Here is a 56,602-nt window from a genome sequence, read left to right on the forward strand (position 1 = left end):
TGTGCTTGCGCGCAATATCAAGCAAAGTTTGCATAAGCTCCAAAATTTGTGCGCGCAATTGCCCATTTGCCTTAAGGGTGTAGAGCTTGAAATCAAGTGCGACTTGATCATTGCGACTGCGCGCGGTATGAAGTTTTTTGCCACTTTCGCCGATGAGATTTGTAAGGGCAGATTCTATTGCCATATGAATATCTTCATCACTATTTTTAAGCGCAAAAGTACCTTCTTTAAAGCGTTGTGTGATTTGCTCTAAACCTTGCAGAATAGAATCTAGCTCATCTTGCTGCAAGATTCCAATCTTATGAAGCATCTTAGCGTGCGCACGCGAGCCTTGAATGTCTTCTTCCCACATTTGGCAATCAAAGCCAATAGAGGCGTTGAAATCCTCCAAAAGCTTGCTTGATTCTAACTCAAAGCGTCCGCCCCAAAGCTTTGCCATACCCATTCCTCTTTGTTTTACAAAATTTTAAAAAGGTTTAAACACCACAAGCACTACAATAATAATGAGCGCAAGGGTTGGAAGTTCATTAAAAATACGAAAAAATTTGCCACTCTTTTTACAACTACCATTAGCCAAAGAGCGTATAAACGCGCCACACGAAAGATGATAAACTAAAAGCAAAAGCACAACGCTAAGCTTTGCGTGAAACCACCCACCGCTTTGAAAAATATGTGGAAAATCTGCCAAAACAAGTCCAGTGCCACTTGCAAAAGTCACTATCACTGCGGGTAAGCCGATAAAAGTATAAAGCCTTTTTTCTTGAATCTGCACGATTTTGACAAACTCGCTGTTGTGAATATTCTCAATGTGATAGACAAACAGGCGCGGAATGTAGAAAAGCATCGCCATCCAAGAAATAAGCGCAACCAAATGCAGGGCTTTAATCCCCAAGTAATGTTCGCTAAAAAATTCCATCTTTTCTCCTTAGGCGCAGATTTTTGCAAGCGCGCATTATAGCTTATTTTTGAGCAAATCTAGTGAATTTTGCGCTCCTAGTAGCGAAATTTGCACGCTAGATTCTAAAAATGCGCTTTTTTGTAGGTTTAGCCCAAGCTTTTTTGCCTCGTATTCTAGCTTTGAGAGTTGGGAATAAGGAATAGTGAGAGAAAGCGTGCCTTGAGGAATGAGCGGGCTTAAAAGATTGCGAGTTTTTGCTTCTTGAACGCAATTTTGCAAGGCATTTGTATAAGCGCGCACAAGCCCACCAACGCCAAGCAAAGTCCCACCAAAATAGCGCACCACAATGCACGCACAATTTAGCAAATTTTCCCCGCGCAAAACATTAAGACAAGGCACGCCAGAGCTTCCCTTTGGTTCGCCATCATCGCTAAAAGATTCTGCAATTTGGTTGCAATGATTGAGAATCCTGCTTGCACGCACGAAATGCACTGCCTTTGGGTGCGCGGATTTTAAGGATTGCAAAAGCGAGTCTTCCTGCGCACTTGGAGTGAGAAAACTTAAGAATCTTGACCCTTTAACTTCATAAATGCCCTGTGCTGTCTCTTGTAGAGTGAAGCCCAAAAGCCCGCTAGAATCTTGCGTGCGCTTATCGCTTTGGGACATAAATATTTTTATGCGCCATTAAAATATACAAGCACAGAACCCCAAGTGAGCCCGCCACCAAAGGCATCAAGCAAAAGCAAATCACCATTTTTCAAGCGCCCTTGCTTATAGGTTTCATCAATCGCCATTGGAATGGACGCAGCCGAGGTGTTGCCGTATTTTTGCACGGTGATGATAATTTGCTCCTCTTCAAACTCTAGGCTCGCGCCAACAGCGTTGATAATGCGTAAATTTGCTTGATGTGGGATAAAAAATGAAATATCTTTGGAGCTAAGATTATTGGCTTTTAGAATCCTTTTGACATCATCGCTAAGCGTTTTAACCGCGAGCTTAAAGGTCTCATTACCTTTCATTTGGATACATTGCAAGGGATTTGCGTTAGAATCTTGCAAATGAGAATCTTGCGCGTTAGCTTTTGCGTCAGATTCAACGTAGGGGTTAAATGCTTGTGTGCGTGGCGTAAGTAGGAAATCGCTGTAATTGCCGTTTGCGCCTAAATGCACATCTACAATGGCTTTTTTTGGATTATCAGTCGCGCTTATAACAGCAGCGCCTGCCCCATCGCCAAAAAGCACACAGGTGCTTCTATCGTTAAAATCAATCACCGAGCTTAGTTTTTCTGCGCCGATGATAAGCACATTTTTATACGCGCCAGATTCTATGAAAGATTTTGCAATGCCAAGTAGGTAGATAAAGCCACTGCACGCGCTACTAATATCAAAGGCAGTTTTGCCCTCAATCCCTAATTTTGCAGAGACTAAGCACGCGGTGGATGGCATCGTGAGGTAATCCGGGCTTAAGGTCGCTACAATCACAGCATCAATCGCACTAGGCTCGATGTTTGCACGTTTTAGCGCTATTTTCCCCGCTTCATAGGCTAAGTCGCTTGTGTATTGCGCAGAATCTGCAAAATAGCGCGTCTGTATCCCCGTGCGCTTGCGTATCCACTCATCGCTTGTATCGAGGTGTTTTTCAAATTCCACGTTGCTTACGCAGTTTTTAGGCACATAGGAGGCTATGGATATTAATGACGCAAAGATTTTTTTACTCATACCTTACCTTTTAATTTACCAAGCTCTAAGGATTTTTAACCTTTTGCGCGACTCTTTTTGCAAAGACTTCTTCGAGTTTTGAACAAATTTCAGAATCTAGCGCGTTTAAGGCTTGATATATTGCACATTCAATCGCACGCGCATTTGAGCTACCATGACTTATGATAACGACTTTTTGCACACCCAAAAGTGGCGCGCCACCATATTCGCTGTGATCGATTTTTTTCTTTAACGCACCAAAGACGCCCTTAAGCAAAAGCGCGCCGATGGTTGCTAAAATACTCTTTTTTACTTCACTTTTGATAATTGTCGAAATTGCGCTTGCTACACCCTCACTCGCCTTTAGGACAAGATTCCCGCTAAAGCCATCGCACACAATCACATCAGTGCTTCCATTGAAAATATCGCGCCCTTCGACATTGCCCTTAAAGTATTCTAGCTCTTTAAGTAAGCCAAAAGCTGCTTTTGTGAGTTCATTGCCCTTCGTGTCCTCTTCGCCATTTGAAAGCAAGCCAACGCGCGGGGCTGGGAAGTTTAGCACGCTTTTTGCGTATTCATAGCCCATCACCGCAAAATCGAGCAAATATTCTGGCTTGCAGTCGGTGTTTGCACCCGCATCGAGAATTATACTTAGGTTTTGGTTGATTGTAGGCATTGTGGTGCAGATAGCAGGGCGTGAGACGCCTTTAATCCTACCTAGTCGTAAGGTGGCTAAGCTCATCGTAGCCCCGCTATGTCCGGGTGAAACAAGTGCATCGGCTAGACCATCGCGGACAAGTTCAGTAGCTATATAGATAGAAGAAGTCTCGCGTTTTGTAGCTTTGGAGGCGCTTTCTTCCATTCTAATGTAATCAAGGCAGTGGATAACCTCCACACGCGTATTTAAATCCTGCGGGATAAGCGGAAGGATTTGCTCCTCATCACCCACAATGATAGCTCGAAAATTTCGTGTCCTAAGTGCCGCGACAACTCCCAGCACAATGGGTTGCACGCCATTATCAGCACCCATTACATCAATTGCGATTTTTTGCATTGCCACCCCTTAAAGGTTAAAGTAGATTCTGTGCTTGCAATTGCAAGTAGCTCCGCGCGTTGCGGAAGTGGTGCTTTAGCCTTTATATGCACCGCTAAATTTATTGACTCTATGAGGCATTTTCCAGCTTCCATCTTTATCTTTCACAGGTTGTGCGAGAGTGATTTTGTAGTGTGTTCTGCGCTTTGCTGCGCGTGTTTTGCTTACTCGTCTTTTTGGAACAGCCATATTATTCTCCTTTTATGTGGTAGTCGGATTTTATAGATTCTATCTCACTATGCAAGACAAAATCTACATCAATAAAACCATCGAAAAACTCGATAACATCGAAGCCATCAAGCACACTTTGGTTTTGTGTATCCCAGAGTCCATCTGAAATATACAAAACCAAAGGCTCATCAAATGTTTTTATAAAGCTTTCGCCACTACGCGCGCAAATAAGTTCCAAATCCCCGCACAAAGCCCCTTCTAACTTCACAACTTGAGAATCCAGCCTTACAAGCGAGCCACTAAGTTTTAATGCATTTTCTAACTCACCATTTGCCCCACTTTGCAGACATTCAAATTCTTTTGGTGTGGATTTGGCGAGTTTTTTAAATGCGATTTTCATTGCAAAAAATTAACTCTTTATAACCTAAGATTCTATAAATTTAGCAAATTTCGCGAGCTGCAAAGAAAAACGCAATTTCATTCTTAGCGTTTTCTAAGCTATCGCTCCCATGCACTGCATTTGCGTCAATGCTATCTGCAAAGTCTGCGCGGATAGTGCCTTTGGCTGCTTCTTTTGGGTTTGTCGCGCCCATAAGCTCACGATTTTTACTCACCGCATTTGTGCCTTCAAGCACCATAACAACCACAGGACCGCTTATCATAAATTCTACCAAATCCCCAAAAAATGGGCGTTCTTTGTGGATTGCGTAAAATTCTTGTGCGTCTTTTGTTGTAAGTTGCAATTTTTTTGCTGCTGCGATTCTTAGTCCATTGCTTTCAAATCTATCAATGATTTTTCCAACAACGCCCTTTTTAACCGCGTCAGGCTTGATAATCGAGAGTGTTTGCTCCATAAATTTCTCCTTAAAAGGTGTTGCCTAAGTTTTCAAAAAAAATGGCAATTGTAGCTTAAGAATGCTTATGTAACTTTAAAATACTGCAAAATTTTGCACTTATTTTGCATAAAGCAAGTCAAGCGCGACCTCTTTGACAACTTGACTAGTGAAATTTTGCGCGTTTTGATAAAAGGCAGATTCTCTTTGGAAGCTTTGCGTATGGCTTGTGTGAAGTAATTCTGCTAAGCACAGCGCAAAAGGCATCGCACTTGCTGGACCTTGCGCGGTAAGTGTGTGAGAATCTAGCACAATGTGAGAATCCACAAAATGCGCGCCAAAATCTTGTGTGCTAGATTCTTGCTTGTTAGAATCTTGTATAGATTCTTGCGCGGGCTTTGTTTGTGCTATTTTCTCTTTACAGCTCGGATAACAAGTAAAAGCGCCCTGCAATAGCCCAAAACTTTTTAGCGCAATAGGCGCGGCGCAAATAGCTGCAATAAGCACACCTTGGGCTTTAAGCCTATGGGTTAGCGAGTGCAATTCTTTGCTTGCACGCATATTTTGCATACCTTTATATCCGCCAGCAAGAATAAGCGCGTCAAAATCCTTTGGCGCAAGCGTATCAATCGCGCATTGTGCTTTGAGCGTGATTTCGTGCGCGCCTCGCACTTCTAAATGTGAATCTAGCGCGCTTAGCGTAACTTTTATCCCACAACGGCGTAAAATATCCACAATGCTCACTAATTCAATTTCCTCAAATCCCTCTGCCACAGGCACAATGACACTTTTTTGCATAGTTTCTCCTTTAAGTTTTTAAATTTGTTAATTCTATCTTTTACAACTCTCTTTTTTCAAGCAAAATTTTTGCCTGCGCAATATCGATAGTGATTTGATTTTTTAGTTCGTGGCGATTTTGAAAATGCCTATTATCACGCAGTTTTTGGATAAAAGAGATTTCTAAAATCGGAGGCAGAATAGGGATAAAGGCTTCTAAAATATGCGTCTCAATGCTAAAAGCCCTATCCGTGCTTAGGCGATTGCCAATAAAACTCACACTTTTTAGATATCTATCAGCAAAAGGCGCAAGTAAAGTGCGCGTTTTAGAATCCTGCAAGTCATCACAAGTGATTTTGCTCAAAGTCGCATACACGCCATTTTCTGGCAAAAAGTAACCATTGCATTGTATATTAATTGTTGCGAAAAGCTCTTTTGAGCCGAGATTTTGCCCCTGCACGCTTGCGCCCAAAATGCTATACGCGCGCCCTAAAAGCGAATTTGCCATTTTAAAATTTCCTGTGGCGATAAATTCTTTTATAAGGCTTGAATGCACGCCAATCTCATTGACGCAAAACTCCTCCACAACGATAATTTCTAGCTGTGGCAATAAAAACTCTAGGTCGCTTGCCCCAAATGCGCGATCTTTCCCAAAGCGGAAGTCATAGCCCACGACAAGTTTTTTAAGGTTTGTAAAACGTTGTATGATAAAGCGCGCAAATTCCGCACCGCTAAAGTTTTTTATCGCACTTAAAGGAAGGTAAAAAATCGGATATTTCGTATAACGCTCTTTTGTGTGCTTTGGTGTGAGCGCGCAGGATTCTGAAGTCTCAATGCAAAGTAATGCGCCTTGTGAATCTAGCCTTCCTAAAAGCGTGCTATGGGCTAGGTGCATACCATCAAATTTCCCAATGGCAAGGCTTGTGATATTATGCGCGTTTGGCAAAGATAAAGATTTCATTATTTCCCTCCTTTCCGCTTATTTGGCTTTTGTGTATAGATAAAAGATGTGTTTTGGCTAAATGCACGCAAAAATTCTCCAACGCATTTTGTATAAGTTTTTCATCTATCACTACGCCTTTTTTATTGCGCTTTGCGAGCTTTCCGACTTCAAATTGTGGTTTAAAAAGCAGCAGCCAATAAGGGCAATCAAAGCTTAAAAGAGAATCTAGTATGCAAAATAGCGAGATAAAGCTCACATCGCAAGTTAGCAAATCATAATACGCGCTTTTTTGGCTAGGCATTTTAGCGAACTCCCTCACATCGCAATTTTCATACAGCGTGATTTTTTCGCTCTCTCTCAAGGACTTATGCAACTGATTGCTTCCAACATCTACACAGGTGATGGACTTTGCGCCCTCTTGCAACAAAACTTGTGCAAATCCTCCTGTGCTTGAGCCAATATCAAGTACACTCGCACCTTTTAAGCTAAGTCCAGCCTGCGTTAAAATCCCTTCGTCTAAAAATGCACGCAATTTGTATCCTGCCCGCCCCACAAGAGAATCTATAATTTGCAAGTCTTTGGGAAAAATTGCTTGAGGTTTTTCATCTATATTTTCAGAATCTGCTTCTATTGTAACCTCGAGTGCGGGCTTTGAAAGGATTTGTCCTTTATAGCGCACCTTTTGTTCAAGCACAGCTTCTTTTGCTTTTTGTCGGCTGGGGAATAGCCCTAAAGAAAACAGCGCGCTATCTAGTCGCATTAACGGAGTTTGCTTTTTAACATGGCATAGCCGAAGTCAAAAAGCATCACGCCCACATTTTCGTCCCCATTTTTGATGGAGAGTTGCAGATTCATCGTCTCTCTATGCTTTTTGCTAATGCTTTCAAATTCCACAATAAAAAGCGCATTGTAGGGGTTTTTGGGGCGCAAAATATCAGTATATTGCGAAGGCTTCAAGCGCGTGATAAAAAGAGAATCTTGGCTAATGTCACTTGAGCTAAGCTTGAAATTTAGGAACTTTTGGATATTTGGATTTGGCTTTTTTTCATACAGCTCCACTAAAAACACTTCGCGTGGCTCTTTGATGTAATCCACATCATTTAAATAAGTCGCAATCGCAACATAAGACGCGCTTTTGCCCTCGATAATTTCAGCTTTGCGCGAGTTTTGTACCTTGCGTTCTAGCTTTTTGCTTAACTCTAGATTCTGCACATTTGTGGTTGGGATCATTGAGGTATTGCGCACATCGCTACACGCCACAAATACCGCGCATTGCAGTAGCAACGCACATATCACACGCAAATTCATTTTAGCGATCAAACCACGATTTTATTTTTTTGAAACACTGCTCTAGCGCGCTTTTATGCGGAACACTTTCTTGTCCAAAGCTTTCATTAAGCTTCATCACAAGCTCTTTTTGCTCTTTTGTAAGTTTTTTGGGATACACGATAGAGATTTCAGCTACAAAGCTTCCATATTGCTTTGAATTGAGGATTTTCACACCTTCATTTTTAAATTCAAACTGCGCGCCATCTTTTGTATTTGTTGGGATTTTTAACTCTAGCTCGCCCCGCAGTGATGGAATAGAAATGCTTTGTCCTAGCAAAATAGCGGTAAAAAACACCGGCACTTGGATATAGATATTTTCCCCATCGCGAATAAAGTTTTCATCTTCTTCAACGCGTAATACTAAGAACAAATCACCTCTTTTGCCTTTTGTGTCGGCGTTTCCTCTACCTTGTATGCGTAGTTTGTTGCCATTATCCACGCCTTCAGGGATTGGCACTTCAAAGTTTTCTTCTTGTGTTTTGTGGCCTTTGCCTTTGCATATAGAGCAAGATTCTACTTTTATTTGCCCATTACCTTTGCACGCAGAGCAAGTTTGTGCGAATGTCATAAAGCCCTGTCTTATATAGGTTTTGCCAGCACCTCCACAAGTGGCGCAAGTTTGCAGTTTGCCATCTTTTGCCCCACTGCCCGAGCAAGATTCGCAAAGCACTTTGTAAGTGTGGCTAAACTGCTTATTGCAGCCAAACACAGCTTCTTTAAAGCTTAGTTTAAGCTCTTGGATAGAATCAAGATTTTGTGTGTTGCGTTTTTGTGCGCCACCACCAAAGCCACCGCCAAAAAAGTTTTCAAATATCGAGCCAAAACCGCCCAAAATATCGTCAAAGCCTTCAAATCCACCAGCCCCACCCTGCAAGCCTTGCTTGCCGTATTTATCATAAATTGAGCGTTTATTGTCATCGCTTAGCACTTCATAGGCTTCATTGATAAGCTTAAAGCGTTCTTCCGCTTCTTTGTTATCGGGATTTCTATCAGGGTGATATTTGAGTGCTAGCTTGCGGTAAGATTTTTTGATGCTCTCTTTGTCGCTTGTACGTGTAACTTCTAAGACCTCGTAATAATCAATTTCCATATGAAAAACTCCTTTTTTGCGATTCGATATTTTTTTGATAATTTTTTAAGAAGTCCGCGATTGTAGCAAAAGAAAATTAAAATATCGATTTATGTTTAGCTAAATTAAAGGTGAGGGAATCTTAAATAATCTCCTAGAAACAAAGTAAAAGCAGGGCTTTTTTTGGGCTTTAGTCTTAAGTGAAATGGGAAATTTAAGAAATAGATTCTACTTTTATGCTATGATTTGTCGATTTCATCGTCTTAAATCTTGCTAAAAGCCTCTAGCTTGAGAGCTTGATTTACTTTGAAAAATTTTTCACAAAGGAGAAAAAATGAAAAAAACGCTTTTAGCACTAGTTTTTGGTGTATTTAGCACATTTAGCGCAAGCTCGGCGATTGATTTGGGTATCCTTGAGATTAGTCCAGAAATAGGCGTGGTAGCAGGTAAAGCAAAGGTTAAAAGTCCTCTTGAATATAGTCCAACAAACTATGGTGGTTATGCGAGGGTTTGGCTAGGCACACTTGGCATTGTAGTCGCACCACAGGCGAAGTTTGATTATTATTCTAAGCAAGGCAATAGAGGAGCTTTTAGCAATACGCAGTATGGCGCATCTATTGGAACAAACTTTGGGCTTGTCGTGCTTCGCTTGACACCTTACATTGGCGCAAACTACTCGCAGTTTAATAAGTGGTTTGATGACACAGTCGCTTATAATGCCGGTATTAAGCTCAAACCTGCGGTTTTACCTTTGGCAGTGAGCTTGCAATACACTTACCAGAATCCTGACATAATCGGCAGCAAATCAAGCATCACAATGCATAATGTACAACTTATGTTGGGCTTGCATTTCTAGGATTTGGTTTTTAGGATTTTTAGAATCTGGGGCTTTGATTTTTTAAGAAAGCTCTAGATTCTGCTCACTTTTTAATTCTTACCTTTTACTTCAAACTTTCTTTTTAAGAAAAAATATTTTACAATCCGCAAATATAATTTTTGAAAGGCAAACATGCGCGCAGAAAAATCAATCGTTTTGCTGGGTGGGAGCAATGCCGTCTTAAAGGAAGGGTTGGCTAATGGACTAGCACAGCTTGGTAATAAGGTGCATAATCTCGCGTTGGGGGGGGACAAATAGTATTCAGGCACTCTATGAGCTATTGCGCCCTCGGAATGTAGAGATTTTGCAAAATGCGGATTTGATTGTGTTTGAAAAAAGTTTGAATGATATTGGCGCGTTTGCTAATGAGCTAGAATGCGCATCTTTGAAAGTGTTGAAACGTAATGCACGCTGGTGCTTTGAGACATTACATAAATTAAAAAGAAAAGTTTGTGTTCTTTTGTTGCCTCGCTATGACTGCAAACAGCTTTACACCGAGCCTATAAATGATTTTTATCGTGCCTTGTGTGTGGAATTTGGCTTTAATTTTGTCGATGTGGCGCGCTTTTATGAGGAGCATAATTTAGAGGATTATGCAAAAAGTGCTGATAGTGTTCATCCGCCACTTGTCATAATGAGAATCTTAGGGCGCAAAATAGCTAAGTATATTGAGGATTTCTCACTCTCTTGCACTATGCCAAAATACACTGGTGCGAAGTTTAAGATACTTACAGCTAAAGAAATGCAAGGCTGCGCTAAAGAATCTCACCTTAAATTTATGCAAAATTCCCGCTATAGCGAGGAAACCTATATGCTTTATGCGGGAGACTCTCTTGCTTTCCCGCCACAATGTAATGGTGCAAAAATTATTGGCATACATACATGGAGTAGAGGATTAAAGGATTTTAATTTCCGTTTTTTTGGTGCGCCAATGTTGATAGAAAATAAAAAAGCAAGTATGGTATATGAAACAAGTGCGATAAATTGTGTGTTTAGTGTGAAAGATTCTTTTTATGTCAGCACGCCGACAACTGTAAGATTGGGCGAGGAGATTCCTATAAATATGCTTAACAACGCTTTAATGCCCCCCCCCCCTAATAGTAAAATCTCTATTCAAAAGCACTGGTCACCATTTATCAATAACCCAGCTTATCGGCGCTTAGATTGTGTTGGAGTAGTGGGGTTTTTACTCGTTATTAATGAGGGTATTGTTGTTGATTTTGAGACAAGGAATCTATCAAATCAGAATCTAAATGGTGATTTGACTGCCTTGCTTTGCCCAATGATTGATGAGTATTTGGAGTTTTTAGAAGAATATGAAAAACTCGAAATGAATAAAAAAATATATGCTAAGGCTTGGCACTACACTTGCTTGCTTCCACGAAAAATTATGAAAAGATGCCAAATAAAATTACAAAAACTTTTTACAAAACAACCACAAATCCATGAGGAAACACTTATTTAATTTAGATTCTATGCTTTCGAAATTGTGTAGCATTTGGGTTTCTCATCAGCAAAAGGTGAATATGGCTATTGAACCTTGAAGTCAAAGCGGAACATTTCAGCAAAGACAATAATGTCAATACAAAGACTCTCAAAATAATAAAATAGCCTCATAGAATCCATGAATTCTATCCAACAAAAGGCACTGAATATGAACGCGGAGCTAAGAGTCACCTAATCCAGATGCATGATAGAACAATCTAAAAAGAACTTTGTCTGTGCAAACTTGCACCTCATTCTTTTATCAGCATTTTGAGCTTCCAGCGCCGTATTTTTGCGCTAATACTTCTTTAAAAAATTCTTTTTGCGTCTTTGGGATTGCTTCTGGGTGCTTGGTTTTGATATGTTCAAGGTATTTTGAATAGCTTGGAACTCCAACGAGCAAATGCGTAAAACGATCACTTTTGACATAAAGCGCTTTAAATTTTTTATATATATTTTTCACACGCGCGCGCAAAGTGCTAGCCTCACGCGCTTGTGGCGCGCGAGACTCAGAATCCTTAGTGGGCAACATTGAGAGCACCTTTATTCTCTACTTCGCTAAGTTTGATATAAGGAGTTTCAGCAAGTGGAAGCGTGTTTGCGCCACGCACGCATTTTGCGCAGATTCTGATAGTTTGGATAAGCACCAAAATTGTTATGCACATAAACAACGCGCATAAAACAGCGTTGATAAGGTTATTTGTCGCGATTGTTGAAAGCTTGGCTGCTTCTTGTGTGAGCGTGTTAATCACAGCAGAATCCGTGCTTGCCGCTGCTTCTGCGAGCTTTGCACTTGCCTTTGCGCTGTTGTTTTGCCAAAGCGCGATATGGCTTACTGCATCATGAATTTTTTCACCATTTGCCGGAAGTAGCTTTAAGATTCCCGCATAGAGTGTGCTTACAAGCACCCAAATTGTTGGGAGAATTGCCACCCACGCGAGCTTTGCTTTGCCCATTTTGAAAAGCACGACAATAACGGTGAGAAGTGCCATTCCTGCGAGCATTTGGTTAGATACACCAAAGAGCGTCCAGAGTGATTTTACACCACCTTGTGGGTCGGTTACACCTTGATAAAGCACATAACCCCAACCAGCCACACATATCAAAGTAGCCACAATCCCCCAAAATATAGAGTGAATATTGCCTATGGGTTTATAAATATTGCCAAGCACATCTTGCACCATAAAGCGCCCAGCACGCGTCCCTGCATCGACAGCTGTTAAAATAAAAAGTGCTTCAAACAAAATAGCAAAGTGATACCAAAATGCCACAGACCCAGCGTTGAAAAGTGGTACTTCAGCAATAATAGATGCCAAGCCAATGGCAAATGTAGGTGCGCCACCTGTTTTGCTTAAAATACTCGTTTCACCAATTTCTTGTGCCTTATGCAAAATCTCCTCTGGAGTGATAATAAATCCCCAACTGCTAATGGTCTGCGCAGCCACCGCTGCAGCCTCTGTAACATCTTTAATACCAGCAGTGCCAAGTCCAGCAGGGGCTACATTGATTGAAAAGTATAAGCCCGGAGTAAGAATCACAGCAGTGATAAGAGCCATAACAGCTACGGCAGATTCCATAAGCATTGAACCATAACCTACCATTCTTGCGTGAGTTTCTTTCTCAAGCATTTTAGGCGTTGTGCCGCTTGAGATGAGCGCGTGGAATCCACTGATAGCACCACAAGCAATGGTAATAAACAAGAATGGGAAAAGCTGCCCGCTAAATACGGGACCGCTTCCATCGATAAAATTCGTAACACTTTCAAATCTCACTTCTGGCGCAACAATGAGAATCCCGCCCGCCATAAGCACAATCACGCCGATTTTCAAAAATGTGCTTAAATAATCACGAGGAGCGAGCAAGAACCACACAGGCAAAATCGCCGCGATAAAGCCATAGCCAATCATAATGTAGGTGAGTGTAACTGCATCAAGTTTGAAAAATGCACTCCAAGTCTCACTTTGTGCCACATCGCGTCCAAAATAAAGTGCCAAAAGTAGCAATACAAAGCCAATAATGCTCGCTTCACCAATCTTGCCCGGACGCAAAAAGCGCATATGAAGCCCCATATATATAGCTATGGGAATAGTCATAGCAATGGTGAAAAGTCCCCAAGGAGATTCAGCTAGGGCATTGACAACCACGAGGGCTAAAATAGCGATGATGAGCATCATAATGCCTAGAATCCCTATCATTGTGATAGTTCCCACAGGTTTGCCAAGCTCTAGCTTGATGATTTCACCTAGAGATTTACCATTCCTACGCATAGAGATAAAAAGCACGGTGAAGTCATGCACAGCCCCAGCTAGCACCACACCAACGACAATCCAAATCATACCCGGCAAATATCCCATTTGCGCTGCAAGGATAGGACCTACAAGCGGACCCGCCCCAGCAATAGCCGCAAAATGATGTCCAAAAAGCACGATTTTGTTTGTCGGCACAAAATCGCGTCCATCGTTATTTACCACTGCTGGTGTGGCGCGATTATCATCAAGCCCTAAAACCTTAAACGCAATGTATTTTGAATAGTAGCGATACGCAATAGCATAGATACACACTGCTGCTACGACTATCCACACTGCTGAAATACTCTCTCCCGTATGTAATGCTAAAACGCCAAAGCACCACGCACCGACAAATGCGATAATGACCCAAATTCCAATGCTTAGAAGCTTATTCATTCTTTTCCTTTCATTATTGTATTCCGCACTATGTACGCTAATTTTTAGCTTAATATAGCTTGATAACAAAGAACAAAGAAAAGTATGGCAAAAGTTTAAAAAGTTTTAGAAAAGTAACATATTTTCCAGATTCACTAAATTTTAAAAAGCTAATTTTGCGCGCAAAAACTCTTTGCTTAGGATTTAAACTTTTTTATACTACAATGGCAGATTTTGAGACAAGAAATTTAAAGTTTTTTTTAGAGTTGAAAATTTAAATAAAAAGGCGCGCTCATAATGAAAGAGAAAGCTAAGAAAGTCGCCATTTATCCGGGCACTTTTGATCCTATTACAAACGGACATTTGGATATTATTAAGCGCTCGATTGGGATTTTTGAGCAAGTTATCATCGCAGTGGCAAAAAACCATTCTAAAAATCCTATGTTTCCTCTGCAAGCGCGCATAGAAATGCTTCAAATCGCAACGCGTGGGCTTGAAAATGTGGTGATTGAAGGTTTTGATTGCTTGCTTGCAGATTTTGCGAGGCTTAAAGATTCTCGAGTGCTTATACGCGGATTGCGCGCGGTGAGCGACTTTGAGTATGAACTGCAAATGGGTTATGCTAATATCTCTCTAAATAGCGCGTTAGAGACGATTTATTTTATGCCACATTTGCAAAATGCCTTTATTAGTTCATCAGTTGTACGCTCGATTATCGCGTATAATGGGCGCTTTTCTCATCTTGTGCCAGAAGGCATAAGCGAGTATATACAAAGTCTTAAGTAAAGGAGTGATTATGGATTTTCAGACTTCAAATAGTGGGTTTTATGTGACCTTGGAGGGGATTGATACTTCGGGTAAAAGCACGCAGCTTAAAAATCTTGCAAATTATTATCCACATGCAGTTTTTAGCAGAGAGCCCGGTGGCACGCCTTTAGGGGAAAAGGTGCGCAATATTGTATTAAAGGATAAGCTTGATGTGATGAGCGAGCTTTTCTTATTTCTATCCGATAGAGCGCAACATTATAGCGAGGTTTTGGAGCCAAATTTAGAAGCGCATAAGCTCATTATTACTGATAGGAGTCTTATTTCAAATATGGCGTATGCAAAAAATCTTAGCGATGCGCAACTCTTAGAATGCAATCATATCGCAACGCGTGGGCTTAAACCGCATTTGTGTATTTTATTTTACCTTGATGAAGAGAATCTCAAAGCGCGCCTTGGCGACAAAGCAAACGACAGCATTGAAAAGCGCGGTGTGTCATATATGCTAGAGATTCAAAAGCGTTTAGAGTTTTATGCAAATTTGCTTGAAGTGCGCACGATTAAGATTGACGCCACGTTACCGATTCCAATGATTACCAAAAACATTACAAGTCATATTGATATGCTTATCTCTTAGGCTATGAAATGTCTTGTATGTGGAAATCTAAGCTTTTTTGTGATTTGCAAATCTTGCTTAGATTCTATGCCTTTCACACCCACCTCACGCACTGCGCAGTCCGGACTTCAAGTTTATAGCTTTTACCCACACAGCCATATAGAGTATCTTTTAAAGACAAAATACGAGCTTATCGGCTCAAAGATTCTGAAAATATTAGCCCAAAAATGCGCGGAATATTTTTTTGCAAAAATTTTAGGGGATTTGCAAACTGACAATCAACGCAGCAGAATCCAGCAATTTAAGCGGAGTGTGGATTCTGATATTTTCCATAACTTCTCAAATAAGATTTTTGCTATTAGTGTAGATGATAATTTAGAACGTTTTTACTCGCATACAGCAATCATCACAAGGGCTTTTTGCAAGGCTTCAAAAGGTGTGTTTATCCCACAATATAGCAAGCTTATCGCTACAAATCGCGTCAATTACGCTGGCAAAAACCTAGAATATCGCTTAAACAATCCTAGAAATTTTATCTACGAAGGCGCGCGGGGCGATGCGGTGCTCATTGATGATATTATCACCACGGGACTAAGTCTCACTCAAGCGCACGAATGCCTTGCAAAAAATGGTGTAAATGTGCTTTTCGCCCTCACACTCGCCGATGCGAGGTATTAGTTTTTGGGAATTTAAAGGAATATAAGTTGCGCATCAGAGCAACACTTATTTTTTGCATACAAGATTCTAAAATCTACAAACAACACGAGAGAATCTAAGATTCCAATCAACCAAAAAAACACCAAATATACACACGAGTAGAGGTGAAGTGGGATTTGACTTCCGCGAGATGATACACAAAATAAATTCTATTAAAATTCTGTTTTTACAAATAAAAAAGTAGAGCGAGCCTTGCCCGCCCTTAATTATGGATTTAGAATTAATCTTGTTGCTTGCGAATATAAGAAGGTGTGTCAAGGTTGCTTCTATCATAAGTATTGCTTGAGAAAAGCGTGCTTTCCCCGCCACTTACACGCATTGATGAAACAGGCGCTACGGAAGTCATATTGAGATTCTTATTTTCCGGTCCATCGGTGATTTCATCTTGGAATCCTGTCGCGATGATTGTGATACGCGCCGCATCAATAGGGAGACTCTCATCATAATAGCTACCAAAAACGAAATCCGTCTCGTCTGTCTCATACGCGAGCATATCTGAACGCGCCGCATCGACTTCCTTATAAGGATAGTCAGGGTGGGCTTCTAAGCATACAATGAGCCCTGTCGCGCCATGTATGTTAATATTGCCGAGCATTGGGGAACTTAGAGCTTTATTTAGCGCATTTTTTGCCGCATCCTCGCCTATATGCTCGCCAACACTCATAATTGAAAGCCCCTTGTTTTCCATAGCTGTTCTCACATCAGCAAAATCCACATTTGTATCATCTGCCCCACCACCAAGGATAATGTTTGAAAGCCCTATCACAGCATTTGCAAGCACATCATTTACCATATTCATCGCTTCGCGTTGCCCATCTTTATTGCCGATAGTTTTTACCATTCTATCATTAAGCACCACGATGATACAATCGCTTTCCTCGCGCAATTTTTTCAAGCCTTCTTCTGCGATTCTCGCGCGCTTTCTACCTTCAGACTGAAAAGGCTTAGTGACAATAGAAACCGCAAGCGCATTATTTTCTTTCACCGCTTTTGCAATCAGTGGCGCAGCGCCCGTGCCTGTGCCACCACCTAATCCCGCCGCGATAAAGACGATATCAAAACCACTTAGCGCCTCTTTTATCTCTTCATAGCTTTCAATGGCTGCTTGCTCGCCGATTTCTGGCTTCGCACCCGCACCTAAGCCTTTTGTGAGCTTTTTACCAAGCTGGAGTTTGCGCTTTGCACTATTTTTAGAGAGGTGTTGCGCGTCGGTATTTGCTGCGAAAATTGTGATTCCATCTTTTGTGTTTTTACGCACGAGGTAGTTTATCGTATTGCTCCCGCCACCACCTACGCCAATAGCCGCAATCCTCGCGCCCCTGCATTCATTGTAACTAATATCATCGCCGAGTTCTTGAATGTTTAAATCTTTTATTTCTTCCATGAATGTTTCCTTGTCTTAAAATAGTTCGCTAAGCCATTTATAAAAGCGTCTGAAGTAGTTGCCAACGCCATTAGCTCGGGAATTGGAGGTCAAATCGTCAGAATCCTTTTTCTTTTTAGGAATAATTTGCTCTTTTATTTGCAGATTCTGCACGTCTGCTTTTTCTTTTGTGGTATCAACTTCTTGAATAGCACGTTGAGATTTTTTAAATTTCACCTCATTATTTACACCCACTTCATAATTTGTAAAGCCCCCCGCTGCGTGCAATATAAGCCCAATAATCGTGGCACTTTCCGCGCCTTGAAGTTTATCTGTAATACCATCAAGCGTTTTTGGCAAAGCCACGCGCACAGAAAGCTGATTATTCCCCGATGGATTGTAAAATTTCCCATTTTGATTGACATACTGCTCAAAGTTTTTAAGCTTCACCATACCTCCGGTTAACACAATCCCAGATGTGAGGATATTCCCAAGCGCGCTTTTTTCTAAAATATCACCCAAAAGTTCCAAAGTCTCATCCACGCGGGCTTTTATAATGCTATAAATATTTTGCAAAGGGATTGGTTGTTTTTCAGAATTCCCCTTAATTGGTGCATTCAAACCCTTATCCTTATCCTCTTGTGTGAAAACGAGATTCCCATATTTTGTTTTAATCTCTTCGCTTATACTTAAAGGCAGATTAAATACCTGCGCCAAATCAAGCGTGACATTGTTTGAGCCGACATTGAGATAATCGCTATAACACATTGATTGTCCATTGTGAATCATAATATCACACAGCCCCCCACCCATATCAATGCACGCCACACCACCTTTGCGCTCATCATCGCTTAAGGTCGAGATTGAAGATGCATACGAGCTTACGACAATATCGCTAATTTCAATTTCACAATTTTTGATAACTTTTTTAAGATTTTCCAAATGCGACTTTTTCGCCATCACCATAAAAACGCGACAATCTAGCCTACGCGCACTCATATTAATCGGATCTTCAATAGCCACCTGCATATCATCAACGATGAACTTATAAGGTAGCGCGTGGATAAGCTGGTGATCTTGTGGGACTGGATTATAATGTATGGCTGTTTGCATTGCGCGTTGAATGTCCGTCAAACGCACTTCACCGTGTGGCAGATTTACCGCGCCCTTAGAATCTGCGTTTATCGTGTAATTATTAGGGATTGAGATAATAGCCTTCTTTACTTCAATACCCGCCATTGTCGTGGCTTCAGCAATTGCCGCGCGTGTGGCAAGGCTGGCGTGATCTATATTATTAATCATACCTTTTTTTACGCCCTGAGATTCTCTAATACCTACGCCAAGCACGCAAAGTTCGCCATCTTGCTTAATCTCTGCGATTACCGCGCAAATCTTGCTTGAACCTATATCAATCGCTAAAATGGGTGTCTTTGCCATATCTGGGCTCTCCTAGTCTAGTTTTATAAAAATTTGGGGCTTATAATGCGTATTAAGATACTCTTCAAGCACGCTCATATAGGCATTTTGCTTTAGTGCCGTAGCCTCTTTGTTCATATCTGTCTCATTTTGAGAAAGTCTTTGATTTGTGATTTTATACAAAATTGCTTGCTCACTTGCTAACACAACTCCGCTTTTATCTTCACTTTTCAGCACTTCAGAAAGTATCCTTGCCATATCAAAAGAGCTTACTCCCGGGACTTTTTTTAGAGAATCTACCTGCTCAAATGGTGAAAAAGTAAGCGGTGCAAAATAACCGACATTCACACCCTTAAAATTCGCTAATTGCGCCTTAGATTGAGAATCTAGCTCCTGCGTTTGCTTTTGTTGTAACAATGCTTGCCTTGCAGATTCTTTAGCAAGTGCGTATTCTAGCGGTTTTGGCGGGATTTTTTCTATGAGTTTTATTAACACATAACCATTTTGTTGCTCGATTGGCGTTAGGATTGAATCCACCTCTAGTGCGCTTATACTCGCTAGCTCCTCTTTGGATAGATCCAAATTCCCAACATTTGCGCCTTCTTCAAATTCTACAATCTCACCTTGTATTTTCCCATCGCGAAAAGCTGAAAAATTCCTTTTTGCCTCTAACAACGTCTTGTCTTTTTTAAGCTCAAATTCCACCTGTGCGCGCACCTCTGCTAATTCGCTAATATTGCCTTTTTCATCTTTGTATAAATCTTTTGTGCGCTCATATTGTGCTAGCACCTCATCTTCACTCACATTTTGAGAATCTGTCAAAAACCACACAGGCATAACCTTATAAGTTTGCTTAGACACCCACTTTGTTTTGTTTTGTTCCCAGTAGGTCTTTATCTCCTCTTCGCTCACGCTCACTTCTTTTGGCTTTAGCACTTTAATTTCAAGCTCATCTTGGATTCTAAAAGGCACGCTAAGGCTTAGATTTTCCACCGCACTTGGTTGAGAGACACCTAAAAAAAGTTGCTCGTAAAATTTTCTCATCAACAAATCTTTACGCATGCTCTCTTCAAACTCACTCTTGCGCACTCCCACGTTCGCCAGTGCGCGCTCATACACACTTTTATCAAACGCGCCATTGACTTGAAAAGCCTCTATTTGCAAAAGCTCATTCAACACCTCTTCATCGCTCACACGCACGCCCAAATCTTTTGCAAAAGATTCCACCTGCGCACGCGCAATAAGCATTCTTAATACCTGCACTTGCAGTCCCATAGCCTTTGCTTGCGCTTCATCAAAATTCCCGCCAAAGCTTTGTGCCTGCTCATTATAGAGATTTTGATACGCTGTTTTATATTCTCTTAAACTTATTTTAACATCGCCAACCTGCGCTGCTTTATCTGCGTTAAAATCAAATGCTCCAGTGCCCCAACCTACGCCACCAGCGCCTACAAACGCAATCACACTTATCCAAATTGTAATCACAAGCCATTTTCTATGTCTTTGCATCCACTCTAGCATTTATCACCCTTTTTCAAACATAAAAACCGCGATTTTATCTTATTACGCTTTAAAGTTGGATTATTTTTTAAATTTTCTACCTTCAACCTACAAAATTTATTTTTCTCAAAAAAGCCCAACTTTTGGGAATCTAAGAAGCTCATAAGTCTTATTTGTCGCAATTCTCCCGCGCGCAGTGCGCTCTAAATAGCCATTAGCCAACAAGTAAGGTTCAATCACATCCTCAATCGTCCCCTCATCTTCGCTCATCGCCGCAGCTATGGCATTTAGCCCGATAGGACGATTTTTACTCTGTGCCAAAATCTCCAAGTAGCGCAAATCAAGCAAATCAAAACCCAAATCATTCACGCCAAGCTCACTAAGCGCGTATTTTGTGCGCTCTAGTGTAATGGTAGATTCTTTTGCCACTTCTGCAAAATCACGCACCCTTTTTAGAAGTCTCAACGCAATTCGTGGCGTGCCACGCGAGCGTTTAGCGATTTCTAGCGCGCTTAGCTCCTCTATGTCTTTTTCCAATTTCCGCGCTGCAAGCAAAATAATATCTTTCAGCTCCTGCGGACTATAAAATTGCAGTCTAAAGTTCATTCCAAATCTATCGCGCAATGGATTTGAAAGCATACCCGCGCGCGTAGTTGCACCAATCAAGCTAAAGCGCGGCAAATCAATTTTTAGCGTTTGTGCCGCCGGACCAGAGCCAATAATAATATCAAGGCGAAAATCCTCCATCGCCGGATAAAGAATCTCTTCAATGGGCGGACTTAAGCGGTGAATTTCATCGATAAAAAGAATGTCGCCATCATTAAGATTTGTCAAAATTGCGGCTAAATCGCCACTTTTTTCAATCATAGGCGCAGCACTTACTTTGATGTTTGCACCCATTTCATATGCGATAATGTGGCTTAGTGTCGTCTTTCCAAGCCCGGGCGGACCAAAGAAAAGAATATGGTCTAAACATTCATTGCGCAGTTTTGCAGCCTCAATAAAAACTTTAAGATTTTTTTTAATCAACTCCTGCCCGATGTATTCCTCCCACACACTTGGGCGCAAGGAAGATTCTAGCTCCCTAGATTCTAAGTTCGTGGGTTCTATTATACGCTCAATGCTGATTTTTTCCATTTAATAGCTTTCCTTTTCGCTCGGAAATGTACCATTTTTAATATCCTGCGCATAGCGCTTCATTGCCTCTTGCAAAAACGCCTTACCATTTGCGTAGGTGCGCACAAACTTTGGCTTAAACGCATCAAAAAATCCAAAAGCATCGCTCCACACTAGAATCTGCCCATCGCATTGCGCGCCCGCACCTATACCAATGGTTGGGATTTTCACTGATTGCGTGATTTGCGCGCCCAAATCACTTTTCACGCCTTCTAGTAAAAGTCCAAATGCCCCAGCAGATTCCAAATCTTTTGCAAGTTGCAATAATCGCGCTTTTTCACCCTCCTCTTTTCCCTTGACCTTGTAGCCACCTTCGCCCCTCATAAATTGTGGCTGCAAGCCAATATGCGCCATAATGGCGAAACCCTCTTTGCAAAGAGATTCAATAAGTGGGATTTTATCCTCATTGACTTCGAGTTTGAGCGCATCACAAGGCGTTTGCGCGTAAAACTTAAGCGCATTTTTAAGCGCACTTTTGGTGTTTTGATAACTACCAAAAGGCATATCCGCTAGCACAAATGCCCTTTTCACTCCCGCACAAACTGCGTGTGTGTGATAAATCATCTGCTCCACGTTTAGACCAAGTGTGTCGTTTTTGGCATTAAAGCTCATATTAAGAGAATCTCCAACCAAAATAATTTCTGCAAACTCATCAAAAATGCCTGCCATAAGTGCGTCATATGCAGTGATTGCGACAATTTTTTCTTTAGACTTTTTTGCTTGCAAGGTTTGTAGGGTGATTTTTTGCATTCTTGCTCCTTAAAAATATTATTTTTTGTGCTTTTTAGCTTTTTTGTTCTGATGTGTAGCAATTTTTTGAGAATCTTTACGGAAAAGAAATAATAGCACACAACCCACAAACATTACAACGCTCAAAATTTGCCCCATAGAAAGCCCAAGCGCGTAATACCCCATTTGAGAATCCGCCTCCCTTGTGTATTCACAAAAAAAGCGCGCAACACTATATCCTATGCCATACACACACGCGAGCTGTCCGCTTTTTTTACAGAATCTTAGAGCAAAAAGCATCACGCAAAAAAGCACAATGCCTTCAAAAAACGCTTCAAAAAGCTGGCTAGGATAACGCAACTCTTCTCCCACCAAGATTCCCAAAAACGCAAACACAGAATCTGCTTCAATCACGCGCCCATAAAGCTCTTGATTTAAAAAATTTCCAATTCTGCCAAAGGTATAAGCTAGAGGAATAGAGATTGTCGCTAAATCTAGGCAAGAAAAAAGCGGAAGTTTTTTTAGTTTGCAAAAAGCAATTGTAGCGATTAAGAATCCAACTACACCGCCGTGGTAGCTAAATCCCGCGATTCCGATAAAATTACCCTGCGTATCAAAAGGATTAAATATATCCCACGGGCGCAAAAGATAATACGCCCCATCGCTATAAATCACCAAGTAACCAATGCGCGCGCCCAAAATCACGCCAATTTCCACCCAGATAAAATAAGAATCCAAATCCTTAGAATCTATGCAAAAATTTTGCGGATATTTTTTCAAAAAAAACTGCGCGATAAAGAGCGCAAACACAAGTGCAAAAACATAGCAAAGCCCATACCAATGCACTTTTAAGCCAAAAAGACTAAAAGCGATTGGATCAAATTTTGTGTAAAAAAGATTCCAAGCATTAAATGTCATTTTTTACCTTTTTAATCCTTATTTCTTAATCCTCTTCGCGGATTTTGACCTCAAAAAGATTCACCAAATCTACTTCCTCAAAAAATGCAAACATACGCAATGTATCAACGATAATTTCCACACGCACCTTATCTTCAATCAAAAGTTTGCACAAAAAGCCAAGCGTGTAGGAATTGAGCGGATAGGCGCGCACAAAGTAGATTCTAAAAATCTCGCCATTAAAGCTGTATTTGCCCTCTTTTTCCTTGTTTTTGTAAGCCTTAAGGTAGAATTCAATTTCTTGCTTAAACTCCAAAAAAACTTTGTAAGTTTTGATTTTCCCCACCACCTTAAGCGCATCACTTCCATCTTGCAGGGTTACTTTTGAAATTTCCATTTTGTGTATCCTGTGCTACTTTTTTGGCTGTTATTGTTAGAGAAAGTTTGTTGTGGCGCATTGTAGCAAGTTTTGGTTGAGAGTATCTAAAAATTAGCGCCATTCCCCTGCCACTTTGACGCACTTTTTGTTTTTGAGACTTTGGGGCTTTTTGATATAAAGTTGAATTACAAAAAAGGCGCAAAAATGCCTTGCTCGGAGGGATTTTGGGATTAAAATAAAGTGTGAGTGTATTTTGATGCAGTTTGCAGAGAATTTTAAATTTATGAAATTGTGTTTTTAAGCGTTTGTATTTGTGCGGGGCGCAGTTTGAGAGTTTTGAATCATAAAAATTATGCTCGATAACATTGCTAAAAAGTTCAAAAATGCAAAGCCAAAATTGACTTGTTTCTTTAGATGTGTCAGCTTCGCCTTCATACTTCACATTTCTTTCTTGGTGGGATTTTAAAACTCTGTCATTTTTGATAATTTGAGAATCCACCCACAAAAAGTGCGCATTTCGTTGCAGAATCTCTAAAGATTCCATATCCGCACTTAAATGTAAATAGCGCATACAAACAGAATCTTAAAAGCTATGAGCATACAAAGCTAGCTTATGAATTAGCGCGGAGATTGTAAGCAAGCGGTATTTCTAAGCGTAGATTTTTTTTCACATGCGGAAAATACTTTGATGCTTCCTCCACAGCGCGCACAGATGCACGATTGAAGTCCTCGAACTTGGAAGGCTGAATCACGCGAATATTTGTCACGCGCCCATCTGTATAAATCACAAATTCCACAAGCACCTCATTTTCCTCAATCCTGCGCTTTTGCATCATACGTGGATAGCGCTGCTTTTTTTGGATTGCAGATTGAATCTGCTGATAAAGCTCATTATGCTCGCCATCTTTTTGGCTTAGTGTCTCAATCACATCGCCTTCATTTTGCTGATTTGCCTGCGCAGCGAGCATAGATTCTTCAATCTGGGCTTCTTCTAGCTCTTCTGGGATAGGATTTGGCGCGCGTTCAACGGGCTTTGGTTTTGGTTTTTTGTGCGGTTTTTTGTGCGTTGGCTTTGGCTCGAATTCATTAGGAGAGGGGTTTTGAATCGTCGCAAGGGAAAGTGTTATCGCACTTACGCCATCTTCGCTAATTTCAACTTTATGGAATCTTTCTATAAGCAAGCACAAAAGCGCCACGTGTATCGCAAATGAGATGATAAAGCCTATTTTCATAGGTGTAAAAAATTTATTGTTTTTTGGTTGTTGCAATACTGACATTTTCATGTCCTTTTTCCTTCAAAATATCCGCAACCTGCACGAATACTTCAAAGCGTGCATTTTTATCAACTTCAAGTTTTAGCATTGTTTGCGAATCAAGTGCAAAGATTTTTTCACGCAAAATCTCCATATTGACCAGCTCATTTTCAAAGAAAATCTCGCACTGCTCGTTGATTGTAAGTAATTTCGTTGGTGAATCCGTAGGCACTGACTGACTTTGCGAACTAGGAAGATCGACCTTGATTTGCCCCTGCACGATGAAAGTAGAAACGCTTAACACAATGGCTAAAAGTACCAACATCACATCAATTAGCGGGATAACATTAAGCCCATCTTTTTTTGGTAATTTCATTTCTCACTCCGCAGGATTCTCGTTTTTGCGCGCGCTTAACAAGGCTTGATAGCGATTGATATATACTTCTGCTTTGCGCAAAAAAATGTTATACAAAATAAGCGTAGGAATCGCCACCAAAAGCCCAAGTGCAGTAGCTTTGAGCGCAAGAGACAAGCCAACCATAATGCTTTTTGCATCAAGTCCGCCACTCACACCCATATCATAAAAAGTGATCATAATCCCCACAACCGTGCCAAGAAGCCCAATATATGGCGCATTTGAATAGATAATATAAAGAGTGGTGAGATTCTTACTCACTGCTTCTTCAAGCTCTTCCTTGGTGTCATAATCCTTGATATTTAAACGCGCATAAAAAATCGCGCGCTCAATGCTAAACCACAGCACCAAAAAGCTCATAAAGCCTAGAATAAAGAAAATAGTATGATCAATATTGTGTTTTAAAAATTCCATTGATTACTCCAACCCTAAGAACATAAAGTGGCGTAATTTTATAGTAATAATTCTTAAAATAACTTGATACCATTTAGTGGCTGAAAATGAGAAACAGCGGGCATTTGCGAGTATTTTAAGACTAAAATTACAAGCAAGCGAACCATTACTTATTTTTCTTTTTGATGAGTGTCTTATGATGGTTTTTAATTTGCTTTTGCTACACTTTTGGATTGTTTAGGTAGATTTCAAAGCCCTATTGTGCCTTTTGTAGTCAAAAGTCATTCTAAATTCTATCTTTGCGCCACTTGAAATCCCAAATCACGATGCTACGCGTAAGGCAGTGCGGATTTTTTCATACGCTTCTTGGATGCTTCTAAAACGCTCGTTATAAGATTCCACAACTTGTGGATCTTGCCCAAAAACATTATCCGGGTGATATTCCTTTGCTAGGCGCAAATAGCGCTTTTTAATCGTGTCAAAATCATCGTTTAAGCTAGATTCTAAAATCATATAACTTTGTCGTAATTCCCGCTCGTGCGCTGTCAAAAAGCTCTCTCCCAAGCCCCCTAATCCACCACGATTACGAAAGCTTTCATAATCAAAATCTAAAATCACATTATGCACGACTTTAAAACTCACAAGATTAATAATACTCTCCCAAAAATAAGGCTTTGTAGAATCTAAATACACCTCATCTCTATCACAACCCAAATAATATTCCTCAAATAAATTTGCAATATAACGCCTTGCAGTGTCATTTACCTTGCTCATTTTTAGCATTACGCGCTTACCATTAAGGATTCTCAATGCGATTTTCACGCGCTCAACGAGGGAATTTTTTCCAACAATTTTAATGCGTATTGGCAGATAAGTAAAATCAAGCAAATATTCCAAATCCACCATTTCTCCAGACTCTTGGGATTTAGAATCTTCTTGCAAACACGAATGATACGCCCAATTAATTAAATAATCTTTCTTAAAACGCTCTCCATCGTCCAAAATAAGCACAGTGCGCGACAATCGATAGCTCTTAGAAAAATATTTTTCCGCATACGCGATTGCCTTATGTAGAAATACATTATCATCTTCTACCATAATCTGCAAAAATTTCTGATTCACTGATACATTCATAAAATCCCTCGTATCAACTTACAGGAACACCCTGCTTTGGTCTTTGCGCACATATTCTACCTTTTTAGATTCTTGTTTTCAAGCCCCTTTGCTTTGAATTGTAAGCAAACATAGTTCCGCATTTGCAAATTGTCAAAATTTTACACAACCAAAGGTTAAGTTTATGCTAGACTTTTGCCTAATATTTTACAACGACACTCTTAAAGATTTGAAAATTATAGGGGAAAATATGCCAGAATTACTACAAAATCAAGAGATTATCTTTAGTGCGCTTGGGTTTATTAGCGGGATAGCAGCGGGATTTTTTGGCATTGGTGGAGGTGTGATACTTGTACCTTGCTCGCTGTTTTTAGGTATGAGTATGGAGGGTGCGATTGGGATTTCGATTATGCAGATGATGTTTTCCTCTGTTTTTGGCAGCTTGCTAAATATCGTACGCAAAAAGCTTGAAATACAAGTTGGGATTTTTGTAGGTATTGGTGGGCTTATTGGGGCGAGTTTTAGCGGATTTATCGTTGCAAATTTACCCTCAAAGCTCTTGCTTGGCGCGTTTATTATTCTTACACTTTTTAGTTTCAAAAAATATGTTTTCAATACCAAAACCTTTGCAAATCCAAATCCACCCATCACAAATCCCACTTTGCAAAAGCTTACAATGATTGGCATTGGGGCATTAACAGGGATTTTTGCCATTAGTCTTGGCATTGGCGGGGGACTTTTGATTGGTCCCCTATTAGCATATTTTTTGGGGCTAGATTCTAAAAAAGTCGTGCCGATTGCGCTCTTTTTTATTATTTTTGCTTCGATTTCTGGCTCGATTTCACTTTATTCACACAATCTTATCAATACACATAATGGGTTAATTGTTGGACTTAGCGCGATGGTTGGTGTGGCACTTGGCACTAAAATTATTGATATGGTGAGCCTTGCAAACCACCGCTACGCACTTATTGTAATCTACGCCTTTAGCCTTGTGGCAAGTATTTATAAGTTTTTTGTCTAAGAGTTTTTATGAGCACCAAAAAACCGCATTTTGGCTTTATTGCGCTGACTTTAATTGCAGAATCTTTCCTCATCTACGCAAGCGTTTTGGTAAAAATCTCTGAAGTCTCACCCATAATGCTTGGATTTTATAGAATCTTTCTTGCCTTGCCTATTTTCGCGCTTTTTAACATTAGTAAAAAGGGCTTTTGTCTCCCGCAAAAAAGAGACTTGCTTTTTATGATTCTCTCCGGCGTGTTTTTTGGCTTGGATTTATTGTTTTTCAATCTCGCCTTGCGCAATACAAGCGTAGCAAATGTCAATCTCATATGCTCGCTCGCCTGCTTTGTGCTCGTGCCGATAGGTTTGATATTTTTTGGTGAAAAATTACGCCTCTTTTTTGTGTTAGGCGCGCTCATTGCTGTAGTTGGCGTCTTTGTGCTTATTAATGGTAAAAACGCACTTAGCGTGTCAAATCCCTTTGGTGATATGCTCGCATTTTTGAGTATGGTGTCTTATAGTGGATTCTTAGCGCTTATTTACAATCTACGACGCAAATATGAAACTCTGCAAATTATGTTTTTCTCAGGGCTTGGGGCTGGGGGATTTTTGCTTATTGCTGGAAGTGTGATTGAGGGATTTTCTTTGCCTAGTGATTCTAAGCAATGGCTAATAGTTGTGCTCATTGCGCTTTTTGGACAGGTTTTGGGACAGGGCTTTTTTGGCTACATTATGGGGAAAATCTCTGCGCAACTCTCTTCGCTTTTATTACTCTTTTCGCCCGTGATTGCGGCACTTATGGGCTATGTGATTTTAGGTGAATACATTAGCGCTATGGAGTTTTTAGGGATTTTTATCATTCTTTTTGGTGTGTTTTTAGCACAAAGATAATGTAAAAATTTACAAGAAATTTAATCTTTATTAACACAATAGCGTAAATATTAACTTACTTGTTTTGAATTTCAAACTTAAGGCGTAAAGATGAATCCACACAATCAAGTCCAAATAGTTCTCGTCGGCGGAGGTATTATGAGCTTGACGCTAGGTTTAATGCTAAAAGAGCTAGATTCTACATTTGACATACATATTTACGAGACCCTTAACAATGTCTCGCTTGAAAGCTCAATGGCGTGGAATAACGCAGGCACGGGGCATCAAGCACTTTGCGAGCTAAACTATACGCCACGTCGCAAAGACGGAAGCATTGATATTTCAAAAGCACTCACGATAAACCAACGCTTTGAACTCAGCAAGGAGTTTTGGGCGTATTGCGTGAAACAAGAGATTTTGGGCGAGCCTTCAAGCTTTATCCACCCTTTACCTCACATTAGCTTTGTAACTGGTGCAAATGTCGAGTTTCTTAAAGCGCGTTTTGATGCGCTCAAAAGCTCGCCATTTTTTAAAAATATGATTTTCACACAAGAGAGAGAAAAAATCGCAGAATTCGCGCCACTACTCATAGAAGGGCGCAGCAATGAAGAAAAGCTTGCAGCGACTTTTATCGATGGTGGGAGCGATGTGGATTTTGGCGCGATTACAAGAGGGCTTGCAGAAAATCTCAAAGCGCGCGGTGTAAGCATACATTTAGAGCACAAAATAACAGATTTAAAGCAAAATAACAAAGGCTGGGAGTTAAAAATCTATGATAAAGCGCAAAAGACGACAAAAATAGTTCAAGCTAACTTTGTGTTTTTGGGCGCTGGTGGAGGGGCGTTTCAGCTTGTGCAAAAAAGCGGGATAAGAGAGGCACGCGGGTATGCAGGTTTCCCAATTAATGGCTTATGGCTGGCATGCAAGAATAAGGAAATCATCACTAAACATAGCTCAAAAGTCTATGGTAAGGCATCTGTGGGCGATCCACCTATGTCTGTGCCGCATTTAGATACACGTATGATTGATGGGAAGCACGAGCTTATGTTTGGACCATTTGCAAGCTTTAATACACGCTTTTTGAAATATGGAAGTTTGCTTGACTTCCCACTTTCTGTGCGTCCGAACAATGTTTTAACAATGCTACAAGCTGGGATTGATAATATCCCATTAACAATTTACCTCATAAAGCAGGTATTTTTGGATAAAAATGGACGTATGGACCGACTGCGCGCGTTTATGCCAACAGCAGATTCTAAAGATTGGGAAATTAAAAATGCCGGACAACGCGTACAGATTATTAAGAAAAACACTCAGGGGCGCGGAAGTCTGCAATTTGGCACAGAAGTGGTGGTGGCACAAAATGGCTCACTTGCGGCAATACTTGGCGCATCGCCGGGAGCTTCAACTTCGGTGGATATTATCTTAGAGGTACTTGAACGTTGTTTCAAAAAAGAAATGAGCTCGCCAAAATGGCACGAGAAGATTCAGCAAATACTGCCTTCCTATCATCACACACTGGAAGAAAATATCGCAAACTTTAATACCTTGCGCTCAAGAACTGCTAAAATCCTTAAACTCCCTTTTGAGGGGATTTAAAGGCTTTTTGGTTCAATTTTTTTGCACCTATCCTTTTACATTTAAAATATGTTCATTTGGCATTTCAAAAAATGCCTTGAGCGATGGCTCGTGCTTAAAACTCACAGATTCAAACGCGTCCTCAGCGTTAAGCGCGCTAAGGTTTTGCTTTAAAAGCTCTAATGTGCTTTTAAAGCTCGCTTTAATCTCTAAATATTTTTGGGAATCCATCACCCATACAGCCCCTTCAATAAACCCAAGACTAGGCATAATCGCAGAAAACAAAAGCTTTTTTTGCCCTAGCTTTAATTGCAACAAACACTGCTTTTTGTCCTTATCCTCAAAGCTTAAGCTAATGACTTTTTGTCGCAAGCCTAAAAGCAAAAAACCTAGATATTCAAACTCCTGCTTGCTTTGTGCGAGGGGCATTTTTTGCAAAAGAAGTGCGCTAAAATCCTCTAATAAATTCTCGCTATGCTGGCTTAAAAGCTCTTGTAATTGCGCAGATTCTAAATTAAGCGGGCTTTTTTGCGCAAAATCTAGAATCTTTGGATATGGCGCGAGATTGCTTAAAACTATCCCACCAAGCGAGTTGCTACTCATTTGCCCCCAATATTTTTGCCCGATTTCTAGGGGCTTGTGGCTGGTTGTTTGGAGCGTTTTTGTGCCAATTTGCAAGAGATATTTTGCACCTTCAAGCTTCCCTAGCACTTTTAAAACAATAGGCAAACGCGCATTAAAGCTCACATCGCCCTTTGCGAGCACACCCAAAGCCCTACTTATTTGAGAAACTTTTTCAATCATATCTATGATTTATAAAGCGAGATTCATAAAATGCGCTCTTTTACAAATTGCGCGATTTCAAGACTTAACGCAAATTTGCTAAGCAAAGGTGTTTGCTTCATATCGCACGCGCTTAAAAGCATCATTTTATTATTTTCACTTCCAAAGGCATTATGAGAATCTAAGACATTCAAACACACCGCTTGCAGGGATTTTTTCACAAGCATTTTTTTCGCGTATTCAAGCGCGTGCGCCTCCTCACTCTCTGCCTTAAAGCCAATTTTTATAAAATCCTCTGCGCTTAGAGATTCTAAAACATCAATATTTTTTTCTAATTCAAGCTCAAAAACTTCGGGCAACGTCTCTTTTTTGAGCTTTTTTGCGCTCACTTGCTTTGGCTTGAAATCCGCTAATGCCGCCACCATAAACAAATACGGCTTTTGTTGGCAAGCTTTGCGCGCGTGCAAAATACTCTCTTTATATTCCTGTGTTGTTTGCGCCTCTATGCACTCCACACCTTTTGGCAAAAACGGTAAAAAATTTGAGCCAACAACGCGCACTTTCGCCCCAAGCGCAAACAATGCAAGCGCTAAAAAATGCGCCTGCTTCCCGCTTGAAAGATTGCTTAAGATTCTCACGCTATCAAGTGCTTCTTTGCTCCCACCACTACTAATAATCACCTCTTTTTGCAAAGTCTCATCTTTTTGCGAATTTTCCTCTTTTTGGCTAAATTGCCCGCCCCAAAACTCTGCTAATTCCTTATAATCACTTTGCAAAAACACACTTAAAAGCGCGTAGAGAATCTCTTGCAAATCCGCCAGCGCGCCCTGCCCTCTATCACCGCACGCAAGCAATCCCTCTTTAGATTCCACCACGCGCGCGCCAAGTTTTATAAGCGTCTTAAGATTTGCCTGCGTTTGGGGAGCTTGAAGCATAATCGTATTCATCGCAGGAGCGAAAATCTTTGGCGCAGATGATGCTAAAAGCGTGCAAAGCGCAATATTATCCGCAATCCCGTAAGCAAACTTTGCGATGGTATTTGCACTCGCAGGCGCGACAAGCACCACCTGTGCCCATTTAGCGTAGCTTATGTGATTTGGAGAATCCGCGCTTTGCCAGTTCTGCAAAGATTCACTAAGCACGTTGTTTTTACTCATCACCTCAAAAAGAAGCGGATTTATAAGCTCTGCGCTTTTCTCGCTCATCACCACGCGTGTTTGCGCGCCTAGTTTATTAAGCGTGCTTAAAATATCGAGAATCTTATACAGTGCCACAGATGCGCTCACCACGACCAAAATACGCTTATTAGCAAAAAAAGGTTGCAAAAACAAATAAGATTGCATCAAACACCTTTATAAATTTGTGGGAAATTATGGATTGTAGCAAAAACACTAGGACTTTGCAAGAAAAGACTGCCGCGCGTTTTGGGATAATTTTTGACAAAATTTTGGGACGCAAAATATGCAAGACACACAAAAAGTTTTTTAAAGTTTTTTAAAAGTTTTATTATGGGCTTGTGATATCTTGACTTTTGAAAGATTTTAGCTTATAATTCGCGCTTTTTAAGTTTCTGCAAGCTAGATTCCGGATTAGCTCAGCGGTAGAGTAGGCGGCTGTTAACCGCTTGGTCGCAGGTTCGAATCCTGCATCCGGAGCCACTTTGACTTTTACAAATTTTTTAAATCACCAGTCCCTAATCAATTGAGCTTTAAAGTTTTCTAAATACTCTGAAAAACCTTAAATTAGGATTTCTATGCACACCAAAGGATAAATATGAAAGGCACGGATACAAAAATAGCACTCATCGCAGGTAATGCCCCAAGCCTTGCAAGTATTGATTATCAAAGATTACCCTCTCAAGCCAGTTATGATGTTTTCCGCTGCAACCAATTCTATTTTGAAGAAGAATATTATCTAGGCAAAGAAATTAAGTATGTTTTTGCCACCCCTCCTGTTTTATTTGAACAAAATTATACATACAAAACACTTCACTACAAGCAAGAATACAATATCCAAAATATTGTTGCCTCAACTTTTAACCTTTCTCATATGGACTCGCTTTATTACACGCACAAAGAAATATTTAGCGACATTATTAATGGCTCCTGCGTGCTAGAAAACATACAAGAATTTTTCACATTTATCCGATACAGTGAAATCTATCATAACAGGCGTATCACTTCAGGTGTATATATGTGTGCCTTTGCTGTGGCACTAGGATATACAGAACTCTACTTAGCCGGTATTGATTTGTATAGTAATAAAGGTGGCTATGCATTTAATATACTAAAACCAAACCTAACAGCCTTGCTTCCGTGGTTTAGCCTCAAACCTGCTGATTTCCACACAGCACAAACAGATATACAGGCCTTAGAATTTTTAGCAAAAACTTACAATGTAAAAATCTACTCCATCTGCCCATCTAGCCCGCTCTCACAACATATCCCTTTAGCAAAACCCAATCTGGAATCTAATGCTAAAGTTCTTAAAAAGCCCAAAGCACAAGATTGTATAAAAGATCTCTTACTTCCGCAAGGGAATGCGTATGAGAAATTTCATTACCCAAACCACCCATTAGACTTTAATAACTATGCAAGCCACCTTAGAAATAACAATTTTTATAAATTCTGCAGAGATGTTATAAAATTCCCAAAACAACTAGCATGGTATATGAAAGGAAAGATAGTATCCCACAGACAAAAACGAGCTAAAATAGCCAGTACCAATAATACAATGGGGGGGGGGGGCAAGTAGCCTCTGCACTCAATACTATTTATACATAATAAATTTTTTAAATATAGTAAAAGACCTTTTTGTTGCATATTTTTATCTTTTTGTATCGGAGATACTCTATGCGAAAAGATAACACACAGCAAATACAAAAAGCCGTTGTAGCAGGTAATGCACCAAGCTTAACTGCTATTGATTATGCGCGCCTGCCTCTTTCTTATGAAGTATTTCGCGCAAATCAATTCTATTTAGAAGATGCATATTACTTAGGGAGGAATATCAGGGCAGCAACCTTTGCAAGTCAAACGCTTTTTGAGCACATCTATACTATGCAAGTTTTTAATAATACACAGGAATACAAAATAGATTCTATAATTATCAATGACAGCCCACTTGTCTTAAAAGAAGAATTCCACGTAAAACGTGATTTTTTACTAAAAACTCTCCATAAGCACAGCTTTATTGACACCCTCTACAACGGCAGAATCTCAGAGAATATTGGCGAATTTTTAGAATATGATATTTTGCAAAAACTCTACTGCAACAAAAACCCAACAAGCGGAATCTACCTTTGTGCCATAGCTGTCGCGCTAGGATACAGAGAAATTTACTTAACAGGCATTGATTTTTATGAGGGCAAAACTTATGCCTTTAATCATTCTAAAACAAATATTTCAAAATTTATACCGGAAGTTTTGGAAAATCTTACACTTCCACAAGAGCCACAGCAAGAGAGCTATCATAGCAAAGCAGCAGACCTAGAGGCATTAGAATTTTTGGCAAAAACCTACAATGTGGCATTTTACTCACTCTCTCCTGCTAGCCCACTCTCGCGCTATATCCCTCTAGCACCCATTACAAACAACACAGCAAAACCAGAAAAAAAGCCTTCAAATTACACAAATGATATTATTTTGCCACCAGAGCACGCTTACCGCACTTTTAGAATGCTGAATGAACATATAGATTATTCAAAACGTGGCAGAGTAAAAAATAACTTTTATCTTAAGCTCCTCTATGATTTAGCGCGTTTGCCTCGCGACCTCAAGTATTGTTTTAAGAAGCCAAAAATATGCTAAAATGTTATCCTAAGCAAAAAAATAAGATTACTAAGGTGTAGCAAACATGTCCTTAAAACAAACACTGAAAAAATGTATAGCACTCCTAAGGCGACAAACAAATACCCTAATTACCTTACAAAAGCTTCATCGGATTACATATAAGACAGCCTTTATAGGGGGGGGGGGGCAATATACCCTTAATCTCGCAAGGTTTGCCACAGAACCACCTTTCAACAAAGCACCATAAAAATTCTCTACAAAATCCATATGCCTTTATCCGTGTCAAAAATGAAGAAAAAACATTACGCGCAAGTTTAGATTCTATGCTACCTGCGATTAAACGCGGAGTGATTGGATATAACGACTGCACAGATTCTAGTGAGGAAATTATTTTAGAATTTTGTAAAAAATATCCCAGCTTTATCCCTGCAAAATACCCTCATCAAGTATTCTTAGAGAATCCACAAAACGAATGCAACAAACTCCATAGCTATTATAACTTTGTGCTTTCATTTATCCCAGAGAATGAATGGTTTATGAAAATTGATGTTGATCATATCTATGAGCCAACGCTCTTGCAAAAAACATTTTGCATTCCTAAGAAAAAAAATCATGCGGTAGTTTATCCTCGCATAAATTTTATAGTTGAAGATTCTAAAATTTATGTCCAAAATAGTGGTAAAAATGGCTTTATAGATGGCTACGATCAATTATTAGTATGCAAAAAGAAAATTACATTTACTGAACGTAAAACCTCCAAAGCAGCACAATGGATTGATAACACAAAACACGAAAACACACTTTACTCTGAAAGTCAAGTTTTACCAAATGATATAAGGTATTTCCATGCCCCACTTATACAATGGCATTTCCCGGCAGTGAAACAAAGACGCAAAGACTACACAAAGTATCTCCAACTCCTAAGCCTACAAGAATTTAAAAATAAAAATTCTCATCTTATAGATTCTGTGATTCCTAGCTTTATGCTTGAAGAAAAAGTGATACTAGAACAATATGAAAAGTTTATGTGATAATAAAACTATAATCTAATCATTATATCACCTTATTGCAGGCACTACACTTTAGCCTACTTCGCCAAATGGAGTAATTAGCTCTTTTTATCCCTCTAGGATTTAAAAGATTAATACCACAAGGAATAATCCCGTCTGGATAATTGCTATAATTAAGGAAATAAAACTTTACTAAAGGAGAGAAAATGCAAATCTTAGCGCACATAAGCGACCTAAATGATGGTATCAATGAAAAAATCCTAGATGATCATAAATTCTTCATCTACAAAAATGGGGATGAAATAAGAGTGTATGATTCTATCTGTCCCCATCAAGGAGGCATGCTTCATTGCAAAAATACGCAAAATACCCAAGAGATATATTGTAAAGTGCATAATTGGCGTTTTAATGAAAAAGGAGAATCTCTTACAACAAGCGCAAGGCTTATCGAACATAAAGTGCTTATAAATTCTAATGATATTGTCATGCATAAATGGGGGGGGGGGGCAAACTAATACAAATAGCTCTCTTACAAACCTCAACCCACGCACCCCACAACATACAGATATAAACATAACACTCCATGCACACGCAAGTTTAGAATTTTGCCACAATAACTTTAGCTTGCTTTGTGACCCATGGCTTGTGGGCTATGCCTTTTTTGGTGCATGGCGTAACTATCCAAGCCCAGTCATAAAACCAGAGCAATTACATCCAAATGCGATATATATCTCCCATGAACATAGCGATCATTTCCACCCAGAAACCTTGAAGTATTTTGACAAAAATGTGCCAATTTATATCCCAGCCTTTCCTAATGGTCGTTTAGAACAAAAATTACAGAATCTAGGATTCTCAAACATCATTGTGCTTGACTTTGGTAAGCGCGTAGAAATCACAAAAGAATGCTTTATAACTATTTATGAGCCAGCTTCTTTGTGGAATGACTCGCAAATGCTACTTGAAATCAATTCCTTTAAAATCCTCAATATCAATGATGCGGGGATAAATCATAGGATTCTCAAAACCTTAAAGCATGTAGATATGATTTGTGCGAGTTTCTCGCCCGGAGCTAGTGGCTATCCAGCTACTTACACACACTTAAGCCAAGCGCAAAAAAAGGATATTTATAAAAAAAGTGCAATCGCCACTTTGGAAATGCTCCAAGAAGTGTGCGCGCTGTATAATGCAAGCTATTTTCTGCCTTTTGCCTCACATTTTATCTTAAACCACCCAAAGCACTTGCCCTATCTTAATATCGTGCGAAAAAATACCATTTATGATGTTGAAAAGTTCTTTGCAAAGCAAAAAAGCAATACAAAAGTCATATCTTTACTTGCAGGCGATATGTGGGAGGGAAGCACGGGGAAAATACATAGATATAAAAGAGAGACAAATCTCTATGATAAAAATGTGGTAGAAAAGTTTATTAAAACCTCTTTTTGTGAAAGTGAATTCTTGCACTACTATCCGGATAAAAAACAATATTCCTTTGACAAAAAGCTAGTGCAGGAATATTTCATAAGCCTAAACAATATCCCAGAAATGGCTTTTTGTGAGGATATGAGTGTTAGCATTTATCCAGATTCTCAAAAAGAGCTTGCCTTTTGTTTTTGCGTCAAAAATGGAGAATTAAAATTACTAGATTCTCTTTTAGAAACTCCAAATTTAACTATCAGTATCCCTAGCGAAATATTGATGTATATTGTCATCAATAATGAATCTTGGGATGAAGCAACTATCGGATATTGGTGCGAATGCACTCGCACTCCAGACATATACCATTCAGAGTTTTGGCGCATATTGCAAGCACCTTATTACCTCAAAAAGCCTCTTAATAAAAATAGGCTTAAAACTGATGTCATCATAAATGCACAAAGCAATCTTTCCCTGATACTAGAAAACTTAGGCACACAAGGACATAAAATCTTGGCACGTTATGGCTTATATTGCCTTACTTGCAATAAAGCACCAATGGAGAACATAGAACAAGCATGTCTCGCACATGGCATTGACACTTCGCGAATGCAAAGAATGATTAAAGAACTCAATATACAAGCAACTGCGCAATGCTATCCGACATCATAAGTTTATTAAAGATAATACTAGAGTTATTTTCTTTAGAATCTATGGCATTGTAAAAAAGTTACATTTTTAATAATGCAACATAGTTTGACGACTCAAAGCGTTGTAAAGGTTGTAAAGCCTGCTTGTTTTACAACATAGCTCCATAATTATCCACAAAAAATAGTATAGAAATTATTTTTCACATTTGTTGCTTTTTGTGTTGTATTGTGGATAGTTACCGACACATAGTTGGGTGTGGAGGTAAATATTCTTTTACAAGGGGGTTACCATGAGCAAAACAGTCGCTTCAAAAGAGCAAGTAAGGGCGAGATTCTATAAATTTGTGTCATTTCGCAATAAATTTTCGCTTTGTCTCTCTTTGGTTATTCTTGTTTGCTATTACGCATTTATCGCTAGTGTTGGGTTTTTCCCTGAGATTCTTGGATACAGATTAGGCCCTAGTGCAGTTAGTCTAGGCATCATCTTAGGTGTGTTTATTATAGTGCTATCGATTGTAAGCACTGGGATTTATACATTATTTGCAAATAAATATTTTGACAAGGAGCAAGCTGAAGTGCTAGAGGAGCTAGATCGCGTAGATTTAGTCAAAGAAATGCAAAACCAAAAGTAGTTACAGATTGTGTTGAGTGGGTTTGTGCCTAGGATATAGATTCTTTGTGTGCATTAGCATACATTTTAAAAGGAGAACTCTCATGAATAGAAAAAGCATTAAGTTTGCAGTCATACTCGGAAACATGATTTGCTATGGTTTCTTTACGCAATGCTTAGGAGCAGGTATTGATGTGGGTGATGTAGAAAAAGCCCCAATAAACTATATCGCGATAAGTATGTTTATAATCTTTGTCTTAGCAACTCTTGGCATTACATATTTTTCTAGCAAAAAGTCGCAGTCTGCTGAAAGTTTTTATACTGCCGGAGGCAATATCACTGGACTACAAAATGGCATTGCAATTGCTGGAGATTTTATGAGTGCGGCAAGCTTTTTAGGAATTGTAGCATTGGTTTTTACCAACGGATTTGATGGGCTTATTTATTCTGTTGGTTTTTTGGTTGGTTGGCCTATCGTGCTTTTTCTCATCGCCGAAAAATTCCGTAATTTAGGCAAATACACCTTTGCAGATATAGTAGCTTATCGATTAAAGTCTAAGCCTATTCGCACAATCTCTGCAATTAGTGGGTTAGCTGTGATTGTCTTTTATCTCATTGCGCAAATGGTGGGCGCAGGACAACTCATACAAGTGCTCTTTGGGCTTCCATATACGATAGCAGTCATAGTTGTGGGAATCTTAATGATTTGCTATGTTGTCTTTGGCGGTATGCATGCTACTACTTGGGTGCAAATCATTAAAGCCTGTTTGCTTTTGGGTGGCTCTACCTTTATGGCACTCATGGTGCTTTATTACGCAAACTTTGATCTTGCATCTTGGTTTGAAAAAGCTATAGCTAACCACAAAAGTGGTGAAGCCATTATGAGTCCTGGGACATTTTTACCCGACCCTATCTCTGCATTATCTTTAGGCTTGGCACTTATGTTTGGAACAGCTGGATTGCCTCATATTCTCATGCGATTTTTTACAGTGAAAGATGCCAAAGAAGCACGAAAGTCAGTATTTTTTGCTACCGGACTTATGGGCTATTTTTATGCACTTACTTTTATTATCGGGTTTGGGGCTATCGCCTTTTTACTAAATGACCCAAATTTTACCGATAGTGAGGGTAATTTCACTGGCGCGAGTAATATGGTGGCTGTCCTTTTAGCACAAGTTCTTGGTGGTGATATATTTTTGGGATTTATCTCTGCAGTAGCTTTTGCCACAATTTTAGCAGTGGTAGCTGGATTAGCAATCTCTGGAGCTGGTGCAATAAGTCATGATTTATTCGTCAATGTTTGTAAAAATGGAGTTTGTGATCCCAAATTAGAAATGCGTGTTACAAAAGGCGCATCGGTTGGAATTGGTATTTTAGCAATCATTCTTGGCATAGGATTTGAAAATCAAAATGTCGCTTTCATGGTAGGACTTGCCTTTGCCATTGCTGCAAGTGTGAATTTTCCTATTATATTACTTTGTATTTATTGGAAAAACCTCACGACAAAAGGGGTGTTTTGGGGCGGATTAATTGGCTTAATTAGTGTTTTAACACTCGTATTGCTTAGCAAAAGCGTATGGGTAAAAGTTTTTCACTTCCCTGAAGCTATTTTCCATTATGAACATCCAGCAATCTTTACGATGCCATTGACATTTTTACTCGTCTTTGCTATCTCCAAACTTGATAATAGCGAACGCGCAAAGATTGATAGAGCAGGATTTAAAGCTCAAGATTTCCGAGCGCAAACAGGAATTGGAGCAAGTGAAGCGATAGCACATTAATATACTATGAGTTTGCTTATTAGCAAACTCATAACCTCTTCACAATAAATGCAGTTTTTTATACAATAAAAACAACCCAGCTTCACTAATCAACATTTTTTAATTTTGCCTTAAGGGGGGGGGATATAATTGAAGCTTTAATTTTTCAAGCGAGATTTTCAATGCACCCACAAACTTTAGCGCAAAATATTTTACGACAAAACGTCACGCAACAAACGACACAAAACACTTTACAGCACATCATTATCCAAGCCGGTGGCAAAGGCACGAGATTAGAAGGACTTACTAAAAATAAGCCAAAATGCCTTGTGCCGTTTGAAAATCTACCTATTATTTTCCATCTTTTTACACATTTCCCGCACGCGCATTTCACAATCATTGCTGATTACAAAATCGAAGTACTTACAAAATACCTTGCAATCTTTGCTACGCGATATAATTACTCAATAATCCACCCGCAAAATGAGGGGACAATCTCTGGTATCAAAGAGGCAATCGCGCCTTTTAGCGACAATGAGCCTTTTATGATTATTTGGTGTGATTTGATTTTGTCAAGTGATTTTGCAATCCCACCATTGACGCAAAACTACATCGGAATCTCACAAAACTTTGAGTGTCGCTGGAGCTATGTAAATGGCGAGTGTAAAAAAGAGCCAAGCGTGCAAAATGGCATAGCCGGGCTTTTTATCTTTAAAAATAAAATCGAATTAGAAAATATTGCAGAATCTGGCGCGTTTGTGCGTTGGTTGCAGATTCAAAAAATCCCTTTTACCCCCTTGCCACTCACAAATTGTAAAGAAATTGGCACACTTCTTAGTTACAGCGATAACAATCCAACACCAATTTGTCGCCCATTTAATCATATAGAATTTAGAGGCAATGAAGTTATCAAAACGGCTATAAGCGAGCAAGGAGTGCAAATATCGCAAAAAGAAATTGCGTGGTATAAATTCGCACAAGCAAAAGGCTTTGAGAAAATCCCACAGATTCTAAGTTTTGAACCACTCACAATGAAGCGCGTGCAGGGCAAGAATATTTTTGAATATGATTGTTTATTGCCCTCACAACGCAAGGAGATTCTAAAAGAAATCCTAGATTCCCTTTTAGAGCTTCATAATCTAGCACCAAAAATCCCAGCAAATATGCAAGATGTAATGCAAACTTACATCACAAAGACTTTTGAGAGGATAGAAAAAGTGCAATCCCTTGTTGCCTTTGCAGAAAATGAGTTTATCAAAATCAATGGGCAGTATTACAAAAACATTCTTTTTGATAAGCAAAAAATTATTGATAAGATTCTGTCTTTCGCGCCGAGCGAGTTTTGCGTGATACACGGAGATTGCACTTTTTCAAATATCCTTTTTGATACTTTTAATATGAGGGCTATTTTAATTGACCCAAGGGGCTATTTTGGAGAAAGTCAGATTTTTGGCGATGCGGATTATGACTATGCTAAGGTGTATTACTCGCTAAGTGGGGATTATGACCAATTTAATCGTAAGAAATTTACCCTTGTAATAAAGGAAAATGAAGTGGATTTCGCTATTAAATCAAGCGCGTGGCAGGATTGCGAGGAATGGTTTTTTGAGTATTTGCAGTTAAATGGCGAACGTATAAATAGGGAGAAAATCGCGCTTTTACACGCGCTTATTTGGCTTGGACTTAGCACTTATGCGTGGGAAGATTATGATTCTATTTGTGGGGCATTTTACAATGGGATTATTAAGCTAAAGGGGATTTTATGAGTGGGGAAAATAGAGAATCTAGCGCGCTTAGACTATCAAGTTTGCCTAAAACTTGGCTTTTTGATATTGATGGCACGCTTGTAAAGCATAATGGCTTTTTAGAAAATGATGAAACTCTTTTAGCTGGTGTAAAAGAATTTTTTAAGAACTTGCCAAGTGAAGATATTGTGATTTTGCTCACAGCGCGAAAAACCTTCCAGATTCCAGCAATCACAAAGTTTTTGAAAGAAAATAATATTAGATTTCATCATATTATCGCGGATTTGCCTGTGGGCGAGCGGATTTTGATAAATGATTGCAAACCAGCAAATGAAAAGAATAAAAATGGCTTAAAAACCGCATACGCGATAAATACAAAACGCGATGAGGGGATAAGATTCACACTAGAAATTGATGAGGGGATATAAAAATGAAGCTAGAAGTTATAGAATTTTTACTTCAAAAAAATATCTACTATTTTTTTGCGCCATTTGGTATGGGAGATATTTATTTTCTCTATACAATTAAGGATACTTTACAAAACACCTTGAATAGCAAAATTATTTTTGTACTACAAGAAAGAGACATTGCCATAGCTGAACTTTTTGGAGATACTGAATTTATTGCGATACAAAACGACTCGTTTAGAACAAATGAAAATCTATTTTTGAGGCTACCAATTTGCGCTAAAAAACCCACGAAAGGTAAAATTTTTCCAGCTCACGCCTGTTTTATTCTTACAGAACATAAAATTCAAGCACCCTATTTACTTGGCATATACGAAACCTTTTTTAAATTGCCAAAAAATTACCACCCTACTATTCCTAAAAATCCACCAAAGCTAACCTCTGAACTTAAAATAAAACTAGAACAAATAGCACCATTAGAAAAAATAGTTTTTTATTTACCTGAATCAAACAGCTTAGAATGCTTACCACAATATATTTTCATTAGAGATATGGAGCTGCTACAAAAAGAAGGCTACAAAATAATAATCAATACAACAAATCAAAGCTATAACTACGAAGGAACATATAATCTCAATTTAAGCTTAAGAGATGCAATCGCAGTTGCATTAAATGTGGGTAGAGTAATTGCCATACGCTCTGGATTTTGTGATTTGGTAGGCTACAATGCAAAAAACCTGCGCGTTTATTATCCATCTGGAAGCCTCAAGTTTAACTCCTTGTTAGCAAATAAAGTCAGCTGTAATGCAGAAGAAATAATATTTTGTTCATCATCAATAGCAGATAAGCATTTACCCTATAAAATTGGCGAACTTTTACTTGCCTATCAATACAGACGGATATCGTTCCTTAAGTGTTCAAGAAGGATTTACAGGGCTTATAAACAATCTTTAAATACACAACCCACAGATTACCCCACAGACTTAATAGAATCTACCTCATACCAACTCGGTTTAGCATTTATAAACAACAATGGCAATCTTGCGCGTTATTGGTATTTTGGCTTTATATTAAGATTTTGCACCACTAAAAATCATAAGTTTTTTATAAGAAATGACAAAATGAATCCAATAACAACAAAAAAATGAGAACATTGACTTTGTTTGCACAAAAAATCTTAAAGGAGAAAAAATGGATTTACAAGAACTCATAAAGCAACTAAGAAAGGATACATATTATTTAGATATGCGTCATATCTATGGAGGGATAGGAGATACCTATATGTTATTAAGCATATCTCAGGATGAGGCGCAAAAAGCTCTTGGCGCACCGATAGTGTTTATAATAGACAAAAAAAGAGAAATGCTTTTTAGGCTTTTTGAAAAAGATAATTATCTTGTTTGCGAGGATTTGATATTTAACAACACATATTTACCAAAACTTGATTTTGTATCCAAAAAACCCACTCTTGGTAAAATCGCACCAACCAACCCCTACCAAATCACCAAAAAATATAAACTCAAAACCCATTTATTTACTCTCTACACAAGGCTTCTTGGCTTGCCAGATTCTACAATACCACTCCCCCCCCCACTTATCCTACGCTAAATCCTAAGCTTAAAGTCCATATTGAAAAAATAGCACCATTAGACAAAATACTTTTTTACTTACCAGAATCCAACACAAGTCCTCGCTTGCCTTATTGTATCTTTGCTAGAGATGTTGCACTTTATAAAGATCTGGGCTATACCATTATTGTCAATGCCCCTAAAGAATCTTATTTTCACAAAGACACCTTTAGATTTGATTTAACCCTTGAACAAGCTATTGCACTTGGAGGAAGCGCAGGTAAGGTTATTTCTGTACGCTCAGGACTCTGCGATATTATTGCACGAGAAGCAAAAGATATGCAAGTGTATTATCCACACGAGCAGTATTTGCAAATTTGCAGTCTAAAATTCTTAGGCCCACAAATACAAGTCAAAGAGATTATCATAGATTCTTTAGAATTTTTAGCCCAAAGCAATACAGATTCGCAAACGGCACTTTTTGGTGAGCTAAAAAATTTCAATAAGCTAAGTGCAAGACGTCTTAAAAAATTCTCTCTTGGAGTTGGCATTCTTTCAATCTTTCAAAGCATAATCCTTGTGATAATTTTATTTGTATTGATTCTAAAAAATCCCCTTTGACATTTAACTTCCCTATATAATTTTTCGCTAAAATACGCGCCTATCAATCACAACTAATTAGCAAAATGGAGAAAGATATGGAGGTTGTTTTATTGCTTATTGGCGCGGGTGTGGCGTATTTTTTGTATATCACATTGCAAGATTATTTGAAAAATCCACTACACCAACAAAGCTTCGCGCAACCGGTGAAAAATCAAAATGTGCCACAGGTAAATTTTATCGAAGACGAGCAAAATCGCCTGCAAAATAGAATCAAAGAAAGCGAATATGGCTTGCTTTGCGCGATTTTGGGGGCATTTGCCAAAAGTGATGGGAAGGTGTGCGAGCAAGAGGAGATTCTTATTGAAGATATGATTGATGAAATGCTTAAAGACCCAAAAAGTGCGAAGCTCACAAAAGAATCTTTGCTAGAAATCTACCAAAATACTAACGCTCGGGATCTTGAAATGCTTTGTGAATCTTTCACAAACGTCACAAAAGGCGAGTATAAAAAGCGCTTGAAAGTCGTAGAATTCCTTTTTGTGCTGGCTTATGCTGATGGCGAATTCGCGCAGGAGGAAAAAGATATGCTTATTGACATTGCGGCATTTTTCGAGCTAAGCAATGAGGATTTCAACAGGCTGTATAATGAGTTTGAAGCATTGCACGAGCAAAAAGAGACATTAAGCAAAGAAAAGGCGTTGGAGCTTTTCAACTTAAAGCAAGACTACACACAAGATGAACTGCACGCGCGCTATGTCGAGCTAACAAAGGCAAAAAAAGGCAATATCTTAGGAAATAAAAATATGGGAAAATCCCTGCTAGATGGGGGCGCAAAGGATTTACGCGAGATTGAGGAGGCATATAAAATATTACAAGCACAATCCGCGTAAGTGCGGAAAATACAAACCTGCAAGATAAAATCAAAGAATTCGAGTTACGCACAAAGCTAACCCTCACTCATCCCCCTTGCGTGGTGAAAGACCAAGTTTAGAGAATCTAAAAATTGAGAAATGAAAGCAAAAAGATTTTTACAGGATTCTAAAAAGTCAATTTTTTAGCCCTAAAACCACATTAGGAATGTTTTTTGCTGGCTACTTAAGAGAATCTTTTAAGAAGTCCAGGAGTTTTTGTCAATGAATGTAGATTCTATGAATTATCTCAACACGCTTTACAAACAAGAGACCTACAACCAAAGTCTGCCAAACACCCCACGCGGGGAAGTGCAAGACTTCCAATCACAGCAAATTAAGCCACTCACTGAAGTTTCACAACAACAAACACTTAAAGATATTTCAGAGATTCCCACTGCACCAGAGATTAAAGATTATTTCGAAGCCTCCTCAATGCTAAAAAAATCCCTTGAAATCCGCGAAGATGTGCTAGGCGCATTTAACTCAAAACAAAGCTTTGATAATCTCGCTGATACGCTCAAAATGAGCGGACTTATTGATTACGCAGAGCTTAGTGCGATGCGCTATTTGCGCGATAATTCCCAAAAACTCAGCTTTGATGAGTTTGAAAAAATCGCTTCAAATGATGTGCAAAATCTCCAACTCAAGGGCTTACTAAGCAGTGTCGTGCATAAGCTCCACTATATCGATGCCATCAATGGCGGGATAATGGCATAAGTTCAATTGAACCTAGCGAATTAAGTGAGCTTAAAGGCATTAAACGAGAAAATTTTGTTCTACATCTTAAAGAATGTGAATATTAAGATTAGTAAGAAATAATCCGTCGCACTTTAAATTTTAAGGAGAAAAAATGAAATGTTACTTATGTGGTTCAACCAAACATCACAAAAGAGAGGGTAAAGTTAGGGATAATCCCTCTATAAAAATTCTTGAATGCGATGAATGCGGATTAGTTTTTTTGGATATTCAAAACACAAGTGAGGAATTTTACAAACAAGGCAATATGCACAATCAAACAGAAGTTTATCAGCTCACAGGACGCACAGATTTTATTAATGATATGTGGAGTTTCAACAAAGCAAGACTTGATTTTTGTCTGAATTACATTATCAACAAAGATATTTTAGATTTTGGAAGTGGCTATGCGGGATTCTTAATCCAAGCAAAAGAATTTGCAAAAAGTGTTGCAGGCGTAGAGCTAGAATGGCAAGTTGCTCCTATTTATAAGCAATACAATATCCCTTTAATAAGGAATCTAGTGAATATTGGGGGGGGGGGGCAGAATACGATGTGATTACTGCCTTTCATGTGATTGAACATCTACAGGATCCTATTGCGATTCTACAACAACTTGCTTCCTTGCTTAAAGAAAATGGAAAAATGATAATAGAAGTTCCAAACGCAAATGACGCCTTACTGACTGTTTATCAAAATAAAGCATTTCAAGAATTTACCTATTGGAGTCCTCATCTCTATCTTTATAATCCCCATACTCTAAGAAAACTAGGAGAACGAGCCAAATTAAAAGTAGAATTTGTTAAAGGAATCCAAAGATATCCTTTATCCAACACTCTTTATTGGCTATCTCAAGGGAAACCTGCTGGACAAAAGATTTGGGGAAATTTTCTTGATAATAAGATTCTACAAGAATCCTATGAATCCTCACTTGCTTCACTTGGAGCAACCGACACTTTGATTGCTTTATTCTCAAAAACCTAAATCCTTTGCCTCAAGATTCTTTGCAAGGGTAGTTGCACCTTTAGTCCAAGTTTTAACTCATAAGATGCACCTAGAATCTAAAAGATATTTCGTTTTCGCTCAATATGACAAATGCTTTAAGTTATTCTTTAAATCCCGCTCTAGTTGTGCAAGTGATGGTGTGCTATAAGCTTTGCACAATCTTGCCTTGATGTTTGTATTTAAAATGGCTTAATACCAAAAATTATCCAAAAGTCGCGTGCTCCCAACACGCACACTTAGCAAAAAAATGCTGTTGTCTTTTTGCAAAGATTCTAAACGTCTTAAATTCCTATCAAAAAACTTCGCGTAAAAAATATGCGTGGTTTTTAGATTTTCCCTCGCTATGCTTTCAAGTGTTGAGATATTATGCACGCCTTGAGCGATTTTTTCCTGCAAAAGCTCTATGGTGCGCGGGATACAAAGGGCGATTTCACGCTCACTTTGACTTAGATAAATATTGCGCGAACTAAGCGCCAAACCATCAAAATCACGCACAATAGGACAAGGCACAATCTCAAGTGGCAGAAAAAAATCTCTCACCATTTTTTGAATGATTAGCACTTGCTGTGCGTCCTTTTTACCAAAATATGCACGCGTAGGGCGCATAAGATTAAAAAGTTTCAACACCACCTGCAACACACCGCTAAAATGCGTAGAGCGATCAAACCCCTCCAGCACATAGCCCATTACTTTTGGTGGCAAAAGCCCCACTTCATCAAGCCCGCTTTGATTAGCACTTTGAGCCATATCTGCATACAACGTTTCAACACTCGGAGCAAAAACTGCGCCAACCCCCGCTTCCTTGCAAACTTGCAAATCAGAATCTAGCGTGCGTGGATAGCTCGTAAAGTCCTCTCCTGCGCCAAATTGCGTAGGATTGACAAAAATACTTACAATCGTGCAAAAATCGCGCTTTCTAGATTCCATAATCAAACTTTTATGCCCATTATGAAGTGCGCCCATTGTCGGCACTAAGCCTACACTTTCAAATACAGCGCAGGATTGCGCCTCTTTGAGTGCTTTGGATTTTTCAGACGCGTTTTGAGTGAAATTTTGTGCGAAATTTTCAAACCCTAAAGATTGTATATGTGCCCTATATTGCTTTAATTCCTCTGCTGTGCGTAAAACTTCCATAGTATTTCCTTGATTTATTTTATTGTAGATTGTAGCTAAAAATGCAAAAGTAATTAAAAAGTGGCTAATCTAGAAAGGATTCCAAACTCTGCGGATAAGGTGCAAAGTTTAGAATCTATATTAAGAAAATTTTAGAGTTTCACGCTTTTGAGCACTTTTTCAAATGCTTTGCTATCATTCATCGCCATATCTGCAAGCACTTTGCGATCTAGTTGAATATCTGCAACCTTAAGCGCGTGCATAAATCTCGAGTAGCTCACGCCATGAATCCTGCACGCCGCGTTAATGCGTGTAATCCACAATCGCCTAAAATCGCGCTTCTTGCGTTTCCTATCGCGAAACGCATAGCAAAGACTGCGCTCTAGTTGTTCTTTTGCCTTTCTAAAATGCTTTCTACGTCCGCTGTAAAAGCCTCGCGCGAGCTTTAGAATCTTTTTGTGTCGTCTTCTTCTGACAACGCCTGTTTTTACTCTCATTTTTTCTCCTTTACCTTTTTTATTTTTAGGTGTGAGCGTTACGCTCGCTTGCCCTTGTCAGCAAAACCGCAAGGGGAGGTAGATTCCTTACGCCATACAAAGTAGGTTTTTTACAGAATCAACATTACTGCTATGAACATATTTTGACGCGTTAAGATGCGCTTTGCGCTTAGGGCTTTTCTTTGTCAAAATATGACTTTTGAAAGCACTGCCGCGCTTGATTGCGTTTTTTTTCAATTTAAAACGCTTTGCCGCGCCACGATTTGTCTTCATCTTTGGCATTGTCATTCTCCTTTCATAAATTTAGCGCTTAAAACGCGCACTGCGCCTACATAAAGCTTTTGTAGAAACTTTTTGACACAAACAAGAAGCGCGCATTCTAGCGCGTTGTAGCTTTATGTTTGCTTTAAATCATCTAGCCCAATCGCGCTAGATTCTATCTTTATGCTTTTTGTCCTTGCCCATTCATACACCGCCTTGAGTTCTGACGTATTATCCTGCTGATTTGGGCTATTGTGCGTAAAAAGTGGGGGCAAGAGATTAAGCGCGCCTTTATAGTCAATCTTTGCTTGCAACAAAAGAAGGTTCGCATTGCGATTTGCAAGCGGATACACAAAGCGCGCATTTTGGGCACAAAATCCAGCTTTAAAAAGCTCATAAAAAAGCCTCCCACTCTCCCTTGCATCATAGCAAAGCACGAGATTCCCACGTGGTTTTAGCAAACGTTTAATGTGTTTAAAAAACAAATCTAGCGGCATAGAATCCTGCACACGCGCGAGATTCTTACGTTCATTTGGGCTTTTTAAAATCCCGATGTTGTAAAATGGTGGGTTGCTTATCACAAAGTCAAAAAGTGTGGGCGCAGCAAAATCAAAAATATTGCAATTATGCACCAACGCATTTTTTGCAAAATCCGTGTTTTGCGCATTTTTGCGTGCCAAAAAACAAGCTTTTTGCTCAAGCTCCACCATCTCAAGCGTGCAGTCTCCCACTTCACGCGCGCACAAAAGCCCCAAAATCCCACAACCCGCGCCAATATCTAAAAGGCGCATTCTTGGCTTCAAAAACTCCCGTGCAAAAAAGGCAAGCAAAAGGCTATCGGTGTTGTAGCAGTAGCCATCGCTTAATTGATAGAGGCTTAAGAGTTTGTGAGCCATAGGCTTAAATCCTCGCCTTTTTGCTGTGTGAAAGCAAAGCTAAAGCGCGCTAGTGCGTCATTGTGGCTAGATACAGAATCTAAAATGCGAGACTGCGTAAAATCTGCCATTTGTGGCAAAACATTTGACAAAAAATTTGGTGCAAGTTGGATTAAAAGCATATCGATATGATTTTTTAAACTTTCTAATAGCGGGAATCCGCCCTCAATAATGCTAAAACCTTTTATCAAACTAAGCTCTTTAATATCCTCACACACACGCACATCACGCTCCTTTATATTTTCATTTTGCAAGGGGTTAAAACTTTTGCGCGTGAGTATTTCAATCTTTGGCAAATGCGTTTTGTCAAAAGGCACGCTGGCAAAGCGACAATCAAGCCTTGGTAAATCATACAAAAAAGTTTTCCCTGAAACAATGATACGCTCGCACACACTACGCTGATTGTGTGTAAAATTACGTGCACTTTGGCTTGAGATTTGCCCACTTTTGTAATCGCCATTTAAACGCATTGCAAGCTTAAAAAGCCTAAAAGCGCCATTTTGAGAAAAGCGCAAAAATGGTAACAATAGCGCCCACGCCTCTTTTTCACACACGCCACTTACTACTTCAATACCACACTTTTGCAGCCTTTGCGCACCACCTTGCGCGGACTTAGATTCTAAATGCGCAATTACCACGCGTCTAACCTGCAAAGATTCTATTAATTGCGCGCAAGGCGGGGTTTTGCCAAAATGATTGCAAGGCTCTAAGCTCACATACAAGCTGCATTGTGCAAAAAGCCCACGCGCTTGCGCTTTCAAAAACTCGTGCAGTGCGTGACTTTGCTCGCTCAAAGGAAGCAAAAAAAGAGAATCTAGCGCGCGGATTTTATCCTCTTTTTTCTGCATTTTCCATAAGGTGCGCGCAGCATTTGCAAAGGCATACACCTCCGCGTGCGCGCCCCCTGCTTTCTTATGCGCACCAACGCCTAAGATTCCATACTGCGTGGAATAGAGCAATGCGCCAACGCTTGGATTTGGCAAGCATAATGTTTGAAATTCCCACGCGTGCGCGATTGCGCTTTTCATCAATAGAGAATCTAGCACTTCTTGCGGAGATTTAGTGCTAGTTTCAAAACTTTTATCAGCTAAAAAGCTCATTTTTCACTCCTGTGGTAATGCGTCCATTTCAAATGCTTCTGCGCCATTTTGGGTGAGAAAATACGCCTTAAAGCGATTAAAGAATACGATGATTTCTTTAGAATCCTTGCGCTTAAACAAATCTGGGTTAGTGATTTGCTGGTAAGGCGTGAGCGTTTTTAGGTATTCCTCAAGGCTTGCAATGATAAATTCACCCTCCAAATTACGCAAAAATTCAAATTCAAAATACATCAGCTCCTCATCGTGACAAAGCTTGCGCGTGTAGGTTTTGCGTGAAATAGAAATATTTTTTTCCCCAAATTCAAAAGTCGCTGCATAGTTGTTACAGCCGGTGTTACCAAAGATTCTGTGTTGGGCGATATCAAAGGTGAGAAGCGCGCCTTTTTGTATCCGAAATGCGCGCTCATTGATACTTAGGCGCTTCACTTCCCATTCTCTAGTAGAGAGTGTGTTTGCGAGTGTGTTTATTTGCGCACCACAGCCGACAAAAACAAACAAAGCCACCAATAAAAACAAAAAATGATTTTCACACAGACTACTTAATAAAGTGGTTTTCATAGCACTTGATAATCTTTACCCAGCCAAAGCCTAGCGGTATTTTTAAGCGCTTCAATGGCATCACTTGCATAAAATTCTAGATTCTCTAAAGGCTGGTTTTGCACTAAGTTATATTTTGTCTGTATATACTGCGCGATTGCCTCCCCGCTGTGGATAAGCAAGGTTTGATTTCCAAAATAATTTTTCAAAGAATCTGCAATAAGCGGAAAATGTGTGCAACCCAAAATAAGTGCCCTTGGCGGTGTAATGATATTTTTAAAATAATATTCAAAGAGCGCTTCTAATGGCATACCGCTAAAAATCCCCTCCTCCACAAATGGCACAAAAAGCCCTGTGGCAAGGCTTTGTATATTTTTAAAGCCGATATTTTGCAACTTTGTAGCATAGAGGTTTGAGTGTATTGTGGCTTTTGTGGCGATGACTAGGATTTGAGAATCTTTGTCTTTTATCTTATTGTCCGTAGCGATGACACCGGGCGTAATCACGCCAATGACAGGAAAACTCGCGCGTTTTTTAAGAGAATCTAGCGCATACGCACTCGCAGTATTGCACGCAATGACAAGCATATCCACGCTTTGGGCTTGAAAAAATTCAAGCGCTTCAAGGCAAAAGCGCACAATCGTCTCCTTATCCTTGCTCCCATAAGGCACGCGCGCGGTGTCGCCATAATACACAATCGAGCTAAAAAGCCTCGCATCAAGCAAACTTTTTAAAACGCTAAGCCCGCCAACTCCGCTATCAAACACCCCCACTTTCAATGGCTAATCCCCTAGATTCTCACTCTTGCGGATTCATCGCGTTTAAAAATTCTTCATTGTTTTCTGTCTGCTTCATTTTAGAATACACAAAACTCAACGCCTCAATGTCATCCATTTGGTGCATCACATTGCGCAACGCCCACACTTTTGCAAGCTTATCTTTGCCAAGCAGTAGCTCATCTTTGCGCGTGCCAGATTTCAAAATATCAAATGCAGGATAGATTCTCCTATCTGCAATATTGCGCGCTAGTACAATTTCACTATTCCCTGTGCCTTTAAATTCCTCAAAAATCACTTCGTCCATTCTTGAGCCTGTGTCAATAAGTGCAGTGGCGATAATCGTCAAGCTTCCGCCCTGCTCGATATTACGCGCTGCACCAAAAAAACGTTTTGGCTTGTGCAAGGCATTTGCATCAACGCCACCACTTAGCACCTTCCCACTTGAGGGCGTTGCAGCATTATACGCACGCGCAAGACGCGTGATAGAATCTAGCAAAATCACAACATCTTTTCCCATCTCAACCTTTCTTTTCGCCCCTTCAATCACAAGCTCAGCTACGCGGATATGATTTGTCGCTGGCAGGTCAAAAGTCGAGCTAAACACCTGCCCCTTGACACTGCGCTCCATATCTGTAACCTCCTCTGGGCGCTCATCTACAAGCAAAACGATGAGTTCTACTTCGGGGTGGTTTTTAGAGATTCCGTGTGCGAGCTCTTTCATAAGCTCGGTTTTCCCTGTTCGTGGGGGTGCGACAATGAGCGCGCGCTGTCCCTTGCCAATGGGGGAAAACAAATCAAGCATTCTGCCTGTGACCTTATCTGATTGGTATTCGAGTTTAAGCTGTTCTATGGGAAAAAGTGGTGTGAGATTATCAAAAAGTGGGCGATTTTTAATCTCATCAAGCGAGATGAAATTTACCGCTTCGATTTTAAGTAACGCATAGTAACGCTCTTGGTCCTTTGGTGGGCGCACTTGCCCGATGACAATATCACCATTTCTTAGGGCAAAACGACGTATTTGGCTTTGAGAGACATAGGTGTCATTTTGGCTATTGCTAAAGCTTTTTTCCGTAGCGCGCAAGAATCCGTGTCCTTCGCTCATAATCTCCAAAGTGCCTGTAAAAAGGATATAACCACCTTGAGAGACTTGTGTTTTAAGAATCTCAAAAATCAAATCCTGTCGTAAATATTCTTGCGGATTCTCAATCCCAAGCCCCTTGCCAATTTCAATAAGCTTGCCAACAGACTTGCTTTTTAAATCCTCTAGCTTATAGCCATCAACAGGCGTGTGTGTTCTGGTTTTCTCTGCTGCCATTTGATTCCTTAGATTAATGAAGTATAGGGAAGTGTGTGCGGTTTTGGTTAAAAAAGCGCGATTATAGGCAATCTTTGCTTAAATGCAAGTTAATACACGCTAAGATTTGCTCGGCACAAAATCCGGGTGGAATTGATAGACTTTATTTTTTATCTTGATGAGAATCCCAGTATCAAGAAGTTGCTTAAAGGTTTTTACAATTGTTGGTTTGCTGACATTCAGCCTGTGTAAAATATCCTCATACGAACCATAAAAAGTGTTGTTCTCATCGCAATGCTCGATAAGAAACTTAATAATCTCGATTTTTTTCCCACCCACAAAGGTAGAAATCGCATTAATAAGCAGATTCTGTGCTTTTATCTCTTGGGCTTGGAGGAATGGCAAAATCGCCTTTTGCATACTTTTCAATAGAGAATCTAAATTGATTGGCTTCACCACATAGCCATCGACTTTTTGCTCGATTGCCTCAAGGAGATATTTTATTTCTGTGTGTGCGGAAATGATGATTATGGGGGTGTTTGAGCGCTCTGAAGCGCGGATAAAATGCGTAAGCTCTAGCCCACTCATTTTTGGCATCAAAATATCTGTCACCACAAGATCAATTTTATGTTTTCTAAATAATCGCCACGCCTCACGCCCATTTTTTGCCACAAAAAGATTCCCCACATAATCTTCTAGCAGCATAGCAGTAAGCTTTAGCGTCTCGCTATCGTCCTCTGCATACAACACATTTAAATCTTTGAGGCATTGGTTCATTGAGTTTATCTTCCTTAATGTCATTTTGTTTATATGGGATAATGATGTTAAAAAGCGCACCATTATAGGTTTTTCCGTCTAAAAACTCAATATTTTGCACACCCATTGCACCATAAAACTGCTTTTCAATAATCTGCTTTGCCATATAAAGCCCAATTCCTATCCCGGCAGCTTTGTGCTTTGTGGTGAAATAAGGCTCAAAAATCTTATTAATATCTTCTAGTAAAATCCCGCCTGCATTGTCCCTCACGCGGATACATAGGCTTTCGTCATTATCGCTTGGGCAAGTGTGTATGCTTATTTGGATATGTCGCAGATTTTTTGCCACTTTGCGGATTCTAAACGCATCAATGGCGTTGTTTAAAAGCACCAAAAGCACTTGCGTGAAGGCATTTTCATACCCCAATACTTCATAATCCCCGCGTATGTCTAAATCCACCTTGATACTATCATCATCTAGCACACTTTTAATAAGCTCTAAAGAATCTAAAATCGCCTTGTTGATACTAAAATGGATTTTTTCTTTATTTGGGCGAAAAAAACTACTAAAGCTTTCAATAGTCTCTGACATATTTTTTGCGATTTTTAGCCCCAACTGCGTTTGAGATTCAATAAACGCAGAATCTAACTTGCCTGCCTTAAACTTACTTTGAAAGCTTTGTATGAGCAAGGTTAGTGCGTTGAGTGGCTGACGCCATTGGTGTGCGATATTATGTATCATTTCACCCATCGACGCAAGGCGCGCTTGCTGATAGATGAGCAAGTCTTTTTGGCTATTTTGCTCGACCTCATACTCGATTGATTTTTGCAAATTTGTATTGAGAATCTGCAACTCATTGGTTTTTTGCGCCACAAGGATTTCTAGGGAATTATACGCGTTATTAATAGAATCCGTAATCGTCTTTGAGAACATAAAAAAGAGGCTCGCTAGCAACAATACAAAAAATCCAAGCAGCATAAGACTGCTTTTATAGATTGAATCGCTCACTTCCTTATTGAGACTTGAAAGTTCAATATCAATATGCAAAAGCTTTAAAAAAAGCTTGGTGTGCTCTTTTGACATATGCGCACTAAGGATAGAATCTATCTCTTGTAAAAGTGCGCTTTGCTCGGCTTTGAGCATTAAGATTTTTGCGCGCAAGTCTCGCAAAAAAAGATTTTGATATGTTTGCTTAATAATGTGCAAAAACCTATGCACGTTATCTTGCGTCTGCAGATTCTCTGTGTATTCTTCCCATAAAAGGCGGATTTGGGCTAGCTCCTGTGTTGTGCTACTTTGCGCATCGCTTTGCTTAGAATCCGCATTCCGCAACGCATCTTCATAAAGCGAATTTATCTCATTAATAGAAAACACGCTAAATTTTTGACTTGGATAATTGCTGTCATAATCTGCCTTTAACCCCGCCAACGCCAAAAATCCAGTAAATGAGCAGAGCAAAAAAATACCAACAATAATATAGAGCAAAATCTCATTTTTTGTCTGTATAGAAGTGGTTTGAAGTTTTTGGGTTATACGCGCAAACATTTTATTCCTTGTAAGTTGCATCATAAGACGCTCAAATCTCACCCGTCTTGGTTTAAGCCACCTTTGGAATGATAGTAAAAATTGCGTTTTGCACTTAAAGCTATGCTTTATAAAAGCCCATATTGCGTGAGTTTTTGACGCAGAACTTTTAAATCCATACCCAGCAAATCGCTTGCTTTTTGCGCGTCATTGCCCACTTCTTGCAAAGTGCGTGAGAGTAGCTCTTTTTCTAAGCTTGCGAGGGAATGTGCATTTGCGCTAAAAGCAGCATTAAAAACGCGCTCTTTGCTCTGCAAAGCCAAATCCGCCACATCAATAATCTCACCATCACTCAAAATCACCGCGCGCTCAATCACACTTAAAAGTTCTCTAATATTTCCGGGCCAGCTGTATTCAAGGAGCTTTGCCTCAGCATCTTTGCTTAAGGTTTTTGACGCAAAGCCATAATTTGCGGTGGTTTGGGAAAGTTTATTGCGCGCAATGCCTAAAATCTCGTCCTTGCGCTCGCTTAGCGGGGGGATAAAAATAGGGATAGTCTGCAAGCGGAAAAATAAATCCTCTCTAAAAGTGCCATTAGCAATTTTTTGCGCAATATTAGCGTTTGTGGCAGATATAAAGCGCACATTGATTGGGATTTTTTTAGAACTACCAAGCCTTGTGAGGCTTTTTTCTTGTATCACGCGTAGAAGCTTTGCTTGCAGGCTGGAGGGCATTTCACCGATTTCATCTAAAAACACACTACCACCATTGGCATCTTCTAAGATTCCGGGCTT

64 protein-coding genes and 1 tRNA gene (2 of these 65 cut by a window edge) are annotated in these 56,602 nt (G+C 39.6%); 25 read left to right on the top strand and 40 right to left on the bottom strand.

What is annotated here, in order from left to right:
• The 13 genes from argH to dnaJ form a co-directional block, all read right to left on the bottom strand.
• Window positions 1-439 carry the start of an argininosuccinate lyase gene (gene argH / locus A3217_RS05280; protein WP_066388709.1) on the bottom strand. The gene continues 1,007 nt to the left of window position 1, outside the view, so only the first 439 of its 1,446 coding nucleotides appear in the window; its start codon is at window positions 437-439; the stop codon falls past the left edge of the window.
• 27 nt (window positions 440-466) lie between these two features.
• Window positions 467-916, bottom strand: a complete 450-nt coding sequence (hemJ, locus tag A3217_RS05285; protein ID WP_066388710.1) for a protoporphyrinogen oxidase HemJ — start codon at window positions 914-916, stop codon at window positions 467-469.
• A 36-nt stretch (window positions 917-952) separates the two neighbouring features.
• Complete coding sequence (locus A3217_RS05290; protein ID WP_082807886.1) at window positions 953-1,564, bottom strand: YigZ family protein; 612 nt, start codon at window positions 1,562-1,564, stop codon at window positions 953-955.
• Window positions 1,565-1,572: 8 nt separating this feature from the next.
• Window positions 1,573-2,616 carry a beta-ketoacyl-ACP synthase III gene (locus A3217_RS05295; RefSeq protein ID WP_066388714.1) on the bottom strand — a complete coding sequence of 348 codons (1,044 nt, stop codon included), beginning with the start codon at window positions 2,614-2,616 and terminating at the stop codon, window positions 1,573-1,575.
• Window positions 2,617-2,641: 25 nt separating this feature from the next.
• The gene (gene plsX, locus A3217_RS05300) at window positions 2,642-3,649 is read right to left on the bottom strand and encodes a phosphate acyltransferase PlsX (protein WP_066388715.1); all 1,008 of its coding nucleotides are present in this window, start codon (window positions 3,647-3,649) and stop codon (window positions 2,642-2,644) included.
• A gap of 75 nt (window positions 3,650-3,724) precedes the next feature.
• Entirely contained in the window at window positions 3,725-3,877 is a 153-nt protein-coding gene (rpmF, locus tag A3217_RS05305; RefSeq protein WP_066388716.1) for a 50S ribosomal protein L32, read from the bottom strand.
• A 1-nt stretch (window position 3,878) separates the two neighbouring features.
• Window positions 3,879-4,259, bottom strand: coding sequence for a hypothetical protein (locus A3217_RS05310; RefSeq protein WP_066388717.1), 381 nt, complete (start codon window positions 4,257-4,259; stop codon window positions 3,879-3,881).
• A 40-nt stretch (window positions 4,260-4,299) separates the two neighbouring features.
• A complete protein-coding gene (ndk, locus tag A3217_RS05315) occupies window positions 4,300-4,713 on the bottom strand; it encodes a nucleoside-diphosphate kinase (protein ID WP_066388718.1) in 414 nt (137 codons plus the stop codon).
• Between the two features lie 99 nt (window positions 4,714-4,812).
• On the bottom strand, window positions 4,813-5,490 hold the full coding sequence (locus A3217_RS05320) for a DJ-1 family glyoxalase III (protein WP_066388719.1): 678 nt from the start codon (window positions 5,488-5,490) through the stop codon (window positions 4,813-4,815).
• 40 nt (window positions 5,491-5,530) lie between these two features.
• Window positions 5,531-6,430 (bottom strand): bifunctional riboflavin kinase/FAD synthetase, encoded by a 900-nt coding sequence (locus tag A3217_RS05325; RefSeq protein WP_066388720.1) that lies wholly within the window; start codon window positions 6,428-6,430, stop codon window positions 5,531-5,533.
• The gene (locus tag A3217_RS05330) at window positions 6,399-7,172 is read right to left on the bottom strand and encodes a TlyA family RNA methyltransferase (protein ID WP_066388724.1); all 774 of its coding nucleotides are present in this window, start codon (window positions 7,170-7,172) and stop codon (window positions 6,399-6,401) included. Before A3217_RS05330 ends, A3217_RS05325 begins: the two co-directional genes overlap by 32 nt.
• Window positions 7,172-7,708, bottom strand: coding sequence for a hypothetical protein (locus A3217_RS05335; protein ID WP_231860203.1), 537 nt, complete (start codon window positions 7,706-7,708; stop codon window positions 7,172-7,174). The genes A3217_RS05330 and A3217_RS05335 overlap by 1 nt, the downstream gene beginning before the upstream one ends.
• 13 nt (window positions 7,709-7,721) lie before the next feature.
• Window positions 7,722-8,831 (bottom strand): molecular chaperone DnaJ, encoded by a 1,110-nt coding sequence (gene dnaJ, locus A3217_RS05340; RefSeq protein ID WP_066388726.1) that lies wholly within the window; start codon window positions 8,829-8,831, stop codon window positions 7,722-7,724.
• A gap of 313 nt (window positions 8,832-9,144) precedes the next feature.
• On the opposite strand from dnaJ, the gene A3217_RS05345 reads away from it, so the two are divergent.
• Window positions 9,145-9,666: a hypothetical protein gene (locus A3217_RS05345; protein WP_066388727.1), complete on the top strand. Its 522-nt coding sequence runs from the start codon at window positions 9,145-9,147 to the stop codon at window positions 9,664-9,666.
• A gap of 301 nt (window positions 9,667-9,967) precedes the next feature.
• On the top strand, window positions 9,968-11,152 hold the full coding sequence (locus A3217_RS05350) for a hypothetical protein (protein WP_156471865.1): 1,185 nt from the start codon (window positions 9,968-9,970) through the stop codon (window positions 11,150-11,152).
• Window positions 11,153-11,434: 282 nt separating this feature from the next.
• Here A3217_RS05350 and kcuS read toward each other — a convergent pair whose 3' ends face one another.
• Both kcuS and A3217_RS05360 read right to left on the bottom strand, forming a co-directional pair.
• Window positions 11,435-11,635, bottom strand: a complete 201-nt coding sequence (gene kcuS, locus A3217_RS05355; protein ID WP_066389744.1) for a KCU-star family selenoprotein — start codon at window positions 11,633-11,635, stop codon at window positions 11,435-11,437.
• Between the two features lie 55 nt (window positions 11,636-11,690).
• On the bottom strand, window positions 11,691-13,856 hold the full coding sequence (locus A3217_RS05360) for a carbon starvation CstA family protein (RefSeq protein WP_066388730.1): 2,166 nt from the start codon (window positions 13,854-13,856) through the stop codon (window positions 11,691-11,693).
• Between the two features lie 276 nt (window positions 13,857-14,132).
• Between A3217_RS05360 and coaD the strand changes: the two genes are divergently transcribed.
• Genes coaD through A3217_RS05380 form a run of 3 tightly spaced genes read left to right on the top strand, consistent with a single transcriptional unit; the run spans window position 14,133 to window position 15,894 of the window.
• Window positions 14,133-14,621 carry a pantetheine-phosphate adenylyltransferase gene (coaD, locus tag A3217_RS05370; protein WP_066388732.1) on the top strand — a complete coding sequence of 163 codons (489 nt, stop codon included), beginning with the start codon at window positions 14,133-14,135 and terminating at the stop codon, window positions 14,619-14,621.
• Between the two features lie 10 nt (window positions 14,622-14,631).
• The gene (tmk, locus tag A3217_RS05375) at window positions 14,632-15,237 is read left to right on the top strand and encodes a dTMP kinase (RefSeq protein ID WP_066388737.1); all 606 of its coding nucleotides are present in this window, start codon (window positions 14,632-14,634) and stop codon (window positions 15,235-15,237) included.
• A 3-nt stretch (window positions 15,238-15,240) separates the two neighbouring features.
• Complete coding sequence (locus A3217_RS05380; protein WP_066388739.1) at window positions 15,241-15,894, top strand: hypothetical protein; 654 nt, start codon at window positions 15,241-15,243, stop codon at window positions 15,892-15,894.
• Between the two features lie 259 nt (window positions 15,895-16,153).
• Here A3217_RS05380 and ftsZ read toward each other — a convergent pair whose 3' ends face one another.
• The 12 genes from ftsZ to A3217_RS05440 all read right to left on the bottom strand — a co-directional run bounded on the left by ftsZ (window position 16,154) and on the right by A3217_RS05440 (window position 26,588).
• A complete protein-coding gene (gene ftsZ / locus A3217_RS05385) occupies window positions 16,154-17,317 on the bottom strand; it encodes a cell division protein FtsZ (RefSeq protein ID WP_066388740.1) in 1,164 nt (387 codons plus the stop codon).
• A gap of 15 nt (window positions 17,318-17,332) precedes the next feature.
• Entirely contained in the window at window positions 17,333-18,733 is a 1,401-nt protein-coding gene (ftsA, locus tag A3217_RS05390) for a cell division protein FtsA (protein WP_066388741.1), read from the bottom strand.
• Between the two features lie 12 nt (window positions 18,734-18,745).
• On the bottom strand, window positions 18,746-20,233 hold the full coding sequence (locus tag A3217_RS05395) for a peptidylprolyl isomerase (protein WP_066388743.1): 1,488 nt from the start codon (window positions 20,231-20,233) through the stop codon (window positions 18,746-18,748).
• A 105-nt stretch (window positions 20,234-20,338) separates the two neighbouring features.
• A complete protein-coding gene (gene ruvB, locus A3217_RS05400; protein ID WP_082807888.1) occupies window positions 20,339-21,349 on the bottom strand; it encodes a Holliday junction branch migration DNA helicase RuvB in 1,011 nt (336 codons plus the stop codon).
• Window positions 21,350-22,138: a 3-methyl-2-oxobutanoate hydroxymethyltransferase gene (gene panB / locus A3217_RS05405; RefSeq protein WP_066388744.1), complete on the bottom strand. Its 789-nt coding sequence runs from the start codon at window positions 22,136-22,138 to the stop codon at window positions 21,350-21,352. It lies immediately after the preceding gene.
• An 18-nt stretch (window positions 22,139-22,156) separates the two neighbouring features.
• A complete protein-coding gene (gene lgt, locus A3217_RS05410; RefSeq protein ID WP_066388745.1) occupies window positions 22,157-23,035 on the bottom strand; it encodes a prolipoprotein diacylglyceryl transferase in 879 nt (292 codons plus the stop codon).
• 25 nt (window positions 23,036-23,060) lie between these two features.
• Window positions 23,061-23,411, bottom strand: coding sequence for a hypothetical protein (locus A3217_RS05415; protein WP_066388747.1), 351 nt, complete (start codon window positions 23,409-23,411; stop codon window positions 23,061-23,063).
• Window positions 23,374-23,964: a hypothetical protein gene (locus A3217_RS05420; protein ID WP_066388748.1), complete on the bottom strand. Its 591-nt coding sequence runs from the start codon at window positions 23,962-23,964 to the stop codon at window positions 23,374-23,376. The genes A3217_RS05415 and A3217_RS05420 overlap by 38 nt, the downstream gene beginning before the upstream one ends.
• Before the next feature lie 40 nt (window positions 23,965-24,004).
• Window positions 24,005-24,670: an energy transducer TonB gene (locus A3217_RS05425; RefSeq protein ID WP_066388751.1), complete on the bottom strand. Its 666-nt coding sequence runs from the start codon at window positions 24,668-24,670 to the stop codon at window positions 24,005-24,007.
• Complete coding sequence (exbD, locus tag A3217_RS05430; protein ID WP_066388753.1) at window positions 24,639-25,022, bottom strand: TonB system transport protein ExbD; 384 nt, start codon at window positions 25,020-25,022, stop codon at window positions 24,639-24,641. Before exbD ends, A3217_RS05425 begins: the two co-directional genes overlap by 32 nt.
• 3 nt (window positions 25,023-25,025) lie before the next feature.
• Window positions 25,026-25,475, bottom strand: a complete 450-nt coding sequence (exbB, locus tag A3217_RS05435; protein WP_066388754.1) for a TonB-system energizer ExbB — start codon at window positions 25,473-25,475, stop codon at window positions 25,026-25,028.
• Between the two features lie 300 nt (window positions 25,476-25,775).
• Window positions 25,776-26,588 carry a J domain-containing protein gene (locus tag A3217_RS05440; RefSeq protein ID WP_066388755.1) on the bottom strand — a complete coding sequence of 271 codons (813 nt, stop codon included), beginning with the start codon at window positions 26,586-26,588 and terminating at the stop codon, window positions 25,776-25,778.
• Between the two features lie 163 nt (window positions 26,589-26,751).
• Between A3217_RS05440 and A3217_RS05445 the strand changes: the two genes are divergently transcribed.
• From A3217_RS05445 to mqo, 3 genes are all read left to right on the top strand, one after another.
• Window positions 26,752-27,591, top strand: coding sequence for a sulfite exporter TauE/SafE family protein (locus A3217_RS05445; protein ID WP_231860204.1), 840 nt, complete (start codon window positions 26,752-26,754; stop codon window positions 27,589-27,591).
• 8 nt (window positions 27,592-27,599) lie between these two features.
• Window positions 27,600-28,460, top strand: coding sequence for a DMT family transporter (locus A3217_RS05450; RefSeq protein WP_066388756.1), 861 nt, complete (start codon window positions 27,600-27,602; stop codon window positions 28,458-28,460).
• Window positions 28,461-28,550: 90 nt separating this feature from the next.
• Complete coding sequence (mqo, locus tag A3217_RS05455) at window positions 28,551-30,038, top strand: malate dehydrogenase (quinone) (RefSeq protein ID WP_066388759.1); 1,488 nt, start codon at window positions 28,551-28,553, stop codon at window positions 30,036-30,038.
• A 27-nt stretch (window positions 30,039-30,065) separates the two neighbouring features.
• Here the strand turns inward: mqo and A3217_RS05460 are convergent, their stop codons facing one another.
• Window positions 30,066-30,821: a hypothetical protein gene (locus A3217_RS05460; RefSeq protein ID WP_066388760.1), complete on the bottom strand. Its 756-nt coding sequence runs from the start codon at window positions 30,819-30,821 to the stop codon at window positions 30,066-30,068.
• Between the two features lie 23 nt (window positions 30,822-30,844).
• Window positions 30,845-32,143 (bottom strand): phosphopantothenoylcysteine decarboxylase domain-containing protein, encoded by a 1,299-nt coding sequence (locus A3217_RS05465; protein WP_066388761.1) that lies wholly within the window; start codon window positions 32,141-32,143, stop codon window positions 30,845-30,847.
• A 240-nt stretch (window positions 32,144-32,383) separates the two neighbouring features.
• Between A3217_RS05465 and A3217_RS05470 the strand changes: the two genes are divergently transcribed.
• From A3217_RS05470 to A3217_RS09365, 17 genes are all read left to right on the top strand, one after another.
• Window positions 32,384-32,458: transfer RNA gene (locus tag A3217_RS05470), tRNA-Asn, on the top strand.
• A gap of 115 nt (window positions 32,459-32,573) precedes the next feature.
• Complete coding sequence (locus A3217_RS05475; RefSeq protein ID WP_066388763.1) at window positions 32,574-33,554, top strand: alpha-2,3-sialyltransferase; 981 nt, start codon at window positions 32,574-32,576, stop codon at window positions 33,552-33,554.
• A 98-nt stretch (window positions 33,555-33,652) separates the two neighbouring features.
• A complete protein-coding gene (locus A3217_RS05480) occupies window positions 33,653-34,609 on the top strand; it encodes an alpha-2,3-sialyltransferase (protein ID WP_066388765.1) in 957 nt (318 codons plus the stop codon).
• Between the two features lie 194 nt (window positions 34,610-34,803).
• Window positions 34,804-35,622 carry a glycosyltransferase gene (locus tag A3217_RS05485; protein ID WP_066388766.1) on the top strand — a complete coding sequence of 273 codons (819 nt, stop codon included), beginning with the start codon at window positions 34,804-34,806 and terminating at the stop codon, window positions 35,620-35,622.
• 185 nt (window positions 35,623-35,807) lie between these two features.
• Window positions 35,808-36,116, top strand: a complete 309-nt coding sequence (locus A3217_RS05490) for a Rieske (2Fe-2S) protein (RefSeq protein WP_066388767.1) — start codon at window positions 35,808-35,810, stop codon at window positions 36,114-36,116.
• Window positions 36,076-37,689, top strand: coding sequence for an MBL fold metallo-hydrolase (locus A3217_RS05495; RefSeq protein ID WP_066388768.1), 1,614 nt, complete (start codon window positions 36,076-36,078; stop codon window positions 37,687-37,689). The genes A3217_RS05490 and A3217_RS05495 overlap by 41 nt, the downstream gene beginning before the upstream one ends.
• A gap of 268 nt (window positions 37,690-37,957) precedes the next feature.
• Window positions 37,958-38,299, top strand: coding sequence for a DUF485 domain-containing protein (locus A3217_RS05500; protein ID WP_066388769.1), 342 nt, complete (start codon window positions 37,958-37,960; stop codon window positions 38,297-38,299).
• Between the two features lie 124 nt (window positions 38,300-38,423).
• Entirely contained in the window at window positions 38,424-40,058 is a 1,635-nt protein-coding gene (locus tag A3217_RS05505) for a cation acetate symporter (protein WP_066389748.1), read from the top strand.
• A 161-nt stretch (window positions 40,059-40,219) separates the two neighbouring features.
• The gene (locus A3217_RS05510; protein WP_082807892.1) at window positions 40,220-41,803 is read left to right on the top strand and encodes an NTP transferase domain-containing protein; all 1,584 of its coding nucleotides are present in this window, start codon (window positions 40,220-40,222) and stop codon (window positions 41,801-41,803) included.
• Complete coding sequence (locus A3217_RS05515; protein WP_066388770.1) at window positions 41,800-42,210, top strand: hypothetical protein; 411 nt, start codon at window positions 41,800-41,802, stop codon at window positions 42,208-42,210. The genes A3217_RS05510 and A3217_RS05515 overlap by 4 nt, the downstream gene beginning before the upstream one ends.
• A 2-nt stretch (window positions 42,211-42,212) precedes the next feature.
• Window positions 42,213-43,337: a hypothetical protein gene (locus A3217_RS05520; RefSeq protein ID WP_066388771.1), complete on the top strand. Its 1,125-nt coding sequence runs from the start codon at window positions 42,213-42,215 to the stop codon at window positions 43,335-43,337.
• Between the two features lie 43 nt (window positions 43,338-43,380).
• Complete coding sequence (locus A3217_RS05525) at window positions 43,381-43,797, top strand: hypothetical protein (protein WP_066388772.1); 417 nt, start codon at window positions 43,381-43,383, stop codon at window positions 43,795-43,797.
• 86 nt (window positions 43,798-43,883) lie between these two features.
• Complete coding sequence (locus A3217_RS05530; protein ID WP_066388773.1) at window positions 43,884-44,378, top strand: hypothetical protein; 495 nt, start codon at window positions 43,884-43,886, stop codon at window positions 44,376-44,378.
• 77 nt (window positions 44,379-44,455) lie between these two features.
• A complete protein-coding gene (locus tag A3217_RS05535; RefSeq protein ID WP_066388775.1) occupies window positions 44,456-45,250 on the top strand; it encodes a TerB family tellurite resistance protein in 795 nt (264 codons plus the stop codon).
• Window positions 45,251-45,493: 243 nt separating this feature from the next.
• Window positions 45,494-45,988 carry a hypothetical protein gene (locus A3217_RS05540; RefSeq protein ID WP_066388776.1) on the top strand — a complete coding sequence of 165 codons (495 nt, stop codon included), beginning with the start codon at window positions 45,494-45,496 and terminating at the stop codon, window positions 45,986-45,988.
• Window positions 45,989-46,121: 133 nt separating this feature from the next.
• Window positions 46,122-46,565 carry a hypothetical protein gene (locus tag A3217_RS09360; RefSeq protein WP_231860205.1) on the top strand — a complete coding sequence of 148 codons (444 nt, stop codon included), beginning with the start codon at window positions 46,122-46,124 and terminating at the stop codon, window positions 46,563-46,565.
• The gene (locus tag A3217_RS09365; protein ID WP_231860206.1) at window positions 46,562-46,990 is read left to right on the top strand and encodes a class I SAM-dependent methyltransferase; all 429 of its coding nucleotides are present in this window, start codon (window positions 46,562-46,564) and stop codon (window positions 46,988-46,990) included. The genes A3217_RS09360 and A3217_RS09365 overlap by 4 nt, the downstream gene beginning before the upstream one ends.
• 210 nt (window positions 46,991-47,200) lie before the next feature.
• Here A3217_RS09365 and panC read toward each other — a convergent pair whose 3' ends face one another.
• From panC to A3217_RS05600, 11 genes are all read right to left on the bottom strand, one after another.
• Window positions 47,201-48,145: a pantoate--beta-alanine ligase gene (gene panC, locus A3217_RS05550; RefSeq protein ID WP_082807894.1), complete on the bottom strand. Its 945-nt coding sequence runs from the start codon at window positions 48,143-48,145 to the stop codon at window positions 47,201-47,203.
• 131 nt (window positions 48,146-48,276) lie between these two features.
• Window positions 48,277-48,621 carry a 50S ribosomal protein L20 gene (rplT, locus tag A3217_RS05555; RefSeq protein WP_066388777.1) on the bottom strand — a complete coding sequence of 115 codons (345 nt, stop codon included), beginning with the start codon at window positions 48,619-48,621 and terminating at the stop codon, window positions 48,277-48,279.
• Between the two features lie 87 nt (window positions 48,622-48,708).
• Window positions 48,709-48,903, bottom strand: coding sequence for a 50S ribosomal protein L35 (gene rpmI, locus A3217_RS05560; protein ID WP_066388778.1), 195 nt, complete (start codon window positions 48,901-48,903; stop codon window positions 48,709-48,711).
• 113 nt (window positions 48,904-49,016) lie between these two features.
• The gene (locus A3217_RS05565; protein WP_066388779.1) at window positions 49,017-49,778 is read right to left on the bottom strand and encodes a tRNA1(Val) (adenine(37)-N6)-methyltransferase; all 762 of its coding nucleotides are present in this window, start codon (window positions 49,776-49,778) and stop codon (window positions 49,017-49,019) included.
• Window positions 49,760-50,917 carry a bifunctional diaminohydroxyphosphoribosylaminopyrimidine deaminase/5-amino-6-(5-phosphoribosylamino)uracil reductase RibD gene (gene ribD, locus A3217_RS05570; protein ID WP_066388780.1) on the bottom strand — a complete coding sequence of 386 codons (1,158 nt, stop codon included), beginning with the start codon at window positions 50,915-50,917 and terminating at the stop codon, window positions 49,760-49,762. Before ribD ends, A3217_RS05565 begins: the two co-directional genes overlap by 19 nt.
• Window positions 50,918-50,920: 3 nt before the next feature.
• Window positions 50,921-51,475, bottom strand: coding sequence for an META domain-containing protein (locus tag A3217_RS05575; protein WP_066388781.1), 555 nt, complete (start codon window positions 51,473-51,475; stop codon window positions 50,921-50,923).
• A complete protein-coding gene (murI, locus tag A3217_RS05580) occupies window positions 51,472-52,233 on the bottom strand; it encodes a glutamate racemase (protein WP_066388782.1) in 762 nt (253 codons plus the stop codon). The genes A3217_RS05575 and murI overlap by 4 nt, the downstream gene beginning before the upstream one ends.
• A 19-nt stretch (window positions 52,234-52,252) precedes the next feature.
• Window positions 52,253-53,548: a transcription termination factor Rho gene (gene rho / locus A3217_RS05585; RefSeq protein ID WP_066388784.1), complete on the bottom strand. Its 1,296-nt coding sequence runs from the start codon at window positions 53,546-53,548 to the stop codon at window positions 52,253-52,255.
• A 99-nt stretch (window positions 53,549-53,647) separates the two neighbouring features.
• Window positions 53,648-54,304 carry a response regulator gene (locus A3217_RS05590; protein WP_066388785.1) on the bottom strand — a complete coding sequence of 219 codons (657 nt, stop codon included), beginning with the start codon at window positions 54,302-54,304 and terminating at the stop codon, window positions 53,648-53,650.
• Entirely contained in the window at window positions 54,255-55,829 is a 1,575-nt protein-coding gene (locus tag A3217_RS05595) for a sensor histidine kinase (protein ID WP_066388786.1), read from the bottom strand. Before A3217_RS05595 ends, A3217_RS05590 begins: the two co-directional genes overlap by 50 nt.
• A 107-nt stretch (window positions 55,830-55,936) precedes the next feature.
• On the bottom strand, window positions 55,937-56,602 hold the end of the coding sequence (locus A3217_RS05600) for a sigma-54-dependent transcriptional regulator (RefSeq protein ID WP_066388788.1). 741 nt of this gene lie beyond the right edge of the window; 666 of the gene's 1,407 nt are visible here — the last part of the coding sequence; the start codon falls outside the window, past its right edge; its stop codon occupies window positions 55,937-55,939.

The organism is Helicobacter himalayensis, from assembly GCF_001602095.1.
In the GTDB taxonomy this organism is placed as follows: Bacteria; Campylobacterota; Campylobacteria; order Campylobacterales; family Helicobacteraceae; genus Helicobacter_F; species Helicobacter_F himalayensis.

Excerpts from the sequence above, each read along its gene's own strand:
- hemJ (WP_066388710.1), bottom strand. The coding sequence starts at position 916 with ATGGAATTTTTTAGCGAACATTACTTGGGGATTAAAGCCCTGCATTTG.
- A3217_RS05290 (WP_082807886.1), bottom strand. The coding sequence starts at position 1,564 with ATGTCCCAAAGCGATAAGCGCACGCAAGATTCTAGCGGGCTTTTGGGC.
- A3217_RS05295 (WP_066388714.1), bottom strand. The coding sequence starts at position 2,616 with ATGAGTAAAAAAATCTTTGCGTCATTAATATCCATAGCCTCCTATGTG.
- plsX (WP_066388715.1), bottom strand. The coding sequence starts at position 3,649 with ATGCAAAAAATCGCAATTGATGTAATGGGTGCTGATAATGGCGTGCAA.
- rpmF (WP_066388716.1), bottom strand. The coding sequence starts at position 3,877 with ATGGCTGTTCCAAAAAGACGAGTAAGCAAAACACGCGCAGCAAAGCGC.
- A3217_RS05310 (WP_066388717.1), bottom strand. The coding sequence starts at position 4,259 with ATGAAAATCGCATTTAAAAAACTCGCCAAATCCACACCAAAAGAATTT.
- ndk (WP_066388718.1), bottom strand. The coding sequence starts at position 4,713 with ATGGAGCAAACACTCTCGATTATCAAGCCTGACGCGGTTAAAAAGGGC.
- A3217_RS05320 (WP_066388719.1), bottom strand. The coding sequence starts at position 5,490 with ATGCAAAAAAGTGTCATTGTGCCTGTGGCAGAGGGATTTGAGGAAATT.
- A3217_RS05325 (WP_066388720.1), bottom strand. The coding sequence starts at position 6,430 with ATGAAATCTTTATCTTTGCCAAACGCGCATAATATCACAAGCCTTGCC.
- A3217_RS05330 (WP_066388724.1), bottom strand. The coding sequence starts at position 7,172 with ATGCGACTAGATAGCGCGCTGTTTTCTTTAGGGCTATTCCCCAGCCGA.
- dnaJ (WP_066388726.1), bottom strand. The coding sequence starts at position 8,831 with ATGGAAATTGATTATTACGAGGTCTTAGAAGTTACACGTACAAGCGAC.
- A3217_RS05345 (WP_066388727.1), top strand. The coding sequence starts at position 9,145 with ATGAAAAAAACGCTTTTAGCACTAGTTTTTGGTGTATTTAGCACATTT.
- A3217_RS05360 (WP_066388730.1), bottom strand. The coding sequence starts at position 13,856 with ATGAATAAGCTTCTAAGCATTGGAATTTGGGTCATTATCGCATTTGTC.
- coaD (WP_066388732.1), top strand. The coding sequence starts at position 14,133 with ATGAAAGAGAAAGCTAAGAAAGTCGCCATTTATCCGGGCACTTTTGAT.
- tmk (WP_066388737.1), top strand. The coding sequence starts at position 14,632 with ATGGATTTTCAGACTTCAAATAGTGGGTTTTATGTGACCTTGGAGGGG.
- A3217_RS05380 (WP_066388739.1), top strand. The coding sequence starts at position 15,241 with ATGAAATGTCTTGTATGTGGAAATCTAAGCTTTTTTGTGATTTGCAAA.
- ftsZ (WP_066388740.1), bottom strand. The coding sequence starts at position 17,317 with ATGGAAGAAATAAAAGATTTAAACATTCAAGAACTCGGCGATGATATT.
- ftsA (WP_066388741.1), bottom strand. The coding sequence starts at position 18,733 with ATGGCAAAGACACCCATTTTAGCGATTGATATAGGTTCAAGCAAGATT.
- A3217_RS05395 (WP_066388743.1), bottom strand. The coding sequence starts at position 20,233 with ATGCTAGAGTGGATGCAAAGACATAGAAAATGGCTTGTGATTACAATT.
- ruvB (WP_082807888.1), bottom strand. The coding sequence starts at position 21,349 with ATGGAAAAAATCAGCATTGAGCGTATAATAGAACCCACGAACTTAGAA.
- panB (WP_066388744.1), bottom strand. The coding sequence starts at position 22,138 with ATGCAAAAAATCACCCTACAAACCTTGCAAGCAAAAAAGTCTAAAGAA.
- lgt (WP_066388745.1), bottom strand. The coding sequence starts at position 23,035 with ATGACATTTAATGCTTGGAATCTTTTTTACACAAAATTTGATCCAATC.
- A3217_RS05415 (WP_066388747.1), bottom strand. The coding sequence starts at position 23,411 with ATGGAAATTTCAAAAGTAACCCTGCAAGATGGAAGTGATGCGCTTAAG.
- A3217_RS05420 (WP_066388748.1), bottom strand. The coding sequence starts at position 23,964 with ATGCGCTATTTACATTTAAGTGCGGATATGGAATCTTTAGAGATTCTG.
- A3217_RS05425 (WP_066388751.1), bottom strand. The coding sequence starts at position 24,670 with ATGTCAGTATTGCAACAACCAAAAAACAATAAATTTTTTACACCTATG.
- exbD (WP_066388753.1), bottom strand. The coding sequence starts at position 25,022 with ATGAAATTACCAAAAAAAGATGGGCTTAATGTTATCCCGCTAATTGAT.
- exbB (WP_066388754.1), bottom strand. The coding sequence starts at position 25,475 with ATGGAATTTTTAAAACACAATATTGATCATACTATTTTCTTTATTCTA.
- A3217_RS05440 (WP_066388755.1), bottom strand. The coding sequence starts at position 26,588 with ATGAATGTATCAGTGAATCAGAAATTTTTGCAGATTATGGTAGAAGAT.
- A3217_RS05445 (WP_231860204.1), top strand. The coding sequence starts at position 26,752 with ATGCTAGACTTTTGCCTAATATTTTACAACGACACTCTTAAAGATTTG.
- A3217_RS05450 (WP_066388756.1), top strand. The coding sequence starts at position 27,600 with ATGAGCACCAAAAAACCGCATTTTGGCTTTATTGCGCTGACTTTAATT.
- mqo (WP_066388759.1), top strand. The coding sequence starts at position 28,551 with ATGAATCCACACAATCAAGTCCAAATAGTTCTCGTCGGCGGAGGTATT.
- A3217_RS05460 (WP_066388760.1), bottom strand. The coding sequence starts at position 30,821 with ATGATTGAAAAAGTTTCTCAAATAAGTAGGGCTTTGGGTGTGCTCGCA.
- A3217_RS05465 (WP_066388761.1), bottom strand. The coding sequence starts at position 32,143 with ATGCAATCTTATTTGTTTTTGCAACCTTTTTTTGCTAATAAGCGTATT.
- A3217_RS05475 (WP_066388763.1), top strand. The coding sequence starts at position 32,574 with ATGAAAGGCACGGATACAAAAATAGCACTCATCGCAGGTAATGCCCCA.
- A3217_RS05480 (WP_066388765.1), top strand. The coding sequence starts at position 33,653 with ATGCGAAAAGATAACACACAGCAAATACAAAAAGCCGTTGTAGCAGGT.
- A3217_RS05490 (WP_066388767.1), top strand. The coding sequence starts at position 35,808 with ATGCAAATCTTAGCGCACATAAGCGACCTAAATGATGGTATCAATGAA.
- A3217_RS05495 (WP_066388768.1), top strand. The coding sequence starts at position 36,076 with ATGATATTGTCATGCATAAATGGGGGGGGGGGGCAAACTAATACAAAT.
- A3217_RS05500 (WP_066388769.1), top strand. The coding sequence starts at position 37,958 with ATGAGCAAAACAGTCGCTTCAAAAGAGCAAGTAAGGGCGAGATTCTAT.
- A3217_RS05505 (WP_066389748.1), top strand. The coding sequence starts at position 38,424 with ATGATTTGCTATGGTTTCTTTACGCAATGCTTAGGAGCAGGTATTGAT.
- A3217_RS05510 (WP_082807892.1), top strand. The coding sequence starts at position 40,220 with ATGCACCCACAAACTTTAGCGCAAAATATTTTACGACAAAACGTCACG.
- A3217_RS05515 (WP_066388770.1), top strand. The coding sequence starts at position 41,800 with ATGAGTGGGGAAAATAGAGAATCTAGCGCGCTTAGACTATCAAGTTTG.
- A3217_RS05520 (WP_066388771.1), top strand. The coding sequence starts at position 42,213 with ATGAAGCTAGAAGTTATAGAATTTTTACTTCAAAAAAATATCTACTAT.
- A3217_RS05525 (WP_066388772.1), top strand. The coding sequence starts at position 43,381 with ATGGATTTACAAGAACTCATAAAGCAACTAAGAAAGGATACATATTAT.
- A3217_RS05535 (WP_066388775.1), top strand. The coding sequence starts at position 44,456 with ATGGAGGTTGTTTTATTGCTTATTGGCGCGGGTGTGGCGTATTTTTTG.
- A3217_RS05540 (WP_066388776.1), top strand. The coding sequence starts at position 45,494 with ATGAATGTAGATTCTATGAATTATCTCAACACGCTTTACAAACAAGAG.
- A3217_RS09360 (WP_231860205.1), top strand. The coding sequence starts at position 46,122 with ATGAAATGTTACTTATGTGGTTCAACCAAACATCACAAAAGAGAGGGT.
- panC (WP_082807894.1), bottom strand. The coding sequence starts at position 48,145 with ATGGAAGTTTTACGCACAGCAGAGGAATTAAAGCAATATAGGGCACAT.
- rplT (WP_066388777.1), bottom strand. The coding sequence starts at position 48,621 with ATGAGAGTAAAAACAGGCGTTGTCAGAAGAAGACGACACAAAAAGATT.
- rpmI (WP_066388778.1), bottom strand. The coding sequence starts at position 48,903 with ATGCCAAAGATGAAGACAAATCGTGGCGCGGCAAAGCGTTTTAAATTG.
- A3217_RS05565 (WP_066388779.1), bottom strand. The coding sequence starts at position 49,778 with ATGGCTCACAAACTCTTAAGCCTCTATCAATTAAGCGATGGCTACTGC.
- ribD (WP_066388780.1), bottom strand. The coding sequence starts at position 50,917 with ATGAGCTTTTTAGCTGATAAAAGTTTTGAAACTAGCACTAAATCTCCG.
- A3217_RS05575 (WP_066388781.1), bottom strand. The coding sequence starts at position 51,475 with ATGAAAACCACTTTATTAAGTAGTCTGTGTGAAAATCATTTTTTGTTT.
- rho (WP_066388784.1), bottom strand. The coding sequence starts at position 53,548 with ATGGCAGCAGAGAAAACCAGAACACACACGCCTGTTGATGGCTATAAG.
- A3217_RS05590 (WP_066388785.1), bottom strand. The coding sequence starts at position 54,304 with ATGAACCAATGCCTCAAAGATTTAAATGTGTTGTATGCAGAGGACGAT.
- A3217_RS05595 (WP_066388786.1), bottom strand. The coding sequence starts at position 55,829 with ATGTTTGCGCGTATAACCCAAAAACTTCAAACCACTTCTATACAGACA.